This is a genomic window from Mesorhizobium sp. M5C.F.Ca.ET.164.01.1.1, from assembly GCF_004792125.1.
Lineage (GTDB): Bacteria > Pseudomonadota > Alphaproteobacteria > Rhizobiales > Rhizobiaceae > Mesorhizobium > Mesorhizobium wenxiniae.
In genome coordinates this window covers 170,399-228,069 of sequence record NZ_SRTG01000005.1, presented here as the reverse complement: position 1 = coordinate 228,069, position 57,671 = coordinate 170,399, and the positions used below count along the sequence as shown (strand labels likewise).

Here is a 57,671-nt window from a genome sequence, read left to right as displayed (position 1 = left end):
AAAGGGCTGACATCTCGTCCTTCTCCGAGCGGCAGACGATGCCCAGTTCCCGAATCTGCTGGCGGGCGGTGGCGCGCTCGATGCGGCGCTTGAGAACGCCCATACGCGACATCCGCCTGTGGAACGGCAGGCTGATATTTTCCTGGATGTTGAAGTCGCCGACGATCCCGTTTTCGCTCCGGTCCTTGGCGACGAGAAACACGCCGGCGGCGATCGCCTCGCCTGTCGAACCCGGAGCATAGGGTTTTCCGTTCAACGTCATGGTCCCGGTGAGCGGCTTGCGGACGCCAAACAGCGTCTCGGCGAGCGCGGTCTTGCCGACGCCGACGAGGCCGGTGATGGCAACGACTTCGCCGTCGCCGAGCGTCAGCGAGATCGGCATGGAGCCTTCTGCAATGCGCAACCCGTCGATCGTCAGGATAGGCTTGGCCGAATTCCTGGCGACGATCCGGTCGAGGTGGATCTTGCGGCCAAGCATGGCGTTGACGGCGCCTTCATAATCGAGCGGCTTGCGGTCGAAAACACCTGAGATGACGCCGTCTCGCATCGAGACGATCCGGTCGGCAAGCCGCCTGATGTCGGACATGCGGTGCGAGATGTAGAGGATCGCGACGCCCTGCTCGCGTAGCCTGTCGACAAGCGCGAACAGCCGGTCGGCTTCGGCGCTGGACAAAGAGGAGGTCGGCTCATCGAGGATCAGGACCTTCGGCTGATGCGCCATGGCGCGGGCAATCGCCACCATCTGGCGGTCGGCCAGCGAGAGATCGCTGATCCGGGCCTTCAGGTCGATGGCCAGCCCCATGCGGTCGGCAACCGCTTTTGCCTCGCGACGCACCCGGCCCGGATTGAACAGGGTCGGCGCGCCGCTGCCGCTCAGCCTGTCGAGCGTCAAATTGGTGGCGACGTCGAGGTCGGCGACGACACCGTCATTGATGTTTTGATGAACGGTGACGACGCCGGCGCGGATTGCCTCCGCCGGCGTTTTTGGCGCGAAGTCCTCCGGTGCGAAGTCGTGGCCGGCGAGGCTCATCGTGCCGCCGCCGCGCTCGTAGACGCCGCTGACGATTTTGACCAGGGTGGATTTGCCGGCGCCGTTGGCGCCCATCAGCACGGTTACCTCGCCGGCATGCAAATCGAGCGAGACGCCGCCAAGCACCTCGATATGGCCGAAGGACTTCCTCAGCCCGTCGACGCGGAACACGGCATCATTGCCCATTCGTTCCTCCCTGACCATGACGCTAGGGACTGTTCCGTCAATTGTCAACACGATTGACAATTGCCAGAGAGCTTCCTAGCTTGGCCCGACCGCCATGGCACCATTATGATGGGAGCACATAAGCGGGAGGGTGAGGATGACTGGGAAATCGCCGTTCGAAGCACTGTCCGTCGAGACATTGGCGGCACGCCTTGGCGCCAACGAGGCGCTGTGTTCGCATATCGGCCGGGACACGACCCGCTGGAAGGTCCGCGAGGTCGGCGACGGCAATCTGAACCTGGTCTTCATCGTCGAGGGCGCCACGGGTGCTGCCGTCGTCAAGCAGGCCCTGCCCTATGTTCGCCTGGTCGGCGACAGCTGGCCGCTGCCGTTGAAGCGTTCCTTCTTCGAATACCACGCGCTGACGCGGCAAGAGGCGAGAGCGCCAGGCTCGGTGCCGGCGATCCATCACTTCGACGAGGGCCAGGCGCTGATCATCATGGAATATCTGTCGCCGCACATCATCTTGCGGCGGGCGCTGATCGAGGGCCGCCAGCTGCCGAACATCGCCAGGGATATCGGCCTGTTCATGGCCCGCACCCTGTTTCGCGGCTCCGATCTGCATATGGCAACCAAGGATCGCAAGGCGGATCTGGCGCTGTTCGCCGACAATGTCGAGCTCTGCGACATTACCGAGAACCTGGTTTTCTCAGACCCGTATTTCGACGCCAAGATGAACCGGCATACGAGCCCGCAGCTCGACGGCATCGTCGCAGAGCTGCGCGCCGACCGCGATCTCAAGGTCGAGGCGCAACGGCTGAAGCATCTTTTCGCGGCCAATGCAGAGGCGTTGCTGCACGGCGACCTGCATTCCGGCTCGATCATGGTCACCGACTCAGAAACGCGGATGATCGACCCCGAATTCGCCTTCTACGGGCCGATGGCCTTCGATGTCGGCATGCTGCTCGCCAATTTCTGGATGGCGTTCTTTTCGCAGCGCGGTCACGAACAGAAGGAAAAGCGCGACGCCATGCGCGGCTATTTGCTCGATGTGACCGTCGAGACATGGTCGGTGTTCCGCACCGAGTTTGCGCATCTTTGGCGAACCGAACGCACCGGCATGCTCTACCAGAAGAGCCTGTTCGAGGATCAGGGCGACCGACTTGGCGCCGAGCAGGCGCTCGACCATGTGCTGCATTCGATCTGGGACGACCTGCTGGGCTTTGCCGGGATCGAGATCCACCGGCGCATTCTCGGCCTCGCGCACAACGCTGATTTCGAGACCATTGCCGACGAGGATCTGCGCGCCACATGTGAGGCGAAGGCGCTGAAATTCGGCCGTCAGATCGCCGTCAACCGGCGCCAGATTCACAGCATCGACGAGGTCAACAAATTGGCCGCGCTGATCGAACGGGAGGACAGATTTTGAACGTCGGCGACCGTCACTATCGCACCATCTGGCTGAGCGACGACGGCCGTTCGGTGGACATCATCGATCAGCGCTGGCTGCCGCATGATTTCCGCGTGGAAAAGGTCGGCACGGTTGCCGGTATCGCGGCGGCGATCCGCGACATGTGGGTACGCGGCGCGCCACTGATCGGCGTCACCGCCGCTTATGGCGTCGCCATGCAGATGGCCGACGATCCATCCGATGCAGCACTCGACGGCATCTGGGAGGTCTTGCACGAAACGCGCCCGACCGCGATCAATCTGCGTTGGGCGCTCGATGAGATGCGAGGTTTCCTGCGGCCGCTTCCATCTGGACAACGCGCCGAGGCTGCTTACCGGCGCGCCGGAGAAATCGCCGACGAGGATGTCGGCCTCAACCGAGCCATCGGCGTCAATGGACTTGAAATCATCAAGGAAATCGCGGTGCGCAAGCGGCCGGGAGAACCGGTCAACATCCTGACCCATTGCAATGCCGGCTGGCTGGCCACCGTCGACTACGGCACCGCCACGGCGCCGATCTATTTGGCAACGGAAGCGGGCATTCCCGTTCACGTCTATGTCGACGAAACACGCCCGCGCAACCAGGGCGCTCAGCTGACCGCATGGGAGATGGCCGGCCATGGCGTGCCGCATACGCTGATCGTCGACAATGCCGGCGGCCATCTGATGCAGCGCGGCCAGATCGACATGGTCATCGTTGGCACGGACCGCACCACCGCCGACGGCGATGTCTGCAACAAGATCGGCACCTATTTGAAGGCGCTGGCCGCTGCCGACAACGACGTGCCGTTCTATGTCGCGCTGCCTTCGCCGACCATCGACTGGACGGTGGGTGACGGGCTGGCCGAAATCCCGATCGAACAGCGCTCCAGCGACGAGGTTTCGCTGGTCTGGGGCAAGACCGCGAATGGCGAGATTGCGCAGGTCCGCATCTCGCCGGAAACGACACCCGCGGCGAACCCGGCCTTCGACGTGACGCCGGCACGGCTGGTCACCGGATTGATAACGGAACGCGGCGTCGCCAAGGCGTCGCGCGAAGGCTTGAAGGCAATGTTTCCCGGACGCTGATGATCCGGCGCCATTGACTTTCGAAAGCGGCATCAGCGGATAACCGAGAATCCAGCTGTCCTTATCCGTAGCAAGGGCGCGGGATTGCGTCTCATTCAGCTCGCCTCGCCGGCACGCGGACAAGTTAAAGCGACGCGATCGTCCGTCGATGCGGTGGGCGATGCTAACAACCTACGACACTGACGGAGCGGGCCGCATCCGATTCCTATCCAGTTGCCAAAGCTTGGTAGGGTGATTATACCAGCTACTAAGATAACGATCGGCAGAGCCATCGTTCGAGATCAGGAGTATGGCAAGATGACAACGATTGCGCTGTTTGGTGCCGGCGGCAAAATGGGCTACCGCCTGTCGACCAATTTTCGCGGCTCTCACTACACGATCCGTCATGTCGAGGTCAGCGACGTCGGCCGCGAGCGGCTAAAGACGGGGTTGGGCATCGACGCTGTCAGCGCCGACGAAGCCCTGGATGGCGCCGAGGTGGTCATCCTGGCGGTTCCCGACACCCATATCGGCAAGGTGGCGGCCAGCATCGAGGGCAAGCTTGCTGCCGGCACCATGGTCGTCGTGCTGGACGCCGCAGCACCTTTCGCCGGCCATTTGCCCAAGCGGCCGGATCTGACCTATTTCGTCACCCATCCCTGCCATCCGCCGATCTTCAACGACGAGACCGATATGACGGCCAAGAAGGACTATTTCGGCGGCGTCAAGGCCAAGCAGCATATGGTCAGCGCGCTGATGCAGGGACCGGAGGAAGATTTCGCCAAGGGCGAAGCGATCGCCAAGATCATCTGGGCCCCTGTCATGCGGTCGCATCGCGTCACGGTCGACCAGATGGCGCTGCTCGAGCCGGGCCTTTCGGAGACCGTCTGCGCCTCGCTGCTGGTCGTCATGAAGGAAGCGGTCGACGAGGTCGTCGCGCGCGGGGTCGACCAGCAGGCCGCACTCGACTTCCTGCTTGGCCACATGAACGTGCTCGGCGCCGTCATCTTCGGCGAGACCAAGGGTGTGTTCTCCGACGCCTGCAACAAGGCCATCGAGTTCGGCAAGCCGGTCTTGATGCGTGACGACTGGAAGCGGGTCTTCGAGCCGGAAGAGATTGCAGCGAGTATTCAGCGCATCACCTGAGGCTGAGATGCTTTCCCTTTACGGGAGAAAGAAAGGCCCGGTACAGATCATCTGAATTAATGATTGACTCATTATACCAGTTGGCTTAGCTGTTCGTAAGCTCGGGCCAATCAAGCCTCGTCAGGAGTTCGAGGCCTGGGCGAGCGGAGGACGGCTGGGAACTGGGGCGCGACGATCCGTTCAGAGGAAGCCGGCAAACGGTTTTGACGCTGAAGCGATCCGCGATCTCTTGTGCCGCATGACGAATTGAAATGCAGACAGTGGCCTGAGTTGATCAGGGTTTTCGAACGGGAGGAATTCATGAAACTCACTCGCAGAATGACACTTGCGGCTTTTGCCGGCATGCTGGCGCTTGGCACCGCCGCACCCGCCTTTGCGGCGGATCTCATTGCCATCATCACGCCCTCGCACGACAATCCGTTTTTCAAGGCGGAAGCTGTCGGTGCGGAAGCCAAGGCTAAGGAACTCGGCTACGAAACGCTGGTGCTTGTCCACGACGACGACGCCAACAAACAGTCCGAGCTGATCGACACCGCGATCGGCCGCGGCGCCAAGGCGATCATCCTCGACAATGCCGGCGCCGACGCCACCGTCGCCGCCGTGCAGAAGGCCAAGGACGCGGGCGTTCCGTCCTTCCTGATTGATCGCGAGATCAACGCCACCGGCGTCGCCGTCGCGCAGATCGTCTCCAACAACTATCAGGGCGCCCAGCTCGGCGCGCAGGAGTTCGTCAAGCTGATGGGCGAGAAGGGCAATTTCGTCGAGCTGGTCGGCAAAGAATCCGACACCAATGCCGGCATTCGCTCGAAGGGCTATCACGACGTCATCGACGACTATCCGGACCTGAAGATGGTGGCGCAGCAGTCGGCCAACTGGAGCCAGACCGAAGCTTATTCCAAGATGGAATCGATCCTCCAGGCTAACCCGGACATCAAGGGCGTGATCTCCGGCAACGACACGATGGCGATGGGCGCCTATGCCGCCCTTGCCGCCGCCGGCCGCAAGGATGTCATCGTCGTCGGGTTCGACGGATCGAATGACGTGCGCGATTCGATCGCTTCAGGCGGCATCAAGGCCACAGTCCTGCAGCCGGCCTATGCGCAGGCGCAGATGGCAGTCGAGCAGGCCAACGACTTCATCAAGAACAAGAAGTCTCCGGCCGAGGAAAAGCAGCTGATGGACTGCGTCCTGATCAATGGCGACAATGCCGCCAAGCTGGAAACCTTCGCGCTGACCAACTGAGCCGGCGTGACATCAATCGCAAGGGACGAGCTTCCGACTCGTCCCTTGCTTCCATTTACTGGGTGCCCTGACCGCCATGCCGAACAAGCCGACATGTTCGATCCTCGCCGCGCCGATCCTTGCCGTGACCGTCGGCGTCAGCCTGACTGCCTGCAAGATCCTGCCGACACCGTCAGCGGAAAACGGCGGCAAACCTCCGGCCTTCAATGCGGACAAGATGGTCGGCGATATCTGGGCTGCCAAGGCGGTGCCCTATCTCCAGCAGAAGGCCGGGCCGTTTCCCGAGGTTCACGCCCTGGCGAAAGCCGATCCAGCGGCTGCCGGCGCCAAGTATGGCAATCCGAAGAAGCAGGCGAATTCGCCATGGACCTTCTCGGTTCGCCTCGAAGGCAAGATCGTCGCTGCAAACACGCAATCGCGCGCGGCAACCATGGATGTCGATGCCGACGGCGACGGCAAGGCGGATGCGCGGGTGCAGATCGGACCGGCGATGCGTGGCACCGCGCTGCGCGACAGCCTCGACTTCATCCAGTTCAACGATTTCACCAACCAGATCGACTTCGCCCAGTTCGGCAAGGCGTTCAACATCTACGCCGACAAGACGGTGCTTTCCAAGCTGCCGCGCGACGCGCTGGAGGGCCGGAGCGTCAGGGTTGTCGGCGCATATGTCATCGGCAGCGGCCAGAACCTGCCGCTGGTGACGCCGGCGGAGGCAGAGATCGGGCCGAAGCCATGACTGCCGCCACCGATCACGATGTCATCCTGACGCTGGAAGACGTCTCCAAGGTCTATTCGGGCACCGTCGCGGTCAAGCGCGCGAATTTCGAGGTGCGCAAGCGCGCGGTCAACGTGCTGGTCGGCGAAAACGGCGCCGGCAAATCGACGCTGATGAAGATCATCGCCGGCGTCGAACAGCCGACGCTCGGCCGCATAATCCTGGAGGGCGAAGAGGTTTCCTTCTCCTCATCCGGGGACGCGGTGAATCGCGGCATCGGCATGGTGTTTCAGGAGCTGAACCTGTTCGGCAACCTGACGGTCGCAGAAAATATTTTTGCCACCCGCGAGATCACCAACCGGCTCCGCAAGATCGACAGCCGACAACAGGAGCGCCGCGCGGCGGAGTTCCTCGAGCGGCTGGAAGCCGGCATCCGGCCGGACATGCTGGTCGAGGATTTGCGTATCGGCCAGCAGCAGCTGGTCGAGATTGCCAAGGCGGTTTCGCTCGATGCGCGCATCCTGATCATGGACGAACCGACCTCGGCGCTGAGCGCGGCGGAAGTCGAGATCCTGTTCAAGGTGATTGCCGACCTCAAGGCGCGCGGCGTGGCGATCGTCTACATCTCGCACCGGCTCGAGGAACTGATCCGCATCGGCGACTACATCACCGTGCTGCGCGACGGGCGGATCACCGGCCAGGAGAAGATGAAAAACGTCGACACGCAATGGATCGTGCGGCAGATGATCGGCTCGGACGCCAAGGACTTCGCCAAGGCCGACGGCCATGTTCCGGGCGAAGAGATATTCCGCGCCGAGGACATCTGCCTGCCGCGCGTGACCGGCGGGCTTGCGGTCGATCACGTCTCGCTGTCGCTGCGCGCCGGCGAGATTCTCGGCATATACGGCCTGATGGGGGCCGGACGCAGCGAATTGTTCGACTGCATCATGGGACGCCATGGCCATGCCACCGGAACGATCTTCATCGCCGGCAAAAAGATCAGAGAGCGCGACACGACACGGCGGATCCGGCGCGGGCTGGCGCTGATCCCCGAGGACCGCCAGCGCGAAGGGCTGGTGTCGATCCTCTCGGTCGCCAGCAACCTGACGCTGGCCAGCCTGTCGCGGTTTGTCCGCCTGTTCCATATCCGTGGCGCCAAGGAAAACCAGGCGGTGACCCAGATGGTGCGGGAGCTGGCGATCAAGGTCGCCAATCCGGCGCAAGAGGTCTCGTCGCTGTCGGGCGGCAACCAGCAGAAGGTGGTCATCGGCAAGGCGCTGCTCACCGGACCCAAGGTGCTGCTGATGGATGAACCGAGCCGCGGCATCGATGTCGGCGCCAAGGCCGACGTCTTCCGCACCATGCGCAAACTGTCCCGCGACGGACTGGGCATACTTTTCGCCACCTCGGATCTCGACGAGGTGATGGCGCTGTCCGACCGGATCGCGGTGATGAGCAATGGAAAACTGACCGGCATGTTCGATCGCGCCGAGGCGACGGAGGCGGCACTTGTCGCCGCATCGGCGCTTGCCCACGGACCGGTCCCGCACACGGAGAGCCACGTCCATGACTGACATCCCGGCCAAGGCTTCAGTTGCCTCCGCCTCGAGCGGCTCCGTCCTGCTGACGCTGATGAAGGCGAGGACGTTCATTGCGTTGATCGCCGTCCTGATCTTCTTCTCGATCGCGGCGCCGAATTTCCTGTCGGCCGCCAACCTGATCCTGATGTCGAAGCACGTGGCGCTGAACGCCTTCCTCGCCATGGGCATGACCTTCGTCATCATCACCGGAGGCATCGACCTCTCGGTTGGCTCGATCGTCGGCCTGTGCGGCATGGTCGCCGGCTATCTCGTGCTCAACGGCATCGACCTGCAGGTCGGCTATACGATCTATTTCAACGTCTTCGAAATCGCACTGATCACGCTGGCGGTCGGCATATTGATCGGCGCCGTCAACGGATTGCTGATCACCAGGCTGAATGTCGCGCCGTTCATCGCCACGCTCGGCGTGCTCTATGTCGCACGCGGCCTGGCGCTGCTGTCGTCCGATGGCCGCACCTTCCCGAATCTTGTCGGCAAGCCCGATCTGGGTACGACCGGGTTCGGCTTACTCGGCGCCGGCCGGCTGCTCGGCCTGCCGGTTTCGATATGGATACTTGTCGTTGTAGCACTTGGGGCGGCCTATCTCGCCAAATACACCCCGCTCGGTCGCCACATCTTCGCCGTCGGCGGCAACGAACGGGCGGCGCGGATTTCGGGCGTCAGGGTCAACATGGTGAAGATGTTCGTCTACATGTTCTCGGGCTTCTGCGCGGCGGTCGTCGGCCTGATCATCTCGTCCGAGCTGATGGCCTCGCATCCGGCGACCGGCGAGAGCTTCGAGCTCAACGCCATCGCAGCGGCGGTGCTCGGCGGCACCTCGATGTCTGGCGGCCGCGGCACGATCGGCGGCACCATCGTCGGTGCCTTCGTCATCGGCATTCTCTCCGACGGGCTGGTCATGATGGGGGTGAGCTCGTTCTGGCAGATGGTGATCAAGGGCCTTGTCATCATCGTCGCTGTCGTCGTCGACCAGGCGCAGCGCCGGCTGCAGAGCCGTGTGACGCTGATGCAGATGGCAAAGGCGGGCTGATGGCGGCGGAACTGCGTGGAGCGCTGATCGGCTGCGGCTTCTTTGCCGTCAACCAGATGCACGCCTGGCGCGATATCGCCGGCGCCTCGATCGTCGCCATCTGCGACCGCGATTCGGAACGGCTCAGGATAGTCGGCGACAAGTTCGGCATCACGCGGCGCTATACCGACGCGGCAGCGCTTTTTGCCGGCGAAAGACTGGATTTCGTCGATATCGCTACCACCGCGCCGAGCCACCGTCCGCTTGTCGAGATGGCGGCGCGGCATCGCGTTCCGGCAATCTGCCAAAAGCCGTTCGCGCCGACGCTTGCCGACGCCAAGGCCATGGTGAAGGCCTACACTGACGCAGGCGTGCCGCTGATGGTGCATGAAAATTTTCGCTGGCAGTCGCCGATTCAGGCGGTGCGTGCCGTGCTCGACAGCGGGGAAATCGGCACACCCTTCTTCGGACGGATCTCGTTCCGCTCGGCGTATGACGTGTTCTCCGGCCAGCCCTATCTGGCGACGGGAAAGCGCTTCATCATCGAGGACCTCGGCATCCACAGTCTCGACGTTGCCCGCTTTCTGCTGGGCGACGTTTCTACGATCACGACACGAACCGCTCGCATTAATCCTGAGATCGCCGGCGAGGACGTCGCAACCATGCTGATGGACCACAAGAGCGGCGCAACGTCTGTGGTCGATTGCAGCTATGCGACCAAGCTCGCCACCGAGCCGTTTCCGCAGACGCTGGTCGAGATCGACGGCAGCGGCGGCACCATCCGGCTCGAGCAGGATTACCGGCTCACCGTCACCGGCAGGAACGGAACCGCGGTCAGCGACGTCTCGCCACCGCTGCTGCCATGGGCATCGCGACCATGGCACAACATCCAGGAAAGCGTCGTCGCCATCCAAAAGCACTGGGTCGATTGCCTGGCGAACGGGACCGAGCCGGCAACCTCGGGTGCGGACAATCTCAGGACATTGGCCCTGGTCGAGGCCGCCTATGCGGGCGCTGCGAGCCGTGAGCCGGTGCAGCTCGACACTTTGCTGAGATGACCGCCGACGCCTTCCTCCTCTATGGCACGCGCGCGGTCGAGGCCGAGCCGGTCAGGCTGCGCGCCGGCGCACTCAGCGCCGACTTCGTCAACGGCAATCTGCGCACCATCCGCCACGGCGGCACGGAAGTGCTGCGCACCATCGCTTATGTCATCAGGGACCGCGACTGGGGCACTTACGAGCCGGCGCTCACGGATCTAGTCATCGACCAGGGTGCCGACACTTTCTCCGTCAGTTATTCGGCAAGTTGCGTCGGGCCAAAGGGAAGCCGGCTCGACTTTCGCGCGACGATCGAAGGTTCCGCCGACGGCCAGCTGGTTTTCGACGTGAGCGCGCGTCCCGAAGACGATTTCGAGACCAATCGCTGCGGCTTCTGCATCCTGCATCCGATCGCCGGCCTGGCCGGCAGCCCGATCACCGTCGAGCACACCGACGGCAGCGTGGTGGAAACGAAGCTTCCGCAGCTGATCGACCCCTGGCAGCCTTTTAAGGATTTGCGGGCAATCACCCATGAGGTCCGGCCCGGCGTCACCGCCGAATGCCGGATGGAAGGCGACGTGTTCGAGATGGAGGACCAGCGCAACTGGTCGGACGCGTCGTACAAGACCTATGTCCGGCCGCTCGCGCTGCCATGGCCCTATGTGCTGCCTGCCGACGAGACTCTGCGCCAGACAATCAGCTTGCGCATCTCAGGCGACGTGAAGGCGCCGGCTGCCGCAACAGCCGCCGAACACGTCCGCGTCGAACTCGGCGAAGCCGGACCGGCACTACCGGATATCGGTGTGATCATCTACCCGGATGAGGTCGAGGCGGCGTTGGCAAACCTTCCGACACTGTCCGCGCTTGGCCCGCAACAGCTGATGTTCCACTACGACCCGACGCGTGGCCACGGCCTCGAAGCCTTGCAGTCCTATGCCCGGCTCGCCGCAGCCTGCCCGGTCGATACGACGCTTGAATGCGTCGTTTCCTGCGTTGGCGATCTCGACGCTGAGCTTTCAGGCGTCGCCGATGCGGTGCGACAGGCCGGGCTGAAGCTCTCGGCCATCGCCGTTTCGCCTTCGGTCGACCGGCAGTCGACGCCGCCGGGCAGCGCATGGCCTGAATGTCCGCCGCTCGAGGACGTCTATGCCGCCGCGCGGCGCGCCTTTCCCGATATCCGCCTCGGCGGCGGCATGTTCAGCTATTTCACTGAGTTGAACCGCAAGCGCGTTCCCGCCGACTTGCTCGATTTCGTCACCCACTGCACATGCCCGATCGTGCACGCCGCCGACGATCTCAGCGTCATGCAATCGCTGGAGGCGCTGCCTTTCATCACTGCATCGGTGCGGGCGATCTTCGGGCCAAAACACTACCGGATCGGCCCGTCGACCATCGCCATGCGGCAGAACCCCTATGGCGGTGCGACCAAAGCCAATCCGCACCGTCAGCGCATCGCCATGGCCGACCGGGATCCTCGCCATGCCGGCATGTTCGCGGCAGCATGGACGATCGGCTATGCCGCGCGCGTCGCCCCGGCCGGGCTGGAGATGCTCACGCTGTCCAGCTTCACCGGACCGTTCGGCGTGCTGGCGGCATCCGGGGAACCCGTCGGCGAAGGTGAACCCCGGCCGATTTTCGAGGCTATCAAGGGCCTTTACGAACTGGCCGGCTTCAGGCACATAGCGGCGAGGACTAGCGATGAGACGCGGGTGCTCACGCTGGCCGGCCGTTCTCCCGCGGGCCAGACCGTCATGTGGCTGGCGAATCTGACGGCGAGCGAAGTGACGGTTGATATTTCCGGGTTCGAACGACGCCACCTTGTGATGCCGCCTTACGCGATCACCCGGATCGGATGAAATCAGGTGCCGGAATTCATCACGTAGAGCGCGCGCGAGCGCTCGAGGTGCTTGATCATCGCCTTCTCGGCTCCGTCCGCATCCTTCTGCTCGATGCGCCCGATGATCTCTTCGTGCTCGGTCAGCGTGAAGTTTTCCTTGCCGGTCCAGATCAGCATCTCGGTGTGATATTCCTTCAGCCAGCCAAGCATCGCTTCGCTGACCGCGACATAAATCGGGTTGCCGGATATTGCCGCGATCTGGGTATGAAACTTCATGTCCGCGGATATGAAGGCCTCGGAATCGCCGCGAAAGCTCCGCTGTTCGGCAACGGTGGCCCGCAGCCGCTGAACGTCCTCTGCTGTGGCCTTTTCGGCGGCCTCCCTGACCATGCCGCGCTCGAAGAAGATGCGCGCGCTCTTGAGGTGCTCCAGCGTGTCCTTCGACGACGACAGGATGATCTTGGCCGCGCCGTCGACCTGTTTGATGATCGACTTGGCGGTCAGCTGAAGCACTTTCGCCCGCTCGCCGTGCGAGATCGCAACAAGACCCATATTGCTCAACGCCTGCATCGCTTCGCGGATCGCAGGCCTGCCGACTTCGAAGCGCTCCATCAGTTCGCGCTCCGACGGCATGTCGTCGCCTGGCTGCAATTCGCCGCTGGTGATCAGGCGCTTTAGCCTCAAAAATACTTCGTCAGAAAGCTTGCGCCGGACGATCGGCTCCGAACGGTTCATCGTCGCGAATCACTCCTTGACCGGCGTCTATTTAGCATTGTCGCCACGATTGCCGGAATGCCTGCGCGAGAGCAGGATATCGCTTGCAATACTTATGTACTCATTATACCAGATTTCAAAGATCGGGGAACTTTTTTCGAGCTATGATCATCCTCACCTATCGCATCGAGACCTCGGCGAGCATCGAGGCGCTGGCGAGCAAGATCGCCAGCGACCAGTCGACCGGAACCTTCGTTGCGCTGGCCGGCGAGACCGAAGAGCTCAAGGCGCGGGTGGCGGCACGCGTCCTGGCGATACGGTCTTTGCCGGACGCCGATCGTCCATCGCTTCCCGAAGCCGGCGAAGGGCCCTTCAAGCGCGCGGATGTCGACATCGCATTTCCGCTGGATGCCATCGGTACCGATCTTTCGGCGCTAATGACCATCGCCATCGGTGGCGCCTTTTCGATCAAGGGCCTGTCCGGCATCCGCGTCGTCGACATGAAGCTGCCGGATGAGTATCGCAGCGCCCATCCCGGTCCGCAATTCGGCGTCACCGGCAGCCGCCGACTGACCGGCGTGGAGAACCGCCCGATCATCGGGACGATCGTCAAGCCGGCGCTGGGGCTTCGACCGCGCGAAACGGCGGAGATGGTGGGTGAGCTGATCGCCGCCGGCGTCGATTTCATCAAGGACGACGAGAAGCTGATGAGCCCGGCCTATTCGCCCCTGTCGGAACGGGTGAAGGCGATCATGCCGCTCGTCCTCGACCATGAGCAGAAGACCGGTAAAAAGGTCATGTATGCCTTCGGCATCTCGCATGCCGATCCTGACGAGATGATGCGCAACCACGATCTGGTGGCGAAGGCCGGCGGCAATTGCGCTGTGGTCAACATCAACTCCGTCGGCTTCGGCGGCATGGCTTTCCTCAGAAAGCGCTCCAGCCTGGTGATCCACGCCCACCGCAACGGCTGGGACATTCTCACCCGTCACCCCGGGCTTGGCATGGATTTCAAGGTCTGGCAGCAGTTCTGGCGGCTGCTCGGCGTCGATCAATTCCAGATCAATGGCATCGCCTCGAAATATTGGGAGCCGGATTGGTCATTCGTCGAATCGTTCAAGGCGGTGACCACGCCGATCTTTTCGCCTGATGATTGCACATTGCCGGTCGCCGGTTCGGGCCAGTGGGGCGGACAGGCCCCCGAAACCTTTGAGCGAACCGGCCGAACGGTCGATCTTCTCTATCTCTGCGGCGGCGGCATCGTCAGCCACCCGGACGGGCCGGGTGCCGGCGTGCGCGCCGTGCAGCAAGCCTGGCGGGCGGCGGTCGATGGCATACCGCTGGCGAAGTTCGCCTTGAGCCATCCCGAACTGGCGCGGTCGATCGAGAAATTCGGCGACGGCAAAGCCGCCTGAGCAAAGCGCGCCATGCAAAACCTGCTTCTCAGTTATTATGGCGACGACCTCACCGGCTCGACCGACGTCATGGAGGCGCTCGAGCTCGGCGGTGTACCGACCGTGCTGTTCATGCGCCAGCCGGACGAGCCCCTGCTTTCGCAGTTCAGGCATTGCCGCGCCGTCGGCCTGGCCGGCACCAGCCGCAGCGAGACGCCGCAATGGATGGACGGACATCTGCGGGACGCCTTCGCCTGGCTGAAGACCCTGAATGCCGAGATCTGCCACTACAAGGTCTGCTCGACCTTCGATTCCAGTCCGGCGATCGGCAGCATCGGCCGGGCGATCGAGATTGGCCGCTCGGTTTTCAGCCAGGAAAGCGTGCCGCTGGTGGTCGGCGCGCCGCAGCTCAAGCGCTACACCGCCTTCGGCCATCTGTTCGCGGCCTACCGCGACAAATATTTCCGTATCGATCGCCATCCCGTGATGAGCCGCCACCCGATCACACCGATGGATGAATCCGATTTGCTGATCCATCTGTCGCGGCAGACAGACCTCACCTCGGGACTGGTCGACCTCGCGACGCTCCAGTCGGCGTCCCGATCGGAAGCGTTCGATCGCCTGATCGAAAGTGCTAGTGACATTGTGCTTGTCGATGTCGACAGCCTGGAAAGTCAGGCACTGGCCGGCAAGGAGATATGGCGCGTTCGCAGTCCGGGCGGCACTTTCGTCGTCGGCTCTTCCGGGATCGAGTATGCGCTGCTGGCCGAATGGGCGTCTAACGGAACCGTCAGTGCCCAGTCCAGCTTTTCGCCGCCGGGTGCAGCCGACCGGATCGCGGTGGTCTCGGGCAGTTGTTCGCCGACAACGGAACGACAGATCCGGCATGCTTTAACGGACGGTTTCGATGGGATCGAGGTGGACCCTGTCGAACTGATCTCAGAGGATTCCGACAAGGCGATCGCTCGCGCGGCAGCAAGCGGTCGCGCCAGTCTGGAGGCCGGGCGCAGCGTCGTCCTCTACACGGCGCTTGGACCAGCAGCCGACCGCGGCGCCGAAATCGACCGGCAGTCAGGCGCCCGCCACAAGCTTGGCCGCGGCCTCGGCGAACTTCTTCGCGAGCTGACGATCGAACAAAAATTGCAGCGCGTGGTCATCGCCGGCGGCGACACGTCGAGCCATGCACTCGGCCAGATGGGCGTCGATGCGCTGACGGTGCGGATGCCGCTGCCCGCCTCGCCTGGCTCGCCGCTTTGCGTCGCCCACTCGCGCGTCAAGGCGATCGAACGATTGGAGGTCGCGCTCAAGGGTGGCCAGGTCGGAACCGACCGCTATTTCTGCGCCATCCGCGATGGGCTCGGCGTTTGACAGGAAGGCGCTGGATCTTCCTGATCTCACGAGTTTTTGAACACGGCGCGGTTACCAACGCACGATGCCTGTCCCACATAAGCCGCCATATGCGTAGCGGCGGGCGGCGCAAGCGCTCAAGCCGGGGCTGACCACGGCTCCGCGAGTGAACCAGCGGGATGCCGCGATGTCATTCAGACCGTTGCTTGGTGACGGACGGATTCGGAGCCAAGAGGAGAAGTCGGAGCCCCTGCATACCGCGTCATGGGTCAGCTCCTCGATCGTTTTCGATAATCGGCGGTGGGCGTGCCGGGAGGCGGAACTCCGCTGGACGGCGCCTCATCATCTGATCGTGCTGACCGAAGAAGGCGGAACGTCCCATACATCTATCCGGCACGAGGCAGGATCCCTCTACGACGGAATGGATCGTCCCGGAGCCCTCACCTTCGTCCCCGCAGGCGCGGAGCGGCTCGGCTTCTATCGCGATGTAAACCTCTCCTATTCAGCCTTGTGGATCGATCCCGATATCGGGCTTCCCGGATGCGAACGCCTGAGAGATTTGCCGATCCTGGTGAACAAGGAAGACGCGGTCATCGCCACGCTCCTGAGTTCGCTTCGCGACGAGATGGCACTCGGTCATAAGCCGGACACGGCCTATGTCGAGCATCTGGTCGCCCTCGTCAGCCTCCGCGTGGCCAACCTGAACCGGGATCAACACGCGTCTGTACGTCATGGCTGTCTCAGCCGCCGGGCGCTTGGTCGAGTCCGGGATCATATCAATGCACATGTGAACTCCGACATTTCGCTAAGCGAGCTTGCAGCCGTCGCGGATATGGCCGTCGACAGTTTTGCCCGCCGCTTCAAGGCGACGACCGGCCTTGCACCCTATGCCTATGTGATCGAGGAACGGGTGCGGCGAGCGGAAATGCTGCTGCGCGAAACGGGTTTGTCGATCGGCACCATTGCCTTTCGGCTCGGCTTTTCAAGCCAGAGCCACTTCACCACGACATTCCGGCGTCTCAGGGGCACGACGCCTCGGGTCTATCGGGTGAATTCTTCTCCGGAATCCTGACATTGCCGCCGATTTCTTGAAAGAAAGCCGCCGCGTGGACCCCCACCTCCAGTGTCGATGACTGACAGAACTGCGACTGGGAGATCATGCATGGCCAAAACAGACAGCAGGAGCGGGCCGACGCGTCGCACGGTGCTGGAGGGCGGAGTGGCAACCGGCGTCCTCCTGGCTACCGGTATACCGGTTGACGCCGAGCCGGCCGACAGCGTCACGGCGGCCGCCTCGCCCACGCCGGTACCGACGATGCCGATGTCCCTACGGATCAATGCGAAGGATTTTGCCGTCGAGCTCGACCCGCGGACGACGCTGCTCGACGCCCTGCGCAACCATCTCGGTCTCACCGGCTCGAAGAAAGGCTGCGACCACGGCCAGTGTGGCGCATGCACGGTGCTCGTCGACGAGCGCCGGATCAATTCCTGCCTGACGCTTGCCGCAATGCATGAAGGCGACGAGATCACCACGGTCGAGGGCCTTGCCGAGGGCGACCGGCTGCACCCGGTGCAGGCCGCCTTCGTCGCCCGCGATGGTTTCCAGTGCGGATATTGCACGCCGGGCCAGATCTGCTCCGCGGTCGGTATGCTGGGCGAGGCCAGGGCCGGCTGGCCGAGCCACGCGAGCGCTGACGTGGCGGCGGCTTCTGTCGCTCTCACCGATGCCGAGATCCGCGAGCGGATGAGCGGCAACATCTGCCGTTGTGCCGCTTATCCGAACATTGTCGCTGCAATCCGCAACGCGGCAGAGGAGGCGTGAGCAATGCAATCCTTCACGTATGAACGTGCGGCAAATGCCGAGCAGGCAGCCGCCGCGGTTGCGGCCCGGCCGGGCGCCAAGTTCATCAGCGGCGGCACCAATCTGCTCGACCTGATGAAGCTCGAGATCGAGCGCCCAGCGCATCTCGTCGACATCAGCCGGCTGCCGTTCGATCGGATCGAGGAGACGGCGGAAGGCGGGCTTCGGGTCGGCGCCCAGGTCCGCAACAGCGATCTCGCCGCCGATCCGCGGGTGAGGTCACGCTACCCAATGCTCACGCAAGCGCTGCTGGCGGGAGCGTCCGGCCAGATACGCAACAAGGCCTCGACCAGCGGCAATCTCCTGCAGCGAACGCGCTGCCCCTACTTCTACGATCGCAACATGCCTTGCAACAAGCGCGAGCCGGGTTCGGGCTGCGCGGCGCTTCAGGGCTTCAATCGCATGCACGCCGTACTTGGCGCGAGCGAAGCCTGCATCGCGGTGCATCCCTCCGACATGGCGGTCGCCATGTCCGGGCTCGACGCCAGGATCGAGACCATATCGCCCGGCGGCGAGACCCGCACGATCCCGATCGACGATCTCCATCGATTGCCCGAGGCGATGCCCCATGTGGAGACCGTGCTCGGCCACGGCGAGATGATCGCCACGGTCACCCTGCCGCCGCCGCCGCCCGGCCGGCAGGTTTACCGCAAGGTGCGCGACCGTGCCTCTTACGCCTTCGCGCTGGTGTCGGTGGCAGCAATCGTCGAGAAAAGCGGCGACCGTGTCCGAAGCGCTCGGATCGCCATGGGCGGCGTGGCAGCGAAGCCCTGGCGCGCAACGGAGGCGGAGCGCACGCTTGCAGGAGCGGCGGCGTCCGACGGCGCCTTTACCGATGCGGCCGAAGCCGCACTCGCCGGAGCTGTCGGATATGGCGGCAATGATTTCAAGATCCCGCTGGCGAAACGGACGATGCGGCACACGCTCGCCGCTGCCGCCGAGAGCGCGTGAGGTGACACGATGACAAAGACGAAGGCCAGCGAAAACCGCCCTTCCGAAACACGCGATGGCATCATCGGGCGCCCAATCGACCGCGTCGACGGTCCGCTCAAAGTGACAGGGGGCGCCATTTACGCCTACGAGAATGCGCTGGAGGGTACAGCCTACGGCTATATTCTCGGCGCCGCCGTCGCCAAGGGGCGCATCGCCGAGATCGACACGGCCGAAGCCGAACGGGCGCCGGCAGTGCTGCTCGTCATGACGCATCGGAATGCGCCGGCCCAGCCGGATTTCGGCCCGGCGGTCACGCCGACCGTGCCGGAGGTCTTCACCCGCGCCCGGCCAGCGCTCAACAGCGAGCGGGTGCGGTATTACGATGAGCCCGTCGCGCTGGTCGTCGCGGAGACGTTCGAGGCGGCACGCGCTGCGGCGGGCCTTATCAAAGTGCGCTACGACGAGGAGCCGGGCCTCTACGATCTGCCGGGGCGTGTGGCCGACGCCTATGCACCGAAGCGGACCAACGCCGGCTTCGAGACCGACAGCGTGGTCGGCGACTTCGAGAGCGCCTTTGCGGCGGCTCCGGTCAAGATCGATGCCACTTACCGGACGCCCTTCGAACATCACAATCCGATGGAGCCCCATGCGACGCTCGCCGCCTGGTCAGGCAACGAGCTGACGATCCATACATCGGCGCAGACACTCGCAAACTTCCGGGCGGGGATCGCCAGCACGCTTCGCATCCCGCCCGAGCGTGTGCGTATCGTGAGTCCCTTCATCGGCGGAGGCTTCGGCTCCAAGCTGATTGCCCATTCCGATACAATCCTGGCCGCGCTTGCAGCGCAGGTCCTGCAGCGTCCCGTTAAGATCGCGCTGACGCGACAGCAGATGTTCGCCAATGCCGGTCACCGCGCAGAGATGATCCAGCAGGTACGTCTCGGCGCGGACGCCGACGGGCGGCTCACCGGGATCGCGCACGATGTCTGGTCGGCAACCTCCAGCTTCGAGGAGTACTGCGAGCAAACGGCAGTGTTTGCCCGCTCGCTCTATGCGGCGCCGAACCGTCTCACCCGCCATCGCCTGGTTCCGCTGGATATCAACCGCGGCGAATGGATGCGCTCGCCCGGCGAAGCGCCCGGCATGCTGGCCTTCGAATGCGCCATGGATGAGCTCGCCGAGCGGCTCGGCCTGGACCCGATCGAACTCAGGGTCCGCAACGAACCGGCACAGGATCCCGAGCGCGGCGTGCCGTTCTCGACCCGCAATCTCGTCGACTGCATGGAGGAAGGCGCCCGCCGTTTCGATTGGGAGCGGAGAGACCCGACACCGGGCCGCACTCGAGAGGGCCGGAAGCTCATCGGCTACGGCATGGCGGCGGCGATCCGTCCAAACTATATCGGCGCGGCGACGGCGCGGGTTGCGATCGACCGGGACGGTCGGGTGACGGCGCGGCTCGACATGACCGATATCGGGACCGGCAGCTATACGATCCTGACCCAGATCGCCGCGGAGAGCCTCGGCGTGCCGATCTCGTCCGTCAAAGTGGAACTCGGCGACAGCCGCTTCCCGCGTACCGCCGGCTCCGGCGGTTCCTGGGGCGCCGCGAGCGCGGGTTCGGCGCTGCATAACGCCTGCAACGCCCTCAAGCAACGGATCCTGGAGGCGGCGCAGTCGAGCGAAGCCTCGCCATTGCGCGGCGCGAACGCCACCGAGGCAAGCTTCGCCGACAGCGAGGTTAGGGTCGGCCAGCGGTCGGCAGGTCTGGCCGATCTCATCCGAAGGATCGCTCCCGACGGGTTCGAGGCCGAAGGTTCCGTAGCCGCGGGCGCTACCACCCAGTCATACAAGGCTTACTCGCAGCATTCCTATGGCGCGCATTTCGCCGAGGTCGCAGTCGATTGCGATACCGGTGAGATCCGCATGCGCCGGATGCTGGCGGTGATGGGCGCGGGCCGTATCCTCAACGCCAAGACCGCGCGCTCGCAAATCATCGGCGGCATGACCTGGGGGATCGGTGCGGCGCTGATGGAGCAGGCGGTGCTCGACCGGCGCTACGGCCACTTCGTCAATCACGACCTTGCGGAATATCACGTCCCGATCAATGGCGACGTCCCCGAGATGGAGGTCGTCTTCCTCGAGGACCATGACGATAAGGCCAATCCACTCGGCGCGAAGGGTCTCGGCGAGCTCGGCGTCTGCGGTGCGGGGGCTGCTATCGCCAACGCCATTTACAACGCGACCGGCGTGCGAGTGCGTGAATTTCCCATCACCTTGGACAAGCTGCTGCCGGCCTTGCCCGTGATCGCCCTTTGACGCGGCAAGGTATCAGCTCCCCTGCCCTCAGGGTGATCAGGTCGGCACGGATCGCTATTCCTGCGCCATCCGCAACGACGTTGGTGGTTGACAGCGCTATCCGGCCCTTCCATACAAACGCCGTCAATGTTCTCAGGGCGGGGTGAAAGTCCCCACCGGCGGTAAGGGTCTCGGCCCAAGCCCGCGAGCGCTCTCCGGTCACTGCATCGGCCCGAAAATCAGAACTGATTTTCGGAAAGCACGATGCGGAGATTCAAAGTGCTAGAGCGTCGTTTGCGCGTCCAAAAGGACGCGCGGCGCTCTAGTGGAGGGGTCAGCAGATCCGGTATGATTCCGGAGCCGACGGTCACAGTCCGGATGGAAGAGAACGAAATGGAAGACGGTCCGCTTTTGCGGCTCGGACTCCGTATCGTGCGTCCTGATTCTGGATCGAAACGGAAGGATGGACCATGAATCAGCATTCCCGGAAAGATTATGAAACGATCCGCGTCGCCGTCATTCGCGCGCGCTGGCACGCCGACATCGTCGACCAGTGCGTTGAAGCGTTCGAGGCGGAACTTCACGGAGAGAAACGCTTTGCCGTCGATGTCTTCGATGTGCCGGGCGCCTATGAGATTCCCTTGCATGCAAAGACCTTGGCCCTGACCGGCCGCTATGCAGCGATCCTCGGCGCGGCGTTTGTCGTCAATGGCGGCATCTATCGGCATGAATTCGTGGCGAGCGCTGTCATCGACGGCATGATGAACGTGCAACTGTCCACCGGCGTGCCGGTGCTTTCGGCGGTGCTCACCCCGCACAACTACCATGACGGCGCGGACCATCACCACTTCTTCTTCGAGCACTTCAAGGTCAAGGGCAAAGAGGCAGCCAATGCCTGCATGCAGATCCTGGCCGCGCGGGAGCGTATCGCCGCTGAAATGTCCGTCACCGGGTAGAAATCCCGGTAACGCGTTGTACTATCTCCGAAAATACCGAAATCGGGAGGATGCAGGTGCAGACCAAGAAGATCATCAACGACGGCAACCGCACTGTCGACGAGATGCTGGAGGGCATCCTGGCCGCGCATCCCCGCCATCTCAAAAGCGCTGTGGGAAGTCCGCGCTCCATCATCGCCCGTGATGGGCCGCGGGAAGGCAAAGTTGGCCTCGTCGTCGGCGGCGGCTCCGGCCACGAGCCGACCTTCCTTGGTTTCGTCGGCAAAGGCCTGGCCGACGCGGCGGCGATCGGCAACGTCTTTGCCTCGCCGCCGCCCGACCCGATCCTCGAATGCGCCAAGGCGGCCAGCGGCGGCGCCGGCGTGCTGTTCATGTATGGCAACTATGCCGGCGACGTGATGAATTTCGACATGGCCGCCGAGATGGCGGCGATGGACGATGTCGAGGTGCGCACTGTGCTGACCACTGACGACGTGGCGTCGGCGCCGCGTGACCAGAGGCAAAAGCGGCGCGGCGTTGCCGGCAATTTCTTCATTTTCAAGGCCGCCGGTGCCGCCTGCGACCGGATGCTCTCATTCGATGAATGCGAACGTATCGCCAGGAAGGCCAACGATCACACCTTCACCATGGGCGTGGCGCTGTCGCCCTGTTCGCTGCCGCAGACCCGCCGGCCGAATTTCGAGATCGGACCGGACGAGATGGAGATCGGCATGGGCATTCATGGCGAGCCGGGCATCGCGCGTGGAAAACTGAAAACGGCCGACGAGATCACTGACGAGATGCTGGACAAGATCCTCGACGAGATGGCGCCGGCGCATGGCGACAAGGTCGCCGTGCTCGTCAATTCACTCGGCTCGACGCCGCTGATGGAGCTTTACATCATGAACCGGCGAGTCAAGCAGAGGCTTGATGACGTCGGTGTTGCCATCCACGCGACATGGGTCGGCAACTACTGCACCTCGCTCGAAATGGCCGGCGCCTCGGTGACGCTGATGCAGCTCGACGCCGAATTGCAGACGATGCTCGACCATCCTTGCGACTGCGCCATGTTTCGCGCCGGCTGAAAGTAGCATCCATGACATCCATCGATACGGCCGATCTGAAAAGAATGTTTGATGAAATCGCAGCGGCGATCGAAGCCGACAAGGACAGGCTCTGCCAGCTCGACGGCGTCATCGGCGACGCCGATCATGGCATTGCCATGGGGCTCGGTTTCGGGGCGGTGCGCGATGCACTCGCTTCGCTCGAGCTCGCGGCGACCGAGCCGACAGCTCTCCTCAACACCGCGGCCAAATCGTTCCTCAACGCTGTCGGCGCCTCGTCGGGCCCGCTTTATGCGACCGCCTTCATGCGAGGTGCGGCCGCCGTCAAGGGCAAGGCGACGCTGGCGAGCGCCGATTTCATCGCCCTGTTCCAGGCGATGGCGCAAGGCATCCAGGATCGCGGCAAGGCCGAGATCGGCGAAAAGACAATGGTCGACGCCTGGCTGCCTGCGGCTGAAGCGGCTGCGGTCGCGCATGCCTCCGGCAAGACGCTGTCCGAAAGCCTGGCAGCCGGCCTTGAAGCAGCCGAACGGGGCGCCGAAGCGACCAAGGACATGATTGCCGCGAAGGGTCGCTCATCGCGGCTTGGCGAACGATCGCTGGGCCACATGGACCCCGGCGCCGCGTCGGCCGTCACCGTCATTGGCGCGATGCGGAAAAGCTTGGGTTAGCCCAGCTTCGCCGCGTCGAGCCTGTCGATGGCTTGGACATTGCCAGCCGACGGTCCCTTTTCGTCGAACTCCGATGCGAGCCAGGCGTCGACGATCGACTTGGCCAGTTCCGGGCCGATGACGCGGGCGCCCATGGTGATGATCTGGGCATTGTTGGATTTCGCAGCGCGCTCGGCGGAGTAGGTGTCGTGGGTGAGTGCTGCGCGAATGCCGGGCACCTTGTTGGCCGAGATGGAAACGCCGATGCCGGTGCCGCAAAACAGGATGCCGCGATCGTTCTCGCCGTCGAGGATGGTCTGGGCGAGCTTCTGCGACAGGTCGGCATAATAGCCCGCCTGGCTGAGGTCGCTGACGGTGAGACCGGGTTTGGTGGCGAGATGCGCGGCAATGACGTCGAGCAGCGGCTTGCCCGCGCTGTCGGCTCCAATGGCTATTTTCATTTTATTGTCCTTTCCTGTCCCATCGATACTAGATCGCCGCCGAGGCGCGTTGGAGGATGTCGATATAGCCTTCCGCCTGCCAGGCGGAGCGACCGATGAACAGCCCATCGATATGCGGCTGGCCGATCAACTCGGCGGCATTTTGCGGATTGACGCTGCCGCCATAGAGCACTGGCGGCACGGCCGGCAGGAGTTCGCCGGCGATCTTCTTGATCAGCGCCTGCTGCCTATCGGCGTAGTCCGCACTTGCCGGAATGCCCTTGTCGCCGATCGCCCAGACCGGCTCATAGGCAAACAGGATCGTCGCCGCTTTCGCTTCGCCTTCGAGGACCTTTAGCGCGCCGTGCACCTGCAAGGCCAACACCGCATCGGCCTGGCCGCCGTTGCGCTGCGCCAACGTCTCGCCGACGCAGATGAGCGGCACCAGCCCGTGCTTTACCGCCGCAGCTGCCTTGAGGCCGACAGCATTGTCGGTCTCGCCGAAATGCTCGCGCCGTTCGCTATGGCCGAGCTCGACGAGGTCGAGGCCGCAATCCGTCAGCATCACGGGCGAGATCTCGCCGGTCCAGGCTCCAGCGTCGGCCCAGTGCATGTTCTGGGCGCCGACCTTGACCCGCGTCGTCGCCAACGCCTGCTTGACCTCGCGGACCGCCGTGAAGGGCGGGATGACGAAGGGCTGGATGCGGTCGTCGAAACCGGGGACGAACCCCGCCAGCGCCCTGGCGAAGTCAGTCGCCTCTGCAAGCGTCTTGTTCATTTTCCAGCTTGTGCCGACCCAGTAATCCACGCGTCCTCCTCAATCCTTCTCGACTACGGTTAGCGAAACATCGGCGCCATCCAACGCCTCGAGCATCTGCGGTCCCAGTTCGCGACCGGTGAAGACGGCGTCGAACGCCTTGAGATCGGTCAGGAAATGCAGGGCCGTGCGGCCGAACTTGCCGTGATCGACCAGCAGATATTTACGGGCGGCGGCGGCCATCATCAGCCGCTTGGTATGGACCACTTCCTGGTCCTGGTGGAAGGCGGAAACGCCGTGGATGGCAGACGACGACAGAAAGGCCACATCGGCGCGCAATGATCTCAGCGTGTCCTCGGCAAGCAGGCCGAAGAAACCGTGGAATTTCTTGCTGTACTGGCCACCGAGCGCGATCAGGGTGATCCCTCCAACGCCTGCCAGATCCTGTATGACGGCCAGATTGTTCGAGATCACCGTCAGCGGGCGGAGATCGGCAAGGTGCCGCGCAATGCCGCCCGCCGTCGAGCCGTCGTCGATGATCACCGTCTGGCCCGGTTCGATCATCGCCACGGCGGCAGCCGCCAGGCGCTGCTTCTCCTCGCCGGCCTGCTTCTGACGGTAGCGGAAATCGCTCTCGAAAAGACCGCTCGGCTGGATCGAGGCGCCGCCGCGCACCTTGCGCAGGAAACCGCTTTCCTCAAGCTCGTCGAGGTCGCGATGGACGGTCATCTTCGACACGCCAAAGCGCGAGGCAAGGTCATCGACACTGGCCGTGCCAGTGTCCATCAGAAAATCCATGATGCCTTGCCGCCGGCCGTCGCTCTTCATTGTCCAGCCTGTTTCCTGAATCCGGCCCGCTGGGAATCCGCCGTGGCGGAAACCGCGAGCCAGAGCTATTATAACAGATGAAATCGCATAGGCGGCAATTTTTTTGTGATAATGTTAGGTTTCTTTGGGATATTATATCGCTTCCGATTGCTGTCTTGTAACAAGAATTGCTCCCGGCGGCATGGCCAAAGGTTGCGGTTCTCTGGAAATCCGGCCAGAAGCATCAGCGGGCTGAACGATGATCGGACGGCCCGCAACCACAGGCTTGAAACCAGATACGGGAGACTATTGGGTGGCTCGCATCACATTGAGACAATTGCTCGACCATGCCGCCGAACACGGCTATGGCGTGCCTGCCTTCAACATGAACAATATGGAACAGGGCCTCGCCATCATGGAGGCTGCCGAGGAGACCAAATCGCCGGTCATCCTGCAGGCGAGCCGCGGCGCCCGCGCCTATGCCAACGATGTCGTGCTGGCCAAGCTGATCGATGCGCTGGTCGAAATCCATCCCGATATCCCGGTCTGCATGCATCTCGACCACGGCAACAACGAAGCCACATGCGTGACCGCGATCCAGTATGGCTTCACCTCGGTGATGATGGACGGGTCGCTGAAGGAGGACGGCAAGACGCCAGCCGACTACGGCTATAATTCGGGCATCACGCGTCGTGTCGTCGATATGGCGCATTGGGGCGGCGTGTCGGTGGAAGGCGAGATCGGCGTCCTCGGATCCCTGGAGATGGGCGGAGGCGAACAGGAAGATGGCCATGGTGTCGAAGGCGTTGTCAGCCACGACCAGTTGCTGACCGATCCGGAACAGGCGGTGCAGTTCGTCAAGGACACACATGTCGACGCGCTGGCCGTCGCCATGGGCACCAGCCACGGCGCCTATAAATTCTCGCGCAAGCCGGACGGCGCTGTTCTGGCCATGAACGTGATCGAGGAAATCCATCGCCGCCTGCCCAACATGCACCTCGTCATGCACGGATCGTCCTCGGTGCCGGAAGAACTGCAGGAGATCATCAACAAATATGGCGGCCAGATGAAGCCGACATGGGGCGTGCCGGTCGAGGAGATCCAGCGCGGCATCAAGCACGGCGTCCGCAAGATCAACATCGATACCGACAACCGCATGGCGCTGACCGGCGCGATCCGCAAGGTGCTGACCGAGAATCCGAGCGAATTCGACCCGCGCAAATATCTGACGCCGGCGATGGCCGCCATGAGGAAGCTGTGCAAGGAGCGCTTCGAGCAGTTCGGCACCGCCGGCAACGCTTCCAAGATCAAGCCGCTGCCGGTCTCGGAAATGGCCAAGCGCTACAAGTCGGGCAGTCTCGATCCGAAATTCGGCTGAGTTCGGCCGGCTTCATCTGACCGGGGCGGCCCGGTTCAACGGGCAGGAGCCGTATCCTGCCCGTCTCGCGGCAGGAGTGCCGCCCTGCCGGTCTCGATGAACGGCGCCCAGTAGTCGACCGACTCGCGGATCATGGCGACGACCTGGTGATCGACCGGCTCGCGCTCGCGAAACGACAGTTCGAGGCAGATCTCGTTGTCGACGCCGCCGCCGCGGCGAACCGACTCCAGGAATTTTTCCGGCGTGATGCGGCCGTCCTGGTTGTAGGCGGCGATGAACGGCCAATGACCGCCCTTGTTCATCGACGACTGCTTGATGTGGATGATCGGCGATACGTTGGGGAAGGCTTCGGCCCAGGCATAGGGGTCGATGTCGGCCGGGTTGCTCGACGTCACGTCGCCATGGTCAATGTCGACCATCATCTTCATCGGGATGGCCATGCCGGCTGCCTCGATCTCGTTGTGCAGTACCCAGCAACTCTCGATCGTATGGCCGAATTCGCGGCCGACCGACATCGGCTCCCAGAACAGATAGGTTAATCCGGCCGCCTTGGCGTGCTCAGCAACCTCGCGCCAGCATTCCAGCGCGATGTCGAAAAGCCGCGCGCGACGCTCGGGATCGTCGAAATCCCTGTGCGTGAAGATAGCGAACTGGGTCCCTATACCGGTCGCGCCGAGCTCGGCCGAAATGTCGGCAAAGGTCTTGAACCAATCGACATAGTAGCGGCGCACATCGGCGTCCGGATGGCCGAAATGGTTGAGCCGCCCATAAGGGCCGGTCATCCCCGACGTCACGCGCACGCCGGTGCGGTCGAGCGCGTTGCGGAACAGGCGGATGAATTTCGAGATCGTCGCCGCCGGCCAGCCGGGATTGACGAATTCGTGCGTGAGCTGCACGTCCCGGATGCCGATGTCGTAAGCGATCGCATCGATCAGATCGTCCGGTTCGGCGAAACGGTTGACCAGCGGATTGGTGTTGAGAGAAAGCGTAAAGGCCATCAGCTTGCTTTCACCAGCCGGCTCGCGCACCAGTCCTCGAAGGCGGCTCTTTCTGCGGCGGACAGATGCAGCCCATGCTTGGTGCGCCGTTCGAGAATGTCGGCAGCGGTCAGTGCCCATTCATATTCGAACAAATAATTGGCTTCGCGTTCGAAAAAATCCTTGCCGAAGCACCGCCCCAGATCGGCACGCGACTTGGCCGCACCGACCAGAACGCGCGTCCTGGTGCCGTAGAGCCGGCCATAATGCATGACCAGCGATGCCGGCATCCAGGGATATTCGCGGCCGAGATCGCCGAGAAACTGCTCGAAGTCGGCATTAGCGATATCGCCACCCGGCAGATAGCCTTTCGATGTCCATGGCGTGCCCATTTTCGGAAAGAACGCGGCGATCCTATCCAGCGCGTGCTCGGCCAATTTGCGGAAGGTGGTGATCTTGCCGCCGAAGACGGAGAGCAACGGCGCCTGCCCGGCCGATGCGTCGAGCTCGAAAATATAGTCGCGCGTTACCGCACTGGGGTTGTCGGCGTTGTCGTCATAGAGCGGCCGGACGCCGGAAAACGAGTAGATGACATCGTCGCGGGCAAGTTCGCGCTTGAAGTAGCGGTTGACGATTTTGATCAGGTAGTCGATCTCGCTGCTATCAGCCTTCACATCTTCCGGCCGCCCGTCATAGGGGATGTCGGTGGTACCGATCAGCGCCAGATCGTTCTGGTAAGGGTTGATGAAGATCACGCGCTTGTCGCTGTTCTGTACGAGATAGGCCTGCCGCCCTTCCCAGAATTTCGGCACGACGATGTGGCTGCCCTTGACCAGGCGCACATTTCGTTTGGAGTTCTGGCCGGCCACGCGGTTGATGATGTCATTGACCCAGGGACCGGCGGCGTTGATCAGCGCCCGTGCCCGAACCGTCGTCCTGACGCCGGTTCGGCTGTCGCGCATCTCGACCGACCACAGGTCGTCTTCACGGCGGGCGGCGGTGCAGACGGTCCGGGTAAAGACTTTGGCTCCGCGTTCCGCGGCGTCGAGCGCATTGATGATGACGAGACGGGCATCGTCGACCCAGCAATCGGAATATTCGAAACCGCGCTTGAACACATCCTTGATCGGCGCGCCTTCGGGCGCGGTGCGCAGGTTGAGCGTGCGGGTGGCCGGCAGCCGCTTGCGGCCGCCGAGATGATCGTAGAGGAACAGGCCGAGCCGGACCAGCCATGCCGGCCGGTCGTCAGGGCTGTGCGGCAGCACGAAGCGCATCGGCCAGATAATGTGCGGAGCGGATTCAAGCAGCACTTCGCGCTCGATCAGCGCCTCGCGCACCAGCCGGAATTCGTAATATTCAAGATAGCGCAGGCCGCCATGGACGAGCTTTCCCGATCGCGAACTGGTGCCTTCGGCCAGATCGTCCTTCTCGCACAGAATGACGGACAAGCCGCGGCCGGCTGCGTCGCGCGCGATGCCGGCGCCGTTGACACCGCCGCCGATAACGAAGAGGTCGACGATTTCAGTGGCGCCGCTCATCCCGCCGGGTCCTCGGTGCCTGGATTGTGTTTCATGGCTGCCGCCACCTTCAGCATGGATTGACCGGTGGGAGCCCGGCGATGAAGCGGCGCACCTCTTCGGCCGCCTGCTCGGCCGCATAGGTCACCGTGCGCACCGATGCGCCGGCGATATGCGGTGTCAGCGTGACGTTCGGAAGCTGCAGCAGTGGCCAGTCGGCAGGCACCGGCTCGACCGCGAACGTCTCCAGCATCGCGCTGCCGATTTGGCCTGAGACGAGCGCATCGTAAAGCGCGTCGTAGTCGACCAGCGGCCCGCGCGCTGTGTTGACGAAGATCACCCCAGGCTTCATTCGGGCGATGGTATCCTTGTTGATCAGTCTGCGGGTCTCCTCAGTCACCCGGGGATGAAGCGTGACCACATCGGAGCGGGACAGGAGATCGTCGAGCGCGACCAGTTCGACGCCGCCATTGCGGTCTTCGGCGCTCAGTTGCACGTAGGGATCGGTGACCAGGATGCGGCAGCCGAACGCGCGCAGCAGGCGGACAACCTTGGTGCCGATATTGCCGTAGCCGATGACGCCGACGGTCATTTCGTTTAGCTCGCGGCCGGTGCGGTCGGCCCGGTAGAGATCGCCGCGCCATTCCCCTTTGCGCAAGGCTTCGTGCCCGACCCGGATCAGCCGCGTCTCGGCAAGGATGGCACCGATGGCGAACTCGGCCACAGCACTTGCATTGCGGCCGGGCACGTTGACCACAGTGATGCCATGGGCCTTGGCGGCGGCCATGTCGATGTTGATCGGGCCGCCGCGCGATACCGCAACCAGTTTGAGTGTGGGCAGGCGCTGCATCATGGTCTCGGAGAGCGGCGCAAGCTGGGTGACGAATATCTCGGCATCGCCGATGAAATCGACCACCTCGTCCGGATCGCCAAAATACTCCTTGACCTTGTCGAGGCCGAGCGCCGCATTGCCGAATTCCATCGGCTCGTCGGGCCAGGCCGCCTCAAGGGTGCGAATGTCGAGATTGTCGCCGCAGGCCTTCTCGATTTTCTCGCAAAACACTTCGGGAAGCATGAAGCGGTCGCCAATGATTGCAATCTTCTTACGCATGCTCGACTTCTCAGTTTGCCCTGGATGCGGCCATCGACCGCCAGACCGGCCGCAGCGCCTCATGCGCCAATGTGTAGGATGGAGCCACCCGCTCATAGATCGCGGCAAGCTTTCGGTCGCTCGGCTCCGCCGCGCCAAGCAGCGGCGTGACCCATTCGCCGACGCATTCGTCCATCGACCTGTATTGGCCGACGCAAACCGCAGCGATCATCGCGGCGCCCGCCGCGCCGGCTTCCTCGCGTTGGCTGGTGCGAATGTCGGCGCCGACGACAGCGCCCAGGATCTTGCGCAGAGCCGGGCTTCTGGCCGCACCGCCGGTCAGCCGGATTTCGCTTGGCAGCGGCCCCATGGCGGCGTAGCAATCGCGCGACGCGAACGCCAGTCCCTCAAAAACAGCGCGCACCATGTCGGCATAACCGTGCCGTGACGAAATGCCGACGAAACCGGCCCTGGCATTGGCATCGACGAACGGCCCGCGCTCGCCGGCCTCGGACACGTAGGGCTGATAGAGCAGCGAGGCGGGCTCGGATACGGATATCCACTGATCGACCAGCGCGATCATCTCGCCATTGGTGCGTGTAATGCCTTGCGAGGCGAGAATGCCGGAGGCGAGGCTAAGGACCCAATCGATGTTGAGTGTCGCCGCCATGTTCGACTGCATCTGCGCAAAGACGCCGGGCGTCGGCATCGTCATCGTGTAGCCGGTCGCCGCCTCGTTGAGCAGCACCTCGTCCGGCGTCTGCGCAAGCCGCATATGCATGCCGGTGGAGCCGATGATGGAGCAGCCGGGCTTGCGCTCGCGGTCGAGCAGGCCGGCGCCGAGCGCGGTGCAGGCCACGTCGACATAGGCCAGCACCACCGGCGTACCGGAAAGCAGCCCGGTCGCTTCGGCAGCCGTCTCCGAGAGGCCGGCGCTATGCCTGGTGCCGTCGACGATCGGCGGCAGCAGATGCCTGAGATCAGCGACGCCGAGCACCTCAAGCACATCGTCGCAATAGCCACGAGTGCGGAAGTCGCCAAAGGTGAAGGTCCCCTCCGACGGATCGGTGGCGCGTTCCCCGGTCAGGTTGAAATAGAGCCAGTCCTTGCAATGGAATGCCGTCGCCGCCTTGCCAAGCATGTCAGGCGCGTTGCGCTTCATGAAGGCAAGCTGCGGCCCCTGCTGACAGGCGGCCAGCCCGCTACCGGTCTTTTCGAAACGGAGCCGGTCATCGGGCCGCGCGCGGATCTCCTCGACGATCGCGGCAGCGCGCGCGTCGAGCCACAGCCAGCCCTTCGCGACCGGCTCACCCTCCTTGTCGATCAGCCAGGTGCCATCGCCCTGCCCGGTCACGGCGATGGCAATGGTGCGGCTGGCAAGGTCCGGCACCTTGTCGGCAAGCTGCCGCAAGGTGATCGCGGCATCGGCCCAGGTGCGCGCCAGATCCTGCTCGGCGCCGCCGCCCGGCAAGGTCTCATACCGGTTCGGCAACGCCGTGGCCGCGAGCTGCCGGCCCGCCGTGTCGAAGGCGACGGACTTGATAACAGACGTGCCGGCGTCGATGCCGATCAGCACATCCCGCATCAGGCAAGCTCCATGCCGTGCGAAATGGCCATGCCGCTGGACTGATCGAAGACGTGCAGGTTTTTCGGATCGATGCTGATATTGATCGGCGCGCCAAGCTCCAGCCGGGTCCGGTCATGTTCGACCAGAACGAGCGAACCGCCGGCGAAATCCGCCGCGATATGCGTCTGGTCGCCGAGCCACTGGTTGGCCGAAACCGTGGCCGGCACGCCGTCCTTCGAGCGGCGAACCGCGTAGGGCCTTATGCCGATGACGACCCGCTGCCGTTTGAGCAATTCGTCGCGAACCGAGCCGCTGAACGCGTCCTTGTCATAGTCGAGCGAAAGTCCGTCGGGCAGCCGCAGATTGATCTTGTCGGCGGCCGTGCCGACATAGGCCTCGAAGACATTCATCGGCGGCTCGCCGACGAAGGTGCCGGTGAACAGGTTGGCCGGCCGCTGCTTGAGCATGTCGGGCGTGTCGAATTGCTGCAGCACGCCGCCTTCCATGACCGCGATCCGGTCGGCAAGCGCATTGGCCTCGGTCTGGTCGTGGGTGACCAGGATCGCGGTCAGGCCGCGCTCCTTGATGAAGTGCTTGATGCGGCCGCGCAGCACGGCGCGAAGCTGCGGTTCGAGCTGGCCCATCGGTTCGTCCAGCAGATGAAGATCTGCCTCGCGGATCAGCGCCCGGCCGAGGCTGGCGCGCTGCTGCTGGCCGCCGGAGATGGAGCTTGGATAGCGCTCCAGAATGTCCTCGATCTCGAGCAGCTTGGCGATGCTGGCAACCTTCGCATCGACGTCGCTTTTCCGCAGTTTGGCCGCCTTCAGCGCAAACGCCATGTTCTCGCGCACGGTCAGCGGCGGATAGAGCGAGTAGCCCTCGAACGCCATCGCCACATTGCGCTTGACCGGAGGCAGCGTGTGCACCTTGCGGCCGGCAACCGAGATGGTGCCGCGCGAGACCTCCTCGAAACCGGCGATCATGCGCAATGTCGAGGTCTTGCCGCAGCCGGACGAGCCGAGCAATGCGACGATCTCGCCCCTGCCGATTTCCATCGTCAGGTTCTGGACGGCGTGCACGCCCCTGTCGATCGGACCGTAGAACTTGTCGACGCCGGAAATGGTGAGTGCGCTCGGGATCATGCCGCTTCTCCGCTGCGCAAATTGACGACGTTCCTGGCGCCGATTCTGTCGCCGCTCGCATGATCGAACAGCAGGGCGCTTTTGCCGTCGACGGCGATATGGGCCCTGCCCTCGGTCTGACCCGGTGTTCCGGCCGGCCGGGAGACCAGGATTTCACGGCCGCGCACGGTGCGCACCAGCGTGACGATCTTTTCATTGAGCGGCGTCTCCGCCTCAACCGTCACCGGAATGGCAGCGGGCGTTCCTTTGTCGACGAAGCTCAGGGCTTCCGGCCGTAAGCCGATCACGCAGTCGCGGCCGACCGTCGCGTCATAGGCACCCGTCAGATGAACCTGGACATTCGAAAGGCCGACATAGATGCCCTTGGCATCGCGCGACGGCTTGACGTCGAGCAGGTTGATGGTCGGGTCGCCAAACAGCCGCGCGATCTCGATGTTCGCCGGCTCACGATAGATCTGCTCGGGTGTGCCGAGCTGCTTGATGACGCCTTGCGACATCACCGCGATGCGGTCGCCGAGCGCCATGGCCTCCTTGTAGTCCTGGGTGACGTAGAGGACGGTCGCGCCACGGTCGGCCAGCAGCCTCGGCAATTCGAGCCGCATTTCGAAGCGCAGCTTGGCATCGACGTTGCGCAAGGGGTCGTCGAGCAGGAGAACCGGCGGCGAACCGACCAGAGCGCGGGCGAGCGCGGTACGCTGCTTCTGGCCATTGGACAGCGCCCGTGGCTTGTGGCTGAGCACGTGGCCGATCTTCAGCAGCTTAGCGGCGCTCTCGACGCCCGCCTTCATCGCACTCTGCGACGAACGCTTGGCCTGTAGCGGCGTGGCGATGTTGTCGAACGCAGTCATGTGCGGAAACAGTGCGAAATTCTGGAACGCCATGCCGACGCCGCGGAACTCGGCATCGAGGTCGGTCATATCCTCGCCGCCGATGAAGATCTTTCCCTCATCGGGGTCGATAACGCCGGCGACGAGCCGCAGCAGCACCGTCTTGCCGGCGCCGGACGGTCCGAACAGGACAAGGGTTTCGCCGTCGGCGACGGTCAGCGACAGATTGTCGAGAACAGTCTGGCTCTTGTAGCGCTTGACGACATTTCGCAGTTCGAGGCTGGCCATGAGAACTATCCCTTTACCGCGCCGAGCGACAGGCCTTCGACGAGATAGCGCTGTGCATAGAGGGCGAGCGCCAGCGTCGGCGTGATCGAAAGCACGATCGCCGCCGAGATCTGGCCATACTGGATGCCGGAGGAGGTGATGAAGGCCAGCGCACCGACTGTCACCGGCTGCTTGTCGGCCGAGGCGAGCACGAGCGCGAAGACGAAATTGTTCCAGGCGAAGATGAATGCGAGCAGGCCGGCAGCCGCAATGCCCGGGCCGGCGAGCGGCAGCGCGATCTTGCGGAAGGTGGCGAACCAGGAATGGCCGGCGATGCGATAGGCATATTCGATGTCGGCCGGGATGTCCTCGAAATAGCCGCGCACGATCCATAGGATCAGCGGCAGGCAGATCAGCTGATACACCCAGATCAGCCCGATATAAGTGTTGGCCAGTCCAAGCTTCTGGAAATAGAGGGTCAGCGGCAGGAGCACCAGCAGCGCGGGCGCGAACCGGAACGACAGCAGCGTAAAGGCAATGTCTTCCGAGCCGCGAAACTTATGCCGTGCAAAGGCGTACGCCGCCGGAACGCCGAGCAGCAGCGCGACGGCGACCGAGGTGACCGACAGGAACACCGAATTCCAGAGGTTGCGCATGAAGGCGATGTCGAGCGTGCCGGCCGCCGTCGTCAGCTTTCCGGTGATCAGCGCGGTGTAGTTGGCCAGCGTCGGCTTGAAGACAAGCTGTGGCGGAATCCGCAAGATGGTTTCGTTGGTCTGGAACGACATCATGAAGATCCAGGCGATCGGGAACATGAAGAAGATCACGACCAGTGTCAGCGCTATGCCGCGCAGGATGCGTTCGAGAAGCGAGGTGTGTTCCATCTCAGCCTCCTATGCCTGGCCGCGGGCGCGTTCGCGCAGTCGCAGCCAATTCTTGATGAAGATATTCGAGAGGAAATAGGTGATTGCCCACAGGATGATCATCAGCGCTGCCGAGCGGCCGACATTGGTCGACTGGAAGAAGTTGAGATAGGCCTCGACCTGGAAGACGGTCAGCGTGTCGCCCGGACCGCCCTGGGTCATGGCATAGATGATGTCGAACTGCTGGATGGAATCAAGCAGGCGGAACAGCGTCGCCGTCAGGATGTAGGGCATCAGCATCGGCAAGGTAATGCGGAAGAACACGAAACTCCTCGGCACGCCGTCAAGTGCTGCCGCCTCGAAGGGCTGCGTCGGCAGGCTGCGCAGGCCGGCAAGCAGCAGGATCATGATGAAGGGCGTGTAGACCCAGATGTCGACAAGGACCACGGTGAAAAGCGCGGTCGACGGCGACGAGGCCCAGCGGAAATCGTGCAGTCCGATCAGGCTGGCGAGATAGCTCAGCACGCCGAAGCCGGGATTGGTCATCAGCTTCCACATCAGCGCGGCAAGCGCCGGCGCCGTCATCAGCGGCATCAGCAGCATGATCGAGATGAAGTTGTTCAACGTCGAGCGCTTCTGCAGGAGCATGGCGATGCCGAGACCGAGAAGCAGTTCGAGCAGGACGGTGATACCGGCATAGAGCAGCGATATCTCCAGCGTGTTCCAGAACTTCGGGTCGGTGAAAAAAGAGATGTAATTGTCGCCCCAGTTGAACTGACGCGCCCAGGGCTGGCTCAGCCGGTAGCGCTGGAACGAATAGACGACCGATGTGAAGAACGGGATCAGGATACCGATGCAGACGAGCAAGGCCGGCAGGCTGAGCACATAAGGCAGCACCCTCTTGCTGATCCTGAAGCCGGAAGGCTTGTTTCTTTGCATGGTCGCCGCAGTCATCGTGCTGTTCCATCATCTCTGTTGCTTCGCCCTGCCGACCGCCCAGGGAGCTAGGCGGCCGGTTGGGCGAGTGGCGGCACCGCCAGTGTTTGAGCATCGGATTTTCCCAAAACCGGTTTCCACTTTTGGGTCCGATGCTCCAGGCGCCGCTTCGCAGTGGAATGGCCGGCTGGCCCGCAAAAGCGGGCCAGCCGTTCGCCAGGACTTAGCCGAGCCCGGCTTCCTTGAGCTGGCCATCGATGCTGGTGGCCAACATGTCGATGCCTTCGTCGACGGGCACTTCCTTGGCCACCATCTTCTGCAGCGTCGCCGCCCATTCGGTGGTGAGATCGAAGAACAGCGGCTGCGGGGTGAACTTGATGCTGGCGCCGGGCGCCGAGACGTCGAACATCTCGACATAACCCGGGTAGCTCTTGTTCAGCTTCTCGCGGAACATCTCGTCGTTCCAGACCGACTGACGGACCGGATTGACGAAGTCCATCTTGGTCGCACCGAACAGTGCATGCTCGGGCCCGGATGCCCATTGCATGAAGTACCAGGTGGCGTCCTTATCCTTCGAGAAATTGGACATCGACAGCGACCAAATCCAGATGTTGGGCGTCGGCGCCTTGGCGGCGGGATTGGCCTTGAAGGCGGAGAAGGCGAGCTTGCCTGCCATCTTGTTGTCGCCGCCATTCATGAAGTAGCCGAGGATGTCGGCGTCGAAAATCATCGCCGAGGCGCCGGCGCCAAGATCGGTGCCGACCTGATACCAAGTATAGGTCGACCAGTCCTTGGGGCCGCTCTCCTGGATCATCTGAACCCACTGCTTGTGGAAGGCCTTGGATTCGGCGGTGTTCATCGCGGCCGACAATTTGCCGTCGGCCGAGACATTCAGGTCCTTCTGGTCAAAGTTGGCATAAGCCGAGAGGAAGCCGGGATGGATCGTCGCCCAGGAGCGCGAGCCGCGCACGCCGATGCCGTAGACGCCGCCACCGACATCCTTGGTAAGCTTGGCCGCCGTAGCGACCATCTCGTCCATATTGCCGGGAACGCCGACGCCGACCTTGTCAAACATACCCTTGTTATAGGTGATGTTGTTCTGTTCGAAGCCCCACGGAATGCACCACTGCTTGGCGTCGTCGGAGCCGAGCACTCCGCCGGGCTGGCCGTTCCAGGCGCAGGACTTCCTGACACCGGGCAGGAAGTCGTCCCAGGCATAGTTCACGTTGGTCTTGGTCGGATCCTTGATCCACTCGTTGAGGTCGGTGATCCAGCCGGCCGGGCCGTAGGTCCAGGTCATGTAGGCGCCGGTCATGAAGGCATCGTATTCAGGCGAGCTGGCCGACAGCGCAGCGGTGACCTTGTCGAAATAGACGTCTTCCGGGAAGACGTCGTAGACGACCTCCATGCCGGTCAACTTCTTGAAGTTTTCAAGGTTGGCGATCATCGCATCGGCGTAAGGATGCTTGTTGAGCAAGAGCTTGATGGTCTTGCCTTTGTGCGCCTGCCAGTCGAAATCCGCCGCCAGTGCGCGGGTCTGCCCCAGATTGAGCAGCGTGCCGGCGGTGCCGGCGGCAAGGCCCATTGCGCCGAGGCCTTTGATCAGCCCACGACGATCGACTTGTCCGCGCAGGAACGCGTCGATCAGGTCTTTCTCTTTCTCATGCATTTGTCTTCTCCTCCACAGGGTAGTTTCAATTGAATGGTTGCCGGCTACCCGACCGGCATCTGCTCCACGAGTGATCGCGCCGTCCGCTCATCGGTGACCAGGCCTTTGAGATAGCGGCCCTCCAACACCGACTTGATGGCACGAACCTTCACCTTGCCGCCGGCAACGGCGACAATCCTGCGATTGCTGATGTCTTCGCGCGCCAGCGCCAGCGCCCGGTTGGAAAGGGTCGTCTCGACCGCTTTTCCAGCATCGTCGAAGAAATGGCCGAGCAGTTCGCCGACGCCGCCCTTGCGGCGGATCTCCTCCATTTCACCCTTTTCGATCATGCCGGTGGCGACCAGCGACGCCTCGCGCTCGGCGGTGCCGATACCGGCAATGAGCAGGTCGGCGGCCTTGCCGAGATCGAAGACCTCGCTGATGCCTTTCTGCCCGAGCAGCACGGTTCGATCCTCCACCGTGTTGGCGAACATCGGCACCGGCATCACATAGGCTTCCGCGCCGGTCCGTTCGGCCAGACGGTGAATGACGTCGTGCGGATTGGCCGAGAACTTGCGCGTCAGGCCGCCAAGCAGCGAAACGAAACGGGTCTTTTCGGCCGATATGCGCGGCAGATATTCGACGCAGGCGGCAAGCGTGCGGCCATGACCGACGCCGATCAGCGTGTCCTCGCCGCGTTCGATTTCACGCTTGAGGAACTGCGCGCCGGCAATGCCAAGCGCCTTGAGCGGCAAGTCTTCGCCATCGAAGTCGGGGACGACCTCGCAATAATCGAGGCCGTAGCGGCTGGACAAATCATCTTCAAGCGCGACGCATTCCGACACTTCGCCATCGATATAGACTTTGACCAGCCCTTCCTGATTGGCCTTGGTGATGAGGCGATGCGCCTTGAGGCTGGTCAGGCCAAGTCGCTTGGCAACCTCCGACTGGGTCAGGCCGCCAGCATAATGAAGCCAGGCGGCACGTGTCGCCATACTGGTTTCATCATCGCGCAGGAGGCCGTTTCCAAAACCAACCATTTCCGCCCTAAGATATTTTTATCAGTCGATGCAAAATTTTTCACAAGGCGTTGCAGGAGTCAAGCACCGCACCGTTCAAATCGCACAAAAAGGCGCCAAAAAGATTCAGCCCGCTTGAGCGATCGTGCAGGTTAGCGCCCGTTGAAGTGTCGGGCCTGTCGACCTGAAGGGCAAAGGCTGAACGGCTCGCTCCACGAACCAGTTGCATGGGTTGCTAAGGCTTGCTCGCCTCCACTGAGCGCACAACTGGGCTGGCCGACGCCAAACGCCGTTTTGCTGAAAATCCTCTGCCTGCCGAAATGGCGGTGGACCGCGCTTGCGGATCAGGTGGATTCGGCCACATAAGAATAAGATCGAGAAGTATCGTTCTTCGCTTCACGGGAGCTACAATAATTCTTCACAAACGGCTATCTATCCTGGCGACAGGCGTTTGGTTCGAGTCACGAGGGGCGCGGCTTGGAATTCGATTTGAAGACCATCGAGGCGCTTGCCCCCGATCAGGCGTCGCTGAGCGCCGCCTCCAAGCTAACCAAACGATCGAACTGGCCGCGGCTCGAAAAAAATGAGCAGCAGGCGCTCATCTGGGGTGAATGCCAGGGCTCCGGCTCCAATCCTTATCGGGTGGTGGTCGACACAGGCGACCACGGCTACAAATGCACCTGCCCGTCGCGAAAATTCCCGTGCAAGCACACACTGGCCCTGATGTGGATCGCCGCCACTGCGCCAGCCAGTTTTGCAGCCGCTGAATCGATACCGGAGTGGGTGAATGACTGGCTCAGCCGGCGCAGGAAGACGACGCCACCGCCTGCGCAGTCGATACAAGGTGCGGCAGCCAAAAGCATCGATGAAGCCGCACGGACGGACCAGAGCGCCGCGGTCGAAGGCGTTGCGGCGGTGGAGCGTCGTGAGGCAGCGCAGCGCAAGCGGGCGGAAGACACACGACAAGCAGTGTCGGCGGCGCTAGATGAACTCGACCAATGGATCGCCGACCAGTTGCGGCTTGGCCTTTCGGGTTTTATCGACGGCAGCAGCGACCGATGCCGCCGGATTGCCGCGCGGCTGGTCGACATGAAGGCAACCGCGCTTGCCGGTCGCATCGACGAAATCCCATCGCGGCTGATGGCGCTACGCAGCGAAGAAAGACCGGATGCGGCGATCCGCGAGCTCGGCAAGCTTGTGCTGCTGGCCAAGGCGTGGCGGTCGGCGCCTGACGATCCCGAGCTGAAGCGCCTCGTATCGACGTCTGAGACCCGCGAACAGGTTCTGGCCAATCCCGATGCAAGACAGGTCGAAAGCTTCTGGGAAGTTCTGGGCGAGAAGATCGAGAGCCGCCGTGACGGTCTCGTCAGCCATTCGACCTGGCTGCTTGATCTGAAGAGCACTACCCCGCAATTTGCCGTGCTGCTCGATTATTTTCCGGCTTCCGCCGGACGCCGGTCCAACGCTTTTGCTCCGGGGGACCGTTTCGATGCCCGGCTGGTCTTCTATCCATCACGCAAGCCGCTCCGCGCACTGGTGGCGGAGCGCATGGGTGAAGTGATGTCCGGCGCGTGGCCTGAATTCAGCTTCGGCACTGCAAAGGACCCACTCGCCACGCATGCTTCCTATCAGGATGCTGCGCCTTGGATTACCGATTGTCCTCTCATGCTGCCGCCTGGTGCGATCCTGGTCGATGACCGCGGCACAGGCTGGTGGCAGGCCGCGGACGATCGGCAAGGCATCGCCTTGCCGATCGCGGGCGCCGTCGATCAAACACTGCTCGGCCTCGACCTTGCGGCCACGGCAGCGCTCTGGGATGGCGCCCGGCTTGATCTTCTGGCGGCGCAAAGCGGGTTCGGGAGGCTTGACCTGTCGTGAACGAGAGCGAGCAGACAGGCCTGGCGACAATGCGCGATTGCTGGATCACCGGCGGCGCCACTTTCGACCTGGCCCCAACCGCCTGGAAGACAATCGCCGGCGGTGCAAGTCCCGACGAGCAGGAGCGCCGACTCCTGGCAATCGCAGCACAAGCGCTCGACGTCGCCCTGCGGCCGGCGGCGCCGAAGACGCTCAAGCGGCGGCCGCCGCTGCCCAGGCTTGCGCTTCCTATGTTGCCGGAGCGGTTGCGGCCGCTGTTGAGAGCCGCTCTGAAACACGCCGCCGACGCGAGACGCAAGACGCGCGTGGTGACGCTTGTCGCCAGCCGCGGCTTTGTCCTCCATCCGATGGACTGGATGCCCTCGGATCAGAACAGTCCGGACGTCTACGCTCCCTGGATCGACTGGCAAGCAAGCTTCGACGGGGAGAGACATGCCCCACTAGAGAAACTGACGGCGGAAAATTGGGATGAATTCTATCCCGCCGCGCGACGCATGGCGCTGGCAGACATGCGCCGCAGTGAACCGGCTTCGGCTCGAATGCTGGTCGAGGCAAAGGCTTCGGGCGAGCCCGCCGAGGTCAGGCTTGCGCTGATCGAACTCATGCGCTTCGGCCTGAATCCTGAGGACGCGCCGTTCCTTAAAAGCCTCTCCGCCGACAGGTCCGGCAAGGTGCGCGAACTGGCAGGCCGGCTGCTGGCAAGGCTGGGAGAGCACGGCCATTCAAGCGAAGGCGGGGCGGATGGCCCCTCAGCCGAACTCGCGGCCTTCATCAGCGAAGGCAAATCCGGCTTCATCCGCCGCCGCAGCATCTATACGCCGGCGAAATTGAAATCGCCGGCGCAGGAAAAACGTCGCGCCGAACTATTCGAGACCTGCAACCTGGTCGACCTTGCCGCACGGTTCGGCACTACGGAACCCGAATTCATAGGGGCCTGGCAATTCGGCGCCGACCACAATGCCGACATCCTGATCGCACAAATGGTCGCCGCTTCTGGGAGCGACGCTGCAGTGACGCATATGGCGGATACGCTTGTCGCCGATGGCGGCAAACCGGCGCTGTTCGTATTGCACCTCATGCCGCGTCTGGACAGCCGCAGAAAACGAGCCGTCGTCCGGCTGATCCTGAAAGACTCGAAATATCTTGGTGCTCTCAACGTTGCCGAAGGCATTGAAGCAAGTTGGTTGGAATGGGGCGACCTGACGAATGGCCAGACCCTGCTGGCGTTGCGTTCCGCTGTTGCAGGAAACGACGACGCCGTGAAGCGAGGCGTCGACGATATACTGGAATCGCTTGGCTTTCTTGCCACAGCGACCACAGCCGCAAAATTAATCGACGAGGTGGTCGCAGCCGGTATACCGCCCGCGGCCCCATCACTCAGCGTCCTGCGTCTCAACGCGGCGCTGGCCGAACATCAGTCTAGAACCGACCCATGATCAATCCGGAGAATAGATATGAACGCTGCCATCCGTCTCCCGGTCGAGCAGGCCTATGCCTCTGAATTGCAGGCGCTGGCGCGCGGTGACGACAGGCAAAAGCCTGCCGGCTGGAGCCTCTCGCCACAGGCGGTGCTGACCTATCTGCTGGGCGGGAAGGCCGGCGACGGCACGCCCGTAACGCCAAAATATGTCGGTCGCCGCCGATTGATGGAGACCGCGGTGGCAACGCTCGCCACCGACCGCGCGCTGTTGCTGCTCGGCGTTCCCGGAACGGCCAAGTCCTGGGTGTCTGAACATCTCGCCGCCGCCATCATGGGTGACTCCACGCTGATCGTGCAGTGCACGGCCGGCACCGACGAGAACCAGATCCGCTATGGCTGGAACTATGCGCAACTTCTGGCAAAGGGCCCGAGCCAGGAAGCATTGGTGCCGACGCCGCTCTACCGCGCCATGCAGACCGGCAAGCTCTGCCGGCTCGAGGAACTGACGCGCATGGGGTCGGATGTGCAGGACACGCTGATCACCGTGCTTTCAGAAAAGATGATGCCGATCCCGGAATTGAACACATCGATCTATGCCCAGCGCGGCTTCAACATCATCGCCACGGCAAACAACCGGGACAAAGGTGTCAATGAACTCTCCTCGGCGCTCAAGCGTCGCTTCAATGTCGTCGTTCTGCCCTTGCCGGAAGACATGGCTGAAGAGGTGGCGATCGTCTCCAAACGGGTCGATGAGATGGCCGGCGGGCTCGACCTGCCGGTGCCGAAAAATGTCGGCGAGGAGATAGCCCGGGTATTGACCATCTTCCGTGAATTGCGGTCCGGTGCGACCGCCGACGGCAAGGTGACGCTGAAGACGCCCTCGGGCTCGCTGTCGACCGCCGAGGCGATCGCGACGATGGTTGGCGGCCTGAGCCAGGCGGCGTGGTTCGACAGCGGCAAGCTCGGCGCCGAAGGTCTCGCCGCCAGCCTTGTCGGCGCGATCGTGAAAGACCCGGTACAGGACAAGGCAGTGCTTGAGGAATATCTGGAAACAGTGCTCAAGAAGCGGCCTGACTATGCCGGCTACTATGCGGCCTTGAACGCAGCGATCTGACGCGCCATGGGGCACAGCGACGTCGCTTATTTCGGCATACGCCATCACGGGCCGGGTTCCGCCGACAGCCTGGTGCAGGCATTGCAGGATTTGCAGCCGGTCGCCGTGCTGATCGAGGGGCCGATCGATGCCTCCGCGCTACTGCCGTTGCTGGCCCGCCCGGAGATGCAGCCGCCGGTAGCATTGCTTTGCTATCCGGAGGAGGATCCGGCTTCGACAAGCTTCTGGCCCTTCGCCGAGTTCTCGCCCGAATATCAGGCGGTTCTTTGGGCAGTGGACAACAAGGCGGCGTTGCGCTTCATCGACCTGCCGTCGTCGGCGCGCTTCTCGGCAGCGGCGGTCCACGGCGCGGAAAAGGTCGATGCTGGCGAAGCGAAGGAAGCAAGCGAGCATGATGACGTGGCTCCGCATCGGCGTGATCCGATAGGCACGCTGGCGCGCGCCGCCGGCTATGAGGATGGCGAGAGCTGGTGGTCGGACATCATCGAGCAGAACCCGGAACCAGGCCCCATATTCGCCGCCATCTCCGACGCGATGATGACGCTAAGGGATGGTGAAGGCTCGATCGCGCAGTTCGAGGCCCAGCGCGAAGCGCATATGCGGTTCGAAATCGCGGCGGCGCGCAAGGAATTCGACGGACCTATCGCCGTCGTCTGCGGGGCGTGGCATGTGCCGGCACTGCAGGCGACACACACGCAGAAAAACGATCAAGCCCTGCTTAAGGGGATTGCGAGGCGCGAGAGCACGATGACATGGGCGCCGTGGACGGGACCGCGTCTGGCGCTGGGCTACGGCTATGGCGCGGGCGTCGTCGCACCCGGCTGGTGCAAGCATCTCTGGCGCACGCGCGGCCGGCGCGATGCGGCAACCTTGTGGCTTGCAATGATTGCAGCGGTGCTGCGGGTGAAGGGTCACCTGGTCTCGACCGCTGCGCTGATCGAAGCGGAGCGGCTCGCCCGCACGCTCGCCGCGATTCGCGAGCGGCCGAAACCCGGGTTTGAGGAATTGCGCGACGCCGCAATTGCGGCTCTGTTCAATGGCGAAGCGTTGCTGTGGGCCCTGGTCGAGGCCGAGCTGCTTCTGGGTGCGGACGTCGGCGAAATTCCACCCGACACGCCGTTGGCGCCGTTGATCGATGATCTGCAGCGCAACCAGAAGGCGGCGCGGCTGAAGCCTGAAGCGCTGGAGCGGGAACTATCCGTAGACCTGCGAAGCGACAGCGGGCTGTTTCGCTCGACATTGCTGCATCGGCTGAACGTGCTTGGTGTGCATTGGGGCAAGTTGACGGAGGCCGGTCGTAGCCGCGGCACCTTTCGTGAGCGGTGGATCCTGTCCTGGGAGCCGGAATATGCCGTTCGCCTGGTGGAGAACCTGATTTACGGGCCGACCATCGAAGAAGCTGCCAACGGCCGCCTGATCCAGATGATCGAAGCCGCAGCGACCCTCGATACGCTTGCGGCACTGGTGCAGGGCGCCATCACGGCAGGCCTGTCGGAAGCATCGACTGCAGGTCTCGCGGCATTGGAGGCCCGAGCGGCGCGCAGCAGCGAATGCCTGGAGATTCTGGCGTCGATGCCGCCGCTCGCCGACATCATCCGCTACGGCGAGGCCCGCAAAACGGAAACGAACCGGCTGTCCGGCCTCATGGAGCGGCTGATCGTCGAAGCTGCGATCGCGCTTCCCTATGCGGCACGCGATCTGGACGAGCAGGCCGCCGCGACGCTGGTTGGCGCGATGCGCAAGGCCGATGAAGCGATCAGGCTGGTCGAGCCCGGGCAAGACGTGCTGAACCGATGGCGCAACGGGCTGGCTGCCGTGCTGGAGGGTTCGCGGTCGACGGCGCTGCTGGCCGGATGCGCCGCGCACCTGCTCTACGAAGCCGGCCGGCTGCCCGCCGAAGCCGCGGCCGGGCTGCTCGGGCGACGCCTGTCGCCGGGCACGCCGGTCACTGAAGCGGCAGGGTTCTTCGAGGGCTTCTTCAGCACAGCCGGTCAACGGCTGATTTATGATGAAGGTCTGCGCGGCGCTGTCGATTCCTGGCTTAAATCGCTCGACGAAGATGCTTTCATCGCGCACCTGCCGTTGCTGCGCCGCATCTTTTCCAATCTGGACAGCATGGAGCGCCGGCGGCTGATCGAGGCAGTTCTCGGCCGCGCCGCGCGCTTGCCGGCCGGCCTGACGCCGACACCGGATGGCGGCGAGGCGTGGCGCCGACACCTGGAGCTGCTTGGACCATTGCTCACGGGAGGAAACGGCAATGGATGACGAGGGCGAAATGAACGAGGCCGGCCCACTCACAGCCGATGGCGGCAGGGAGCGCCGCTGGCGCCTGGCGATCGGCGCCGCCGATGAGGCATCGCCGTCGCTTTCCAGCGACGACAAACGGCTTTCGGCGGCGCTCGATGCTCTCTACGGCGACGGCGACAGCGCCGCAGCCAGCGACCCGCGCAAGCGGCGCGGCGGACTCGGCCGCTCGGCGCCGCGCGTTGCACAGTGGATGGGCGACATTCGCTCCTTCTTCCCGCGCAGGTCGTTCAGATCGTCCAGAAGGACGCTTTCGAACGGCTGGACCTGAAGCAGATGCTGATGGAGCCGGAATTCCTCAAAGCGATCGAGGCCGACGTCAACCTCGTCGCCGACCTGATTTCGCTGCGCTCGGTCATGCCGGCCAAGACCAAGGACATCGCCCGCACGATCATCGCCGATATCGTTGCCAAGCTGATGCAAAGGCTGGAGCAGAAAACCGCCGAGGCGATACGCGGCGCACTCGACCGATCGAGGCGCACCAACCACCCGCGTGCACGCGATATCGACTGGCAGCGCACCATCTCGGCGAACCTTCGCCACTACCAGCCCGAGCATAAGACTATCGTGCCGGAGAAGCTGGTTGGTTTCATGCGCAAGCAGCGCCGGCTGGTCGATCTCGACGAAGTTGTTCTCTGCGTCGACCAGTCCGGCTCGATGGCAAGCTCGGTCATCTACGCCTCGATCTTCGCAGCGGTGATGGCCTCGCTGCCGGTTGTGCGCACTAAGCTCGTCTGTTTCGATACGGCCATCGTCGACCTTACCGAAGAACTCAGCGATCCCGTCGAAGTGCTGTTCGGCGTGCAGCTTGGCGGCGGTACCGACATCAACCAGGCCGTCGCCTACTGCGCCGACCGTATCGAGCGGCCAACCAAGTCGCATCTGGTGCTAATCACCGACCTCTATGAGGGCGGCAATGGCCAGGAGCTGCTGCGGCGGCTGGCGGCGCTGGTTCGATCCGGTGTCAATGTCGTCGTGCTTCTGGCGCTGACCGACCAGGGCCGGCCCGGATATGACCCGGCCATGGCAGGTTCGGTTGCGGCGCTTGGCATTCCGGTCTTCGCCTGCACGCCGGATCTGTTTCCGGACATGACGGCGGCGGCATTGCGCCGCGAGGATATCGGCGCCTGGGCGGCGGGAGCCGACATCAAATTGGTTCGCGCCGATGGCGAGGCGCCTAGGGCGGACGAGTGAGGCTCATGTCACAGAAGGTTGCCGAGCTCCTGTCGCGGCTGGAAAAGCGGCTGGACAGGTCATCGATGGTTTCGGCCAACGATGCCGGACCACGCTACCAGGAAGATCCCGACGGCAAGACCGGCGCACCGCCGGAGTTCGTGCTGCGTCCGCACACTACCGGCGAGGTGTCGGACATACTGCGCCTGTGCAACGACGCCCGGCAGAGGCTTGTCGTCCAAGGCGGCCGGACCGGGCTTGCCGGTGCGGCTCGCATCCAGCCCGGCGAAGCGGTGCTGTCGCTGGAGCGCATGACGGCGATCGCGGCTCCCGACCGCGAGGCGGCGACGATCGTCGCCGAGGCCGGCGCGCCGCTGCAAATGGTGCAGGACGCGGCCGATGCGGCCGGCTTGCTGTTTGGCGTCGACATCGGCGCGCGCGGTACAGCCACGGTCGGCGGCAATGTCGCCACCAATGCCGGCGGTATCCGGGTGCTGCGCTACGGCATGTACCGCGCGCAGGTGCTCGGCCTGGAAGCGGTGCTTGCCGACGGCAGCATCCTTACCTCGCTCAAGGGCTTGCCCAAGGACAATTCCGGTTACGACCTCAACCAGCTCTTCATCGGCAGCGAAGGCACGCTTGGCGTCGTCACGCGCGCATGCCTGCGGCTGCACCCGAAGCCGTCCACAGAGGTCAACGCCTTCTGCGCGCTTGCTTCGCTCGACGCGGCGATCGCGCTGCTCGGCCTGCTCAGGCAGAGGCTTGGACCCCTGCTCTCGGCCTATGAAGTGAATTTCGCACCGCTCTACGGCGCCATGGTCGCCGGCATGGACGCGCCGGCGCCGCTGCCCGTCGGCTCACCGGTCTATGTGCTCGCCGAGATACAGGGCAGCGAGCCCGACCGCGACGGCGAACGTTTTGCCGCTGTGCTAATGCAGGCGGTCGAGGACGGCGTGATCGACGACGTGGTGGTCTCGCAGTCGCCGCGCGAATTCCGCGCGCTCTGGGCGGTGCGAGAGGACGCCAATCGCTTCCTGTTTTCGATAAAAGACCTGATCGGCGTCGACATCAGCATCCCGTTGGCGCGGATGGGGACTTTCCTGAAAGAAGCGGAAGCTGCGATCCAGGCCATCGACCGCAACGCCGACATCTATGTCTTTGGCCACCTCGGCGATGGCAATCTGCACTATCAGGTGCGCACCATGGATCCGGCGGCCGCATACGACATCGTCTATCGGGGCGTGGCTGCGGCCGGCGGCGGCGTCTCGGCCGAACATGGCATCGGCCTCGATAAGAAGGAATGGCTGCACCTGGTGCGCAGCGATGCCGAGATCGCCGCCATGCGGCGCTTGAAAGCGGCCTTCGACCCGAACAATATCCTCAATGCCGGGCGGGTATTCGATCTCGCGCCGGCGGCCAGCATACGTGACGTGCCGCCCCTATGAGGCTGGAATCGAAGGTGGGTAGCGCCAGCCGGGTGCTTTGTCTATCTGCCCATGGGCTTCAATCCCGCATACGCCACCGCAATGCGGGCGGCAAGCGCGGCGTTGTTGCGGACCAGCGCGATATTGGCCTTCAGGCTGCGACCCTGCGAAAGCTCATTGATGCGGGCGAGCAGGAACGGCGTCAGCTCCTTGCGGCCGATGCCGCGTCCTTCGGCTTCCGCCACCGCTGCCGTGATCGTGCCGTCGATGAAGGCCGGATCGAGCGCATCCACTTCCGGAATTGGATTGGCGACAAGGATGCCGGTGCCCGAGCCGATCTGCTCGTGCAGCAGCATGGCCTGCGCAATGTCCTCGGGCGTATCGATGCGGTGATCGGCTTTCAGTCCACTGGAGCGCGTATAGAAGGCCGGAAAATCGTCGCTCTGATAGGCAATCACCGGCACGCGCTGGGTTTCCAGATATTCCAGCGTCTTTGCAATATCGAGGATCGATTTTACGCCGGCGCAGACGACGGTCGTGCCGGTCTGGCCGAGTTCGGTCAGGTCGGCCGAGATATCGAAAGTGGCCTCGGCGCCACGATGCACGCCGCCGACGCCGCCGGTCGCGAAAATGCCGATGCCGGCGAGTGCAGCGATCCGCATCGTCGCCGAGACCGTGGTTCCGGCCGACCCGCCGCCCACCATGATGGCGGCGAGGTCGCGCCCGGATGCCTTGACCACGTCTTTTGCCCCTGCCAGCTGCTCCAGCTCAGTGTCGTCAAGCCCGACCTTGATCTTGCCGGCGACCACCGCGATCGTGGCGGGCACCGCACCGTTCTCGCGCACCACGGTTTCGACGCCGCGCGCGGTCTCCAGATTGGCCGGATAGGGCATGCCGTGGGTGATGATCGTCGATTCCAGCGCCACCACCGCGCGGCCTTCTTGAAGTGCTGCCGCGACTTCGCTGTTCAGGTGGAGAAGTGAAGGTTTCATCGTCGTCTCGCTTTCAGGGTCGTCTCGCTTTCAGGCGGGAATGCGGTACATGCCGGCAGTGAGGAGGCGCGGCGACAGATCTGGATGAACGCTGGATTCACTCTCGGTGGTCAGCGTGGCGAGCAGTGCGCCAGTGCGCGCCGCGTGAGGCACGGGATCGCCCGAAAGCACCTTGTACATTGTGCCGGCAATCATGGCGTCGCCGGCGCCGGTGATGTCGACGGCGCGGGCCGGGACGGAACGCATCGTCGCCACGCCGCTTTCGGTCGCCACCGCAAATCCATGCGCACCCATGGTCACGATCACCTCGCTGGCGCCGGCCGCGCGCAGCGCCCTCGCTGCCTCCTTCGGCTTCAGGCGCTTGTCGGCATCGGTGACGCCAAGCATCATGTTGGCCTCGTCGTGGTTGGTGAACAAGAGGTCGATGCCGGTCAGGTCCTTCGGCAGGCGCGCCGATTTCGGCGACGACACCGTGTCGACGGCGAGCTTGAAGCGCGCGCCCTGCTTGCGCGACATCAGCGCTGCGATCGTTGCGGCCGGCAGGTTGCAGTCGATGAACACCCATGTCGCCGAAGCAAGATGCGGCCAGAAACGGTCGAGATAGGACGGCGAAAACAGATCGAAAATCTCCATGTCGGCGATGCCGAGGACGAGATCGTTGTTGAGATCGAGGATGGCCGCATATTCCGCCGTCGGCCGCTCCGTGGTGGTGATGACCTGGCTGACGTCAGCGCCGAGATCGCGCAGATGCCGCACCAGCGAGCGGCCGGTTTCATCATCGCCGACAATCGAGACGAAGCTTACGTCGACGCCGAGGCGGACAAGGTTCTCGGCGACGTTGCGGGCGACGCCGCCGAAGCTGCGATAACCGTCGACCGGGTTCGACGTCTCGAAGATCAGATCCTTCTTGGCGTGGTACTTACGGTCCAGAACTGCGCCGCCGATGCAGATCATGCGTTTGGAGGCCGGCAACACATAGCCGCGGCCGAGAATGTAGCCCTTGTTGACGAGCTGCACGATGTGGGCCGCGACGGTCGAGCGGGCAATGCCGAGCGCGCTCGCAATGTCCTGCTGGCCGGCGAATGGGTTCGCCGCGATGAGATCCAGCACTGCTCGTTCCTGTGATCCAAGATTGTCCATCGTCTCACCCGGCCCGTCCAATTCATGGCTGACATTATCAACAACAGATGATCTTATCAACATTTGTTTGAAGCGGTGAAGGTCCGTCAATGCTGGTACTGGTCGACGCTTTGCGCCGCATCACATTACTTATTGCCGACGGCAAGAACTTTGAAAGCAAGCGGATGAGCGAACAGGCGTTGATGTCGGAGTTGGAGCGGTTGGTTTCCGAGGACCGGAACCCGAAGACGATGGATATCGACCTGCTGCCGACCATCGAGATCCTGCGCATGATCAATGACGAGGACAGCGGCGTTCCGGCCGCTGTCGAGAAAGTCATTCCGGAAATCGCTGCCGCGGTAGACCGGATCGTTAGTGCGTTTCAAAAAGGCGCGCGGCTTGTCTACATCGGCGCCGGCACGAGCGGCCGGTTGGGAGTTCTCGACGCCTCGGAGTGTCCACCGACATTCGGTGTGCCCGAGGACATGGTGCTCGGCCTGATCGCAGGCGGCCCCAAAGCGCTGATGCGGGCTGCGGAAGGCGCCGAGGATGATCCGCAACAAGGCATGAATGCATTGCAGGACATCAAGTTGACCGCCGACGATGTGGTGGTCGGCATCGCGGTCAGCGGCCGCACGCCCTATGTGATCGGCGGTTTGACCTACGCAAAGCAGGTGGGAGCGACGACAGTGGCGCTCTCTTGTAATCCCAGATCGACCATTGCCGGCATTGCCGACATTGCCATCTCTCCGCTTGTCGGCCCCGAAGTTCTCGCCGGCTCGACCCGGCTGAAGTCGGGAACCGCGCAGAAGCTGGTTCTCAACATGCTGACAACAGCCAGCATGATCCGGATCGGCAAGAGCTATCAGAACCTGATGGTCGACCTTAATCCCCGCAACAAGAAACTCGTCGCCAGGGCGGTTGGGATCGTGATGCAGACCACCGGCTGCACAGCGCAGCAGGCACGACGGGCGCTCGACCAGACCGGCAAAGACGTGAAGCTGGCGATCCTGGTGACAATCACCGGCATGAGCGTCGAAGTGGCGCGTAAGGCGCTCGACAATGCGGGAGGATTCCTGCGAAAGGCGATAGGCGAAAAGCCCGTATGAGGATGAGGGCTGGCGGCGGCCGGCTGTGCCGGGACGGTCGGGCATACCGCTTTACCGGCATCGGCTGTGGATCGACCTCGACAAAGGCAATGCATGGACCTTGCTCGCCAAACGGATCCATCCGACACATCATTCAACAGCGGAATCGCTTCGCCAATCGGTCGGCGCTCGCCAATGGAGCCTAACAAACATGATAGCGAAAAGTGGCCAGCCAATCTGGGCCGTCGGCCTGATGACCGGCACCGTCCTCGACGGCAATATCGACGTCGCGCTGATCAAGACGGATGGCGAGCGGATCGCGGATTTCGGCACCTACACGCTGGCGCCCTACCCTCAGTCGATCCGGACCCTCCTAGAAGAGACGCTGGATCGGGCTCGGGCATGGAATTTCACTGGACCGGAGCCGGCGATTTTTCGAGAGGCCGAAGAGGCGCTGACGCGCGCCCAGTCAGCAGCCGTCAAGGACCTTGTCGAAGGTTACGGGCTGACGATGGCCGATATCGGGGTCGTCGGCTTCCATGGCCAGACCGTGCTGCATCGTGCGCCGCAAGTCGGCCGGCTCGGCCAGACCCGCCAGCTCGGCGATGGCGAGTTGATGCATGCCATCCTGGATACCAAAATTGCCTACGACTTCCGCTCGGCCGACATAGGCGCCGGCGGGCAAGGGGCGCCGCTGTCCGCGGCCTATCACGCCGCGCTGCTACGCGATGCCGACGCCAGCGGCGACACGGCCGTTCTCAATCTCGGCGGCGTCGCCAACGTCACGTGGTGGGATGGCAAGGACAATGTCGTTGCCTTCGACACCGGACCGGCCAATGCGCCGTTGAACGATTTCATCAAGTCCAAAGGGCTCGGCGAAATGGACCGCGACGGCGCGCTGGCCCGCGCCGGCACTGTCGACGAAGCCCGGCTGGCCAAGCTCTTGCAGCATCCCTATCTGGCCAAGCCCTATCCAAAGTCGCTGGACCGGTTCGATTTCGGCGCAGCCATGGCGGACGGGATGAACGCTGAGGATGGCGCTGCACTGCTGACGGCCTTCACCGCCGCCGCCGTCGGCAAAGCGCTCGACCTCTTGCCGCACCGGCCGAAGCGGCTGGTGGTCAGCGGTGGCGGCCGCCACAACCCGACGATCATGGCCATGCTCGCCAGCCGTGCCGGTGTCGAAGCCGTTCCGGCGGAGGCGCTCGGCTGGAAGGGTGACGCGGTGGAGGCGGAATGCTTTGCCTTCCTTGCGGTTCGCGTGCTCAGGGGCCTGCCGATCAGCTTCCCGACCACCACCGGTGTGCCACAGCCGATGCGCGGCGGACGCCTCGCCGGCTAATCAAGCCGACAATTCTTCTGCAGGAAGACGCGGCTGCGGCCGACGGGAAGATCGGGAAGTACGCCGAAAGGCCGATAACCCCGACGCTCATAGACCTTGACCGCCAGGGGATTGAACGTCTCGATCAGCCGCGTGGCTCCCCGACTGCACGGACCGCGGCGAACGCCACACCGCCGCTGAGGCCGCGACCAGCATGAGCAACGCTGCGACCACGGCCGATGCCGCAAAACCAAAACTGGAATAAAGCGGTCCGAAGGCCGTGGTGCCGACAAACACCGCGAGATAGGTCACGGCGCTGTTCAGACCCATGATCGTGCCGCGCCGCGCCGGATCGAGCGCCGAGAGGCGCATCACCAGGACGTTCAGTCCAAAATGATTGGCAAGACCCCAGGCCGCCACCATCGCGATGGTCAGGCCGAAGCTGCCGCTTGCCACGGCAAGCGCGACATAGACGACCGCAACGAGAAGATAGGCGAATGGCGTGACGCGTCGCGCTCCCAGGCGATCGATCACGCCGTCGAGAAGCGCCGCCATGCCGAAGCCGGCGCCATAGGCGAGCGCCGCCAAGCCGTTGGCACTGACCGGCCGTCCCAAGCCATTATGAAGATGATCGCCAAGATATCCATAGACGCCGTAGAAGGCGGTCATGAAGGCGCCGCAGGCGATCAGGAGCGGCGCTATGCCGGGAACGGCCAAAGCGCCAAGCGGCGTCGGCGCCGGGCCGCTTTTCCTGACGTCGCTCAACGACGTCAGCGTAAGACCGGTCAATGCGAGCGCGGCAAGCACCGCGACCGCCGCAAAAACGGCGCGCCAATGCACGAGGTCGGCAATTACTGCCGACAACGCGACACCAGCGACCATGCTCAGGGTCCAGCCGGTCAGCACGACGCCGATGGTCCCGCTTTCGCGACCAGGCGGCGCGATCACAGCGGCACTGGCATAGATTGCCGGCATGGCGACGCCGGCAGCTAAGCCGGCGAGAAGCTGGGCTGCAACCAGCGTCGTTACCGTCGGCGCGGCGGCGCTGGCGAGAAGCGCTATCGCCAGCAGCAGCAACGCCCCTTGCAGCATGCGGCGGGCACCAAGCCGGTCGATATAGCGCGCCAGAAACAGGGCGCTTGCGGATGTCCCGAGGCCGAACGCGGCGGACGCGATCATGACGGCCGGCACGCTCGTCGTAAACGACGCGGCCACTGCCGGTGCTATCGGACCGAGGACCAGCGAGTTGGAGCCGATCACGGCTATGCACCCGGTCAGCAGATAAGCCAGCGCCGGGATAGGCGGCCTTGCCGTCAAAGTTGCGACTTGATCACTGTTCGACATACGTCGATAATGGCCGTATTAAATTCTGCATCAATAAGGAATTTCATTATGGACGAAGAAACAGATGGCATTCCGCAGAACAGGCCCGCCGCCCGCGATGTCGACGCAACCGACCGAAAAATATTAGGCGTTCTGGTCGACGACGCCACGATCAGCTATGCCGAGCTCGGCGACCGTGTCGGCCTGTCACCACCGGCAGCCCATGAACGGGTGAAGCGGCTTCGGCGCAGCGGCGCCATCCGCAACACCGCGGCGATCATCGATCCCAAGGCGGTGCGCAAGCCGTTGCTCGCTTTTGTGCACATCGACACCAAGGGCTGGGGAAAGACCCCTGAACTGATGGCGATTTCCGAACACCCCGAAGTCGAGGAGATTCATTCCGTGGCCGGCGACACATGCATGCTGATCAAGGTCCGCACCGAGGACACAAGGGCGCTCGAAGGTCTACTGTCGCGTCTTTACGAAACGCCTGGCGTCACCTCGACGCGAAGCTATGTGGTTCTGTCGACCTATCTCGAGCGGCCGGTGCAGCCCGGGATCACGACCGAATGGCCGACGCCCCGGCACATGGCCACGCCGCTGTATTAGCCGGAGCGCGAGTCGGGACGGTGTCCGGCTGGGCCCGGCCTGATCGCGGGCTTTGCCTGCAACGACGGTATCGCCATGACGAGGAGCATGGGTAGGTGCTTGCGGACTGGGCGAGCGGAACAAAGCCTCAGGAATTGCCGCTGCGTTTGCGCCGCCGTCGCCGATCCCGTTCCATAGCCTGATGCGGCAGCGCAAACATGCTGCTTCCCCTGAGCATGCTGCGCGACCGGCTGGATAAGGGAGGTCAGCTGGCTTCGACGCAAGCTCGCTAACCGATCGAGGCTCGTTACCGAGACGCCTTGTAAAGTTTGGATGCAATCTCGTACATTTCCTCAGGCGCGTAATCCGGTGTGAAAGCCGATGGCTCTCCCACCAACTCCTGGATCTTTCCGCCATCCGGCATTCCTTCGACAACCTCCAATTCACCTGGAGGATCGTCCGGGAGAGCCATTTCGCCATTGCCCCAGATCCCAGCTATCTCACGGTAATCTTCGGGACTGAATGTATAAAGACGTCGGTGCGAGCCTTCCTCAAGATATTTCTGGCTCTCCGGGATGTTTGCCAGCGGAATGTTGGGCGTTGGAAGCATCTTCTCGATTTCGACACCCGTTATCTGTTTGAGCGCGAGGGCATATGCATGGGCATGCACCGATCCCCTTACCAGCAAATATCCGCAGACCTCCCGTCCGGTCGGGTCCGACAAGGTTTCGTAGACCCGCAGTTTGTGAAGGCGGGCTCCGCATTCGAGGTGGAAATTGTGGAGGAGGTCGAAAATGACGTTGCCGGTCGTTGTAACGAAATCCTTGTTCCAGCTCAGGCCATTTGAATCGATCGGCACGGCGCCACCACCATGCGACAAAAATCCGGCAGCCAGACGTGCGTCCTTCATCATTTCGAACGGCGCGCCGGTGATATCTGTCGGACCTACCGTGTCAGCGCCGGGTTCATCAGGGCCGTTCGCAAGCATCGACACCCCATTGCTGACCAATTCGACATGGCCGAGCTCTTCGGCGGTGATGGCCGCAACCAGGCTGTAGAACGGCCTCAACTTGCTCTTCGATCGGAAATTGAAGCTTTGGAAGAGGTAGTTACCGAGTGTGGACATTTCTCCGTATTTTCCGCCAAGCAACTCCTGGAGCGCTGAAGCGGCATTGACATCCTGTTGGGCCGGTGCCGGTAATTCAATTTGAAGTTTGTCGACGCGCAAAAACATGGTCTGTCTCCGTTAGAGGAACGGCCCTAACAGCACTTCGACGGTATTGTTCCCGCCTCTCAGGAGAGTATTTCTCCCGTCGACCGGCTTCTGTCCCAAATTGATGCGTTGGCGCGACCTGAACGCTGCATATGCAGGCGTGCTAACTTTTTAGCTCATGCGGGAACATGGCGGTGCCATCATCCCTATGGCACGTGACGACGCGACCGACTGGATGAGGCAGGCTAGCTGACCCGCCGCACGTAACCTTGGATACCGGCGTCACCGGGGCTGATCGGCCATACCTTGTCCGTCCGCCAGACCGATCGAACTCATTAGACTCGCCCACCTCTTGTGCTAACGACCGCGGATGAAGCAGGACAATCTCTACCTCGCCATCGGCGCTCTGGTTGTCGCCGTCATCGCCTTCAGCATTTGCGTTTATCGCGAGGAGACCAAGCCAGAAGGTTTGGAACTTCGCATCGATGATTCCGGCATTTCAGTTCAGGAAAAGTAGAATCGCGTATCCTTGCTATCGTCTCTGATCGGGTTGCGCGGGCAACTGGCTCTGCGCACAAAAAACTGACGCCACGCCTCAACCAAGCTCCAAGGTCGTTATCGCAAAGACGCCGGACTGCATGAGCTGCGGCGCTTTTCCCTTGTACATTCGAGCCGTTTCGAAGCCCGGTTGAAGGCCGGCCAACGACAGCAAAGCTGCAAAGCTCCCACTGGTCTCGGGAACGTCGAGATGGACATTTCCGGGTCCCGAGGCGTTGGCGAACGCCGCGAAAAGTCGAGTTGCCGCGTCCAGGCTGTTGGAAAAGAGCGGACCGATCTTGCAACCGTCCCGGCATCGGCGCGCGACGCCATATCCCTCGATCGTGCCATCCCTAACGATCGCAAGCGCCATGTGAGGCGGGCGCAGCCAGTGGTCCAGGAAGGATCGCCTCGAAGCCGGAAAGAATCGGCGGTCATAGTCCAGGACATCCGGGATGAGTTCCGGGCCTATGACGCAAACGCCGCTGTCGACTTCTGCCGGACCGTTCGGCGACCCGACGAACCGGATCGTCCGGTAGACCGGCGCAAAACCCATGCTGCGGTAGTTGGCCTGCTGTTCGACGACACCATCGAGGCCGATCGTGCGGTCGCCGAGCCGCGCCATGCCGGCATCCCAGACCGCCTTGCCATGGCCCTCACCGCGCCTGTCCGGCCGACAGATGTAGAGGCCGATGAAGCCGAAATCGTCGCCATAGGCGACGGCCGAAATACCGGCCACCATCTCGCCATCGACAAAGGCGCCGATGAAGCCCTCTGGATCCGCCGCCTGGAACGCCACGGCATCGACAAGGCCGGGATTCCAGCCCTCCGCTGCCGCCCAGTCGACAAGGATTTCCACGTCTTCAAGTGCGAGCGTTCTGATCGTTCGGCGCATTGCGATCACTCGGCGGCAACTATACCGGGGGCGAAGGATTTCAATGCGCCACGATAAGGCTTTGCCAGCGGGTTTGCATAGGCGCCGCGCTTGGACGTTGACAGGCCAAGCGCGATGAGTGCCTCGGCCTGCTTGACCGCGGCGCCGACGCCGTCGATGACCGGAACGCCGAATTCCCGCTGCAGCTCGGCGGCGAGGTCGGCCATGCCGGCACAGCCGAGCACGATGGCCTCGGCGCGATCCTCCTCGAGCGCGCGCGCGATCTCGCCGCGCAGTTTCAGGATCGCGTCCGATGCCGGGTCTTCGAGGGCAAGAACCGGGATATCGGCGGCGCGCACGCGCGCCCGCCCGGCCATGCCATAGCGCTGCACCAGCCCTTCGACCGGCACCCGCGAGCGCTCGGTCGTGGTGACGACGGTGAAGCGCTGCGCGATGAACGAGGCCGTGCTGAGCGCTGTCTCGCAAATGCCGACGACCGGAATGTTGGCCATAGCGCGCGCAGCATCCAAGCCCGTATCGTCAAAACAGGCGATGACCGCGGCCTGCGCGCCCGACCGTTCGCCCGCGGCGATCTCG

49 protein-coding genes, 1 pseudogene and 1 riboswitch (2 of these 51 running past the window's edge) are annotated in these 57,671 nt (G+C 63.3%); of the genes and pseudogenes, 29 read left to right on the top strand and 21 right to left on the bottom strand.

Annotated features, from left to right (window positions below; genetic code table 11):
• Positions 1 to 1,216, bottom strand: partial view of a sugar ABC transporter ATP-binding protein gene (locus tag EN807_RS25315; RefSeq protein ID WP_135937119.1) — the 5' portion only. 311 nt of this gene lie to the left of the window's left edge; only the first 1,216 of its 1,527 coding nucleotides appear in the window; its start codon is at positions 1,214 to 1,216; its stop codon lies beyond the left edge, outside the window.
• Between the two features lie 136 nt (positions 1,217 to 1,352).
• Between EN807_RS25315 and mtnK the strand changes: the two genes are divergently transcribed.
• The 9 genes from mtnK to EN807_RS25270 all read left to right on the top strand — a co-directional run bounded on the left by mtnK (position 1,353) and on the right by EN807_RS25270 (position 12,297).
• Positions 1,353 to 2,624 (top strand): S-methyl-5-thioribose kinase, encoded by a 1,272-nt coding sequence (mtnK, locus tag EN807_RS25310; protein WP_135937118.1) that lies wholly within the window; start codon positions 1,353 to 1,355, stop codon positions 2,622 to 2,624.
• Positions 2,621 to 3,712 carry an S-methyl-5-thioribose-1-phosphate isomerase gene (gene mtnA / locus EN807_RS25305; RefSeq protein ID WP_135937117.1) on the top strand — a complete coding sequence of 364 codons (1,092 nt, stop codon included), beginning with the start codon at positions 2,621 to 2,623 and terminating at the stop codon, positions 3,710 to 3,712. The genes mtnK and mtnA overlap by 4 nt, the downstream gene beginning before the upstream one ends.
• A 297-nt stretch (positions 3,713 to 4,009) precedes the next feature.
• Positions 4,010 to 4,837, top strand: coding sequence for a phosphogluconate dehydrogenase C-terminal domain-containing protein (locus tag EN807_RS25300; protein WP_135937116.1), 828 nt, complete (start codon positions 4,010 to 4,012; stop codon positions 4,835 to 4,837).
• Between the two features lie 300 nt (positions 4,838 to 5,137).
• On the top strand, positions 5,138 to 6,079 hold the full coding sequence (locus tag EN807_RS25295; RefSeq protein WP_135937115.1) for a D-ribose ABC transporter substrate-binding protein: 942 nt from the start codon (positions 5,138 to 5,140) through the stop codon (positions 6,077 to 6,079).
• Positions 6,080 to 6,155: 76 nt separating this feature from the next.
• Entirely contained in the window at positions 6,156 to 6,815 is a 660-nt protein-coding gene (locus EN807_RS25290) for a DUF2291 family protein (RefSeq protein ID WP_135937114.1), read from the top strand.
• Positions 6,812 to 8,368: a sugar ABC transporter ATP-binding protein gene (locus EN807_RS25285; protein WP_135937113.1), complete on the top strand. Its 1,557-nt coding sequence runs from the start codon at positions 6,812 to 6,814 to the stop codon at positions 8,366 to 8,368. Before EN807_RS25290 ends, EN807_RS25285 begins: the two co-directional genes overlap by 4 nt.
• Complete coding sequence (locus EN807_RS25280; RefSeq protein ID WP_135937112.1) at positions 8,361 to 9,425, top strand: ABC transporter permease; 1,065 nt, start codon at positions 8,361 to 8,363, stop codon at positions 9,423 to 9,425. Before EN807_RS25285 ends, EN807_RS25280 begins: the two co-directional genes overlap by 8 nt.
• On the top strand, positions 9,425 to 10,462 hold the full coding sequence (locus tag EN807_RS25275) for a Gfo/Idh/MocA family oxidoreductase (protein WP_135937111.1): 1,038 nt from the start codon (positions 9,425 to 9,427) through the stop codon (positions 10,460 to 10,462). The genes EN807_RS25280 and EN807_RS25275 overlap by 1 nt, the downstream gene beginning before the upstream one ends.
• On the top strand, positions 10,459 to 12,297 hold the full coding sequence (locus tag EN807_RS25270; protein WP_135937110.1) for a hypothetical protein: 1,839 nt from the start codon (positions 10,459 to 10,461) through the stop codon (positions 12,295 to 12,297). Before EN807_RS25275 ends, EN807_RS25270 begins: the two co-directional genes overlap by 4 nt.
• Before the next feature lie 2 nt (positions 12,298 to 12,299).
• On the opposite strand, the gene EN807_RS25265 is transcribed toward EN807_RS25270, so the two are convergent.
• Entirely contained in the window at positions 12,300 to 13,013 is a 714-nt protein-coding gene (locus EN807_RS25265; RefSeq protein WP_135937109.1) for a transcriptional regulator NanR, read from the bottom strand.
• A 143-nt stretch (positions 13,014 to 13,156) separates the two neighbouring features.
• On the opposite strand from EN807_RS25265, the gene oiaX reads away from it, so the two are divergent.
• From oiaX to dhaL, 9 genes are all read left to right on the top strand, one after another.
• Positions 13,157 to 14,407, top strand: a complete 1,251-nt coding sequence (oiaX, locus tag EN807_RS25260) for a 3-oxo-isoapionate-4-phosphate decarboxylase OiaX (protein ID WP_135937108.1) — start codon at positions 13,157 to 13,159, stop codon at positions 14,405 to 14,407.
• Positions 14,408 to 14,419: 12 nt separating this feature from the next.
• Complete coding sequence (locus EN807_RS25255; protein ID WP_135937107.1) at positions 14,420 to 15,754, top strand: four-carbon acid sugar kinase family protein; 1,335 nt, start codon at positions 14,420 to 14,422, stop codon at positions 15,752 to 15,754.
• A 400-nt stretch (positions 15,755 to 16,154) separates the two neighbouring features.
• On the top strand, positions 16,155 to 16,805 hold the full coding sequence (locus EN807_RS25250; protein WP_246684338.1) for an AraC family transcriptional regulator: 651 nt from the start codon (positions 16,155 to 16,157) through the stop codon (positions 16,803 to 16,805).
• Between the two features lie 90 nt (positions 16,806 to 16,895).
• Positions 16,896 to 17,555 (top strand): 2Fe-2S iron-sulfur cluster-binding protein, encoded by a 660-nt coding sequence (locus EN807_RS25245; protein ID WP_135937105.1) that lies wholly within the window; start codon positions 16,896 to 16,898, stop codon positions 17,553 to 17,555.
• A gap of 3 nt (positions 17,556 to 17,558) precedes the next feature.
• Positions 17,559 to 18,545: a xanthine dehydrogenase family protein subunit M gene (locus EN807_RS25240; protein ID WP_135937104.1), complete on the top strand. Its 987-nt coding sequence runs from the start codon at positions 17,559 to 17,561 to the stop codon at positions 18,543 to 18,545.
• A 9-nt stretch (positions 18,546 to 18,554) separates the two neighbouring features.
• The gene (locus EN807_RS25235) at positions 18,555 to 20,843 is read left to right on the top strand and encodes a xanthine dehydrogenase family protein molybdopterin-binding subunit (protein WP_135937103.1); all 2,289 of its coding nucleotides are present in this window, start codon (positions 18,555 to 18,557) and stop codon (positions 20,841 to 20,843) included.
• 124 nt (positions 20,844 to 20,967) lie between these two features.
• Positions 20,968 to 21,216: riboswitch (FMN riboswitch) on the top strand.
• A gap of 76 nt (positions 21,217 to 21,292) precedes the next feature.
• Positions 21,293 to 21,778: a 6,7-dimethyl-8-ribityllumazine synthase gene (locus EN807_RS25230; RefSeq protein ID WP_135937102.1), complete on the top strand. Its 486-nt coding sequence runs from the start codon at positions 21,293 to 21,295 to the stop codon at positions 21,776 to 21,778.
• 56 nt (positions 21,779 to 21,834) lie between these two features.
• Positions 21,835 to 22,842, top strand: coding sequence for a dihydroxyacetone kinase subunit DhaK (locus EN807_RS25225; RefSeq protein ID WP_135937101.1), 1,008 nt, complete (start codon positions 21,835 to 21,837; stop codon positions 22,840 to 22,842).
• A gap of 11 nt (positions 22,843 to 22,853) precedes the next feature.
• Positions 22,854 to 23,492 (top strand): dihydroxyacetone kinase subunit DhaL, encoded by a 639-nt coding sequence (gene dhaL, locus EN807_RS25220; protein ID WP_135937100.1) that lies wholly within the window; start codon positions 22,854 to 22,856, stop codon positions 23,490 to 23,492.
• Here dhaL and EN807_RS25215 read toward each other — a convergent pair.
• The 3 genes from EN807_RS25215 to EN807_RS25205 are packed head-to-tail and all read right to left on the bottom strand — an operon-like array spanning position 23,489 to position 25,496.
• A complete protein-coding gene (locus tag EN807_RS25215) occupies positions 23,489 to 23,932 on the bottom strand; it encodes an RpiB/LacA/LacB family sugar-phosphate isomerase (protein WP_029355267.1) in 444 nt (147 codons plus the stop codon). The two genes, dhaL and EN807_RS25215, sit on opposite strands and share 4 nt — an antisense overlap.
• A 28-nt stretch (positions 23,933 to 23,960) precedes the next feature.
• Positions 23,961 to 24,719: a triose-phosphate isomerase gene (locus EN807_RS25210; RefSeq protein ID WP_135937099.1), complete on the bottom strand. Its 759-nt coding sequence runs from the start codon at positions 24,717 to 24,719 to the stop codon at positions 23,961 to 23,963.
• Between the two features lie 9 nt (positions 24,720 to 24,728).
• Entirely contained in the window at positions 24,729 to 25,496 is a 768-nt protein-coding gene (locus EN807_RS25205; RefSeq protein ID WP_135937098.1) for a DeoR/GlpR family DNA-binding transcription regulator, read from the bottom strand.
• A 292-nt stretch (positions 25,497 to 25,788) separates the two neighbouring features.
• On the opposite strand from EN807_RS25205, the gene fba reads away from it, so the two are divergent.
• Entirely contained in the window at positions 25,789 to 26,853 is a 1,065-nt protein-coding gene (gene fba / locus EN807_RS25200; protein ID WP_135937097.1) for a class II fructose-bisphosphate aldolase, read from the top strand.
• A 35-nt stretch (positions 26,854 to 26,888) separates the two neighbouring features.
• Here fba and EN807_RS25195 read toward each other — a convergent pair whose 3' ends face one another.
• The 10 genes from EN807_RS25195 to EN807_RS25150 all read right to left on the bottom strand — a co-directional run bounded on the left by EN807_RS25195 (position 26,889) and on the right by EN807_RS25150 (position 38,727).
• Positions 26,889 to 27,851, bottom strand: coding sequence for a TIM barrel protein (locus EN807_RS25195; protein WP_135937171.1), 963 nt, complete (start codon positions 27,849 to 27,851; stop codon positions 26,889 to 26,891).
• Positions 27,851 to 29,368: a glycerol-3-phosphate dehydrogenase gene (locus EN807_RS25190; protein WP_135937096.1), complete on the bottom strand. Its 1,518-nt coding sequence runs from the start codon at positions 29,366 to 29,368 to the stop codon at positions 27,851 to 27,853. Before EN807_RS25190 ends, EN807_RS25195 begins: the two co-directional genes overlap by 1 nt.
• Positions 29,369 to 29,417: 49 nt before the next feature.
• Positions 29,418 to 30,458, bottom strand: a complete 1,041-nt coding sequence (locus EN807_RS25185) for a 2-hydroxyacid dehydrogenase (protein ID WP_135937095.1) — start codon at positions 30,456 to 30,458, stop codon at positions 29,418 to 29,420.
• Positions 30,459 to 30,468: 10 nt separating this feature from the next.
• Positions 30,469 to 32,022 (bottom strand): FGGY-family carbohydrate kinase, encoded by a 1,554-nt coding sequence (locus tag EN807_RS25180; RefSeq protein WP_135937094.1) that lies wholly within the window; start codon positions 32,020 to 32,022, stop codon positions 30,469 to 30,471.
• Positions 32,022 to 33,146, bottom strand: coding sequence for an ABC transporter ATP-binding protein (locus tag EN807_RS25175; RefSeq protein ID WP_029355254.1), 1,125 nt, complete (start codon positions 33,144 to 33,146; stop codon positions 32,022 to 32,024). Before EN807_RS25175 ends, EN807_RS25180 begins: the two co-directional genes overlap by 1 nt.
• Positions 33,143 to 34,261, bottom strand: a complete 1,119-nt coding sequence (locus tag EN807_RS25170; RefSeq protein ID WP_135937093.1) for an ABC transporter ATP-binding protein — start codon at positions 34,259 to 34,261, stop codon at positions 33,143 to 33,145. Before EN807_RS25170 ends, EN807_RS25175 begins: the two co-directional genes overlap by 4 nt.
• Before the next feature lie 5 nt (positions 34,262 to 34,266).
• Positions 34,267 to 35,124 carry a carbohydrate ABC transporter permease gene (locus EN807_RS25165; RefSeq protein WP_135937092.1) on the bottom strand — a complete coding sequence of 286 codons (858 nt, stop codon included), beginning with the start codon at positions 35,122 to 35,124 and terminating at the stop codon, positions 34,267 to 34,269.
• Positions 35,125 to 35,133: 9 nt separating this feature from the next.
• A complete protein-coding gene (locus EN807_RS25160) occupies positions 35,134 to 36,057 on the bottom strand; it encodes a sugar ABC transporter permease (RefSeq protein WP_029355248.1) in 924 nt (307 codons plus the stop codon).
• A 205-nt stretch (positions 36,058 to 36,262) separates the two neighbouring features.
• Entirely contained in the window at positions 36,263 to 37,708 is a 1,446-nt protein-coding gene (locus tag EN807_RS25155) for an extracellular solute-binding protein (protein WP_095518158.1), read from the bottom strand.
• 44 nt (positions 37,709 to 37,752) lie between these two features.
• Complete coding sequence (locus EN807_RS25150) at positions 37,753 to 38,727, bottom strand: sugar-binding transcriptional regulator (RefSeq protein ID WP_127315735.1); 975 nt, start codon at positions 38,725 to 38,727, stop codon at positions 37,753 to 37,755.
• 456 nt (positions 38,728 to 39,183) lie between these two features.
• Between EN807_RS25150 and EN807_RS25145 the strand changes: the two genes are divergently transcribed.
• The 6 genes and pseudogenes from EN807_RS25145 to EN807_RS25120 all read left to right on the top strand — a co-directional run bounded on the left by EN807_RS25145 (position 39,184) and on the right by EN807_RS25120 (position 48,040).
• Positions 39,184 to 40,584 carry an SWIM zinc finger family protein gene (locus EN807_RS25145; RefSeq protein WP_135937091.1) on the top strand — a complete coding sequence of 467 codons (1,401 nt, stop codon included), beginning with the start codon at positions 39,184 to 39,186 and terminating at the stop codon, positions 40,582 to 40,584.
• Positions 40,581 to 42,020, top strand: coding sequence for a DUF5691 domain-containing protein (locus tag EN807_RS25140; RefSeq protein ID WP_135937090.1), 1,440 nt, complete (start codon positions 40,581 to 40,583; stop codon positions 42,018 to 42,020). Before EN807_RS25145 ends, EN807_RS25140 begins: the two co-directional genes overlap by 4 nt.
• An 18-nt stretch (positions 42,021 to 42,038) precedes the next feature.
• Positions 42,039 to 43,118 carry an AAA family ATPase gene (locus EN807_RS25135; protein ID WP_077381511.1) on the top strand — a complete coding sequence of 360 codons (1,080 nt, stop codon included), beginning with the start codon at positions 42,039 to 42,041 and terminating at the stop codon, positions 43,116 to 43,118.
• 6 nt (positions 43,119 to 43,124) lie between these two features.
• Positions 43,125 to 45,383, top strand: coding sequence for a DUF5682 family protein (locus tag EN807_RS25130; protein ID WP_135937089.1), 2,259 nt, complete (start codon positions 43,125 to 43,127; stop codon positions 45,381 to 45,383).
• Positions 45,376 to 46,616, top strand: a pseudogene (locus tag EN807_RS25125) (VWA domain-containing protein). Before EN807_RS25130 ends, EN807_RS25125 begins: the two are co-directional and overlap by 8 nt.
• A gap of 5 nt (positions 46,617 to 46,621) precedes the next feature.
• Positions 46,622 to 48,040 (top strand): FAD-binding oxidoreductase, encoded by a 1,419-nt coding sequence (locus EN807_RS25120; RefSeq protein WP_135937088.1) that lies wholly within the window; start codon positions 46,622 to 46,624, stop codon positions 48,038 to 48,040.
• Positions 48,041 to 48,081: 41 nt separating this feature from the next.
• Here EN807_RS25120 and EN807_RS25115 read toward each other — a convergent pair whose 3' ends face one another.
• Together EN807_RS25115 and EN807_RS25110 are read right to left on the bottom strand one after the other, a co-directional pair.
• Positions 48,082 to 49,011 carry a pseudouridine-5'-phosphate glycosidase gene (locus tag EN807_RS25115; RefSeq protein ID WP_135937087.1) on the bottom strand — a complete coding sequence of 310 codons (930 nt, stop codon included), beginning with the start codon at positions 49,009 to 49,011 and terminating at the stop codon, positions 48,082 to 48,084.
• A gap of 30 nt (positions 49,012 to 49,041) precedes the next feature.
• Positions 49,042 to 50,121 (bottom strand): carbohydrate kinase, encoded by a 1,080-nt coding sequence (locus tag EN807_RS25110; RefSeq protein ID WP_246684336.1) that lies wholly within the window; start codon positions 50,119 to 50,121, stop codon positions 49,042 to 49,044.
• A 194-nt stretch (positions 50,122 to 50,315) separates the two neighbouring features.
• Between EN807_RS25110 and murQ the strand changes: the two genes are divergently transcribed.
• Entirely contained in the window at positions 50,316 to 51,239 is a 924-nt protein-coding gene (gene murQ, locus EN807_RS25105) for an N-acetylmuramic acid 6-phosphate etherase (protein ID WP_135937170.1), read from the top strand.
• 190 nt (positions 51,240 to 51,429) lie between these two features.
• Entirely contained in the window at positions 51,430 to 52,560 is a 1,131-nt protein-coding gene (locus EN807_RS25100; protein WP_135937085.1) for an anhydro-N-acetylmuramic acid kinase, read from the top strand.
• An 87-nt stretch (positions 52,561 to 52,647) separates the two neighbouring features.
• Here EN807_RS25100 and EN807_RS25095 read toward each other — a convergent pair whose 3' ends face one another.
• Positions 52,648 to 53,883 (bottom strand): MFS transporter, encoded by a 1,236-nt coding sequence (locus EN807_RS25095; RefSeq protein WP_135937084.1) that lies wholly within the window; start codon positions 53,881 to 53,883, stop codon positions 52,648 to 52,650.
• Positions 53,884 to 53,931: 48 nt separating this feature from the next.
• Here EN807_RS25095 and EN807_RS25090 point away from each other — a divergent pair, with 48 nt between their 5' ends.
• Positions 53,932 to 54,471, top strand: coding sequence for an Lrp/AsnC family transcriptional regulator (locus tag EN807_RS25090; protein ID WP_135937083.1), 540 nt, complete (start codon positions 53,932 to 53,934; stop codon positions 54,469 to 54,471).
• Positions 54,472 to 54,757: 286 nt separating this feature from the next.
• On the opposite strand, the gene EN807_RS25085 is transcribed toward EN807_RS25090, so the two are convergent.
• Positions 54,758 to 55,684: a manganese catalase family protein gene (locus EN807_RS25085; protein ID WP_065008913.1), complete on the bottom strand. Its 927-nt coding sequence runs from the start codon at positions 55,682 to 55,684 to the stop codon at positions 54,758 to 54,760.
• Positions 55,685 to 56,033: 349 nt separating this feature from the next.
• On the opposite strand from EN807_RS25085, the gene EN807_RS35715 reads away from it, so the two are divergent.
• Positions 56,034 to 56,180, top strand: coding sequence for a hypothetical protein (locus tag EN807_RS35715; RefSeq protein WP_082982441.1), 147 nt, complete (start codon positions 56,034 to 56,036; stop codon positions 56,178 to 56,180).
• Positions 56,181 to 56,258: 78 nt separating this feature from the next.
• On the opposite strand, the gene EN807_RS25080 is transcribed toward EN807_RS35715, so the two are convergent.
• A complete protein-coding gene (locus EN807_RS25080; RefSeq protein WP_135937082.1) occupies positions 56,259 to 57,095 on the bottom strand; it encodes a GNAT family N-acetyltransferase in 837 nt (278 codons plus the stop codon).
• Positions 57,096 to 57,100: 5 nt separating this feature from the next.
• A protein-coding gene (locus EN807_RS25075) for an aspartate/glutamate racemase family protein (protein ID WP_127315747.1) crosses the window boundary here: on the bottom strand, positions 57,101 to 57,671 show its 3' portion. Its footprint extends 176 nt past the window's final position; only the last 571 of its 747 coding nucleotides appear in the window; the start codon falls outside the window, past its right edge; its stop codon occupies positions 57,101 to 57,103.

Excerpts from the sequence above, each read along its gene's own strand:
- mtnK (WP_135937118.1), top strand. The coding sequence starts at position 1,353 with ATGACTGGGAAATCGCCGTTCGAAGCACTGTCCGTCGAGACATTGGCG.
- EN807_RS25300 (WP_135937116.1), top strand. The coding sequence starts at position 4,010 with ATGACAACGATTGCGCTGTTTGGTGCCGGCGGCAAAATGGGCTACCGC.
- EN807_RS25295 (WP_135937115.1), top strand. The coding sequence starts at position 5,138 with ATGAAACTCACTCGCAGAATGACACTTGCGGCTTTTGCCGGCATGCTG.
- EN807_RS25290 (WP_135937114.1), top strand. The coding sequence starts at position 6,156 with ATGCCGAACAAGCCGACATGTTCGATCCTCGCCGCGCCGATCCTTGCC.
- EN807_RS25285 (WP_135937113.1), top strand. The coding sequence starts at position 6,812 with ATGACTGCCGCCACCGATCACGATGTCATCCTGACGCTGGAAGACGTC.
- EN807_RS25280 (WP_135937112.1), top strand. The coding sequence starts at position 8,361 with ATGACTGACATCCCGGCCAAGGCTTCAGTTGCCTCCGCCTCGAGCGGC.
- EN807_RS25275 (WP_135937111.1), top strand. The coding sequence starts at position 9,425 with ATGGCGGCGGAACTGCGTGGAGCGCTGATCGGCTGCGGCTTCTTTGCC.
- EN807_RS25270 (WP_135937110.1), top strand. The coding sequence starts at position 10,459 with ATGACCGCCGACGCCTTCCTCCTCTATGGCACGCGCGCGGTCGAGGCC.
- EN807_RS25265 (WP_135937109.1), bottom strand. The coding sequence starts at position 13,013 with ATGAACCGTTCGGAGCCGATCGTCCGGCGCAAGCTTTCTGACGAAGTA.
- oiaX (WP_135937108.1), top strand. The coding sequence starts at position 13,157 with ATGATCATCCTCACCTATCGCATCGAGACCTCGGCGAGCATCGAGGCG.
- EN807_RS25255 (WP_135937107.1), top strand. The coding sequence starts at position 14,420 with ATGCAAAACCTGCTTCTCAGTTATTATGGCGACGACCTCACCGGCTCG.
- EN807_RS25250 (WP_246684338.1), top strand. The coding sequence starts at position 16,155 with ATGGATCGTCCCGGAGCCCTCACCTTCGTCCCCGCAGGCGCGGAGCGG.
- EN807_RS25245 (WP_135937105.1), top strand. The coding sequence starts at position 16,896 with ATGGCCAAAACAGACAGCAGGAGCGGGCCGACGCGTCGCACGGTGCTG.
- EN807_RS25240 (WP_135937104.1), top strand. The coding sequence starts at position 17,559 with ATGCAATCCTTCACGTATGAACGTGCGGCAAATGCCGAGCAGGCAGCC.
- EN807_RS25235 (WP_135937103.1), top strand. The coding sequence starts at position 18,555 with ATGACAAAGACGAAGGCCAGCGAAAACCGCCCTTCCGAAACACGCGAT.
- EN807_RS25230 (WP_135937102.1), top strand. The coding sequence starts at position 21,293 with ATGAATCAGCATTCCCGGAAAGATTATGAAACGATCCGCGTCGCCGTC.
- dhaL (WP_135937100.1), top strand. The coding sequence starts at position 22,854 with ATGACATCCATCGATACGGCCGATCTGAAAAGAATGTTTGATGAAATC.
- EN807_RS25215 (WP_029355267.1), bottom strand. The coding sequence starts at position 23,932 with ATGAAAATAGCCATTGGAGCCGACAGCGCGGGCAAGCCGCTGCTCGAC.
- EN807_RS25205 (WP_135937098.1), bottom strand. The coding sequence starts at position 25,496 with ATGAAGAGCGACGGCCGGCGGCAAGGCATCATGGATTTTCTGATGGAC.
- EN807_RS25195 (WP_135937171.1), bottom strand. The coding sequence starts at position 27,851 with ATGGCCTTTACGCTTTCTCTCAACACCAATCCGCTGGTCAACCGTTTC.
- EN807_RS25190 (WP_135937096.1), bottom strand. The coding sequence starts at position 29,368 with ATGAGCGGCGCCACTGAAATCGTCGACCTCTTCGTTATCGGCGGCGGT.
- EN807_RS25185 (WP_135937095.1), bottom strand. The coding sequence starts at position 30,458 with ATGCGTAAGAAGATTGCAATCATTGGCGACCGCTTCATGCTTCCCGAA.
- EN807_RS25180 (WP_135937094.1), bottom strand. The coding sequence starts at position 32,022 with ATGCGGGATGTGCTGATCGGCATCGACGCCGGCACGTCTGTTATCAAG.
- EN807_RS25175 (WP_029355254.1), bottom strand. The coding sequence starts at position 33,146 with ATGATCCCGAGCGCACTCACCATTTCCGGCGTCGACAAGTTCTACGGT.
- EN807_RS25170 (WP_135937093.1), bottom strand. The coding sequence starts at position 34,261 with ATGGCCAGCCTCGAACTGCGAAATGTCGTCAAGCGCTACAAGAGCCAG.
- EN807_RS25165 (WP_135937092.1), bottom strand. The coding sequence starts at position 35,124 with ATGGAACACACCTCGCTTCTCGAACGCATCCTGCGCGGCATAGCGCTG.
- EN807_RS25160 (WP_029355248.1), bottom strand. The coding sequence starts at position 36,057 with ATGACTGCGGCGACCATGCAAAGAAACAAGCCTTCCGGCTTCAGGATC.
- EN807_RS25155 (WP_095518158.1), bottom strand. The coding sequence starts at position 37,708 with ATGCATGAGAAAGAGAAAGACCTGATCGACGCGTTCCTGCGCGGACAA.
- EN807_RS25150 (WP_127315735.1), bottom strand. The coding sequence starts at position 38,727 with ATGGTTGGTTTTGGAAACGGCCTCCTGCGCGATGATGAAACCAGTATG.
- EN807_RS25135 (WP_077381511.1), top strand. The coding sequence starts at position 42,039 with ATGAACGCTGCCATCCGTCTCCCGGTCGAGCAGGCCTATGCCTCTGAA.
- EN807_RS25130 (WP_135937089.1), top strand. The coding sequence starts at position 43,125 with ATGGGGCACAGCGACGTCGCTTATTTCGGCATACGCCATCACGGGCCG.
- EN807_RS25120 (WP_135937088.1), top strand. The coding sequence starts at position 46,622 with ATGTCACAGAAGGTTGCCGAGCTCCTGTCGCGGCTGGAAAAGCGGCTG.
- EN807_RS25115 (WP_135937087.1), bottom strand. The coding sequence starts at position 49,011 with ATGAAACCTTCACTTCTCCACCTGAACAGCGAAGTCGCGGCAGCACTT.
- murQ (WP_135937170.1), top strand. The coding sequence starts at position 50,316 with ATGAGCGAACAGGCGTTGATGTCGGAGTTGGAGCGGTTGGTTTCCGAG.
- EN807_RS25100 (WP_135937085.1), top strand. The coding sequence starts at position 51,430 with ATGATAGCGAAAAGTGGCCAGCCAATCTGGGCCGTCGGCCTGATGACC.
- EN807_RS25095 (WP_135937084.1), bottom strand. The coding sequence starts at position 53,883 with ATGTCGAACAGTGATCAAGTCGCAACTTTGACGGCAAGGCCGCCTATC.
- EN807_RS25090 (WP_135937083.1), top strand. The coding sequence starts at position 53,932 with ATGGACGAAGAAACAGATGGCATTCCGCAGAACAGGCCCGCCGCCCGC.
- EN807_RS25085 (WP_065008913.1), bottom strand. The coding sequence starts at position 55,684 with ATGTTTTTGCGCGTCGACAAACTTCAAATTGAATTACCGGCACCGGCC.
- EN807_RS35715 (WP_082982441.1), top strand. The coding sequence starts at position 56,034 with ATGAAGCAGGACAATCTCTACCTCGCCATCGGCGCTCTGGTTGTCGCC.
- EN807_RS25080 (WP_135937082.1), bottom strand. The coding sequence starts at position 57,095 with ATGCGCCGAACGATCAGAACGCTCGCACTTGAAGACGTGGAAATCCTT.